The organism is Rhodococcus sp. IEGM 1318, from assembly GCF_033142465.1.
GTDB lineage: Bacteria > Actinomycetota > Actinomycetes > Mycobacteriales > Mycobacteriaceae > Rhodococcus_F > Rhodococcus_F qingshengii_B.
Genome location: NZ_JAWLSC010000009.1, coordinates 243353 through 301023 on the forward strand (window position 1 = coordinate 243353; position 57671 = coordinate 301023).

56 protein-coding genes and 1 riboswitch (1 of these 57 cut by a window edge) are annotated in these 57671 nt (G+C 63.1%); of the genes, 23 read left to right on the forward strand and 33 right to left on the reverse strand.

Features of this window, described 5'->3' with window-relative positions:
* Nucleotides 1-105 precede the first annotated feature (105 nt).
* On the forward strand, nt 106-282 hold the full coding sequence (locus R4P65_RS21585; protein WP_317828040.1) for a hypothetical protein: 177 nt from the start codon (nt 106-108) through the stop codon (nt 280-282).
* A 10-nt stretch (nt 283-292) separates the two neighbouring features.
* Here the strand turns inward: R4P65_RS21585 and R4P65_RS21590 are convergent, their stop codons facing one another.
* Both R4P65_RS21590 and R4P65_RS21595 read right to left on the reverse strand, forming a co-directional pair.
* Nucleotides 293-1123 (reverse strand): hypothetical protein, encoded by an 831-nt coding sequence (locus R4P65_RS21590; protein WP_317828041.1) that lies wholly within the window; start codon nt 1121-1123, stop codon nt 293-295.
* A 65-nt stretch (nt 1124-1188) separates the two neighbouring features.
* Nucleotides 1189-2163, reverse strand: coding sequence for a helix-turn-helix transcriptional regulator (locus R4P65_RS21595; RefSeq protein ID WP_317828042.1), 975 nt, complete (start codon nt 2161-2163; stop codon nt 1189-1191).
* A 134-nt stretch (nt 2164-2297) separates the two neighbouring features.
* Between R4P65_RS21595 and R4P65_RS21600 the strand changes: the two genes are divergently transcribed.
* On the forward strand, nt 2298-2693 hold the full coding sequence (locus R4P65_RS21600; RefSeq protein ID WP_317828089.1) for a RidA family protein: 396 nt from the start codon (nt 2298-2300) through the stop codon (nt 2691-2693).
* 51 nt (nt 2694-2744) lie between these two features.
* Here the strand turns inward: R4P65_RS21600 and lnt are convergent, their stop codons facing one another.
* Genes lnt through R4P65_RS21615 form a run of 3 tightly spaced genes read right to left on the reverse strand, consistent with a single transcriptional unit; the run spans nt 2745 to nt 6558 of the window.
* The gene (gene lnt, locus R4P65_RS21605) at nt 2745-4313 is read right to left on the reverse strand and encodes an apolipoprotein N-acyltransferase (RefSeq protein ID WP_317828090.1); all 1569 of its coding nucleotides are present in this window, start codon (nt 4311-4313) and stop codon (nt 2745-2747) included.
* Between the two features lie 37 nt (nt 4314-4350).
* Nucleotides 4351-5985: an amidohydrolase gene (locus tag R4P65_RS21610; protein ID WP_317828043.1), complete on the reverse strand. Its 1635-nt coding sequence runs from the start codon at nt 5983-5985 to the stop codon at nt 4351-4353.
* A 12-nt stretch (nt 5986-5997) separates the two neighbouring features.
* Nucleotides 5998-6558, reverse strand: a complete 561-nt coding sequence (locus tag R4P65_RS21615; RefSeq protein WP_317828044.1) for an FxsA family protein — start codon at nt 6556-6558, stop codon at nt 5998-6000.
* 249 nt (nt 6559-6807) lie between these two features.
* Here R4P65_RS21615 and R4P65_RS21620 point away from each other — a divergent pair, with 249 nt between their 5' ends.
* Nucleotides 6808-7467: a hypothetical protein gene (locus tag R4P65_RS21620; RefSeq protein ID WP_317828045.1), complete on the forward strand. Its 660-nt coding sequence runs from the start codon at nt 6808-6810 to the stop codon at nt 7465-7467.
* A 62-nt stretch (nt 7468-7529) separates the two neighbouring features.
* Here the strand turns inward: R4P65_RS21620 and R4P65_RS21625 are convergent, their stop codons facing one another.
* Nucleotides 7530-8189 (reverse strand): response regulator transcription factor, encoded by a 660-nt coding sequence (locus R4P65_RS21625; protein ID WP_317828046.1) that lies wholly within the window; start codon nt 8187-8189, stop codon nt 7530-7532.
* A gap of 57 nt (nt 8190-8246) precedes the next feature.
* Nucleotides 8247-9410: a sensor histidine kinase gene (locus R4P65_RS21630; protein WP_317828047.1), complete on the reverse strand. Its 1164-nt coding sequence runs from the start codon at nt 9408-9410 to the stop codon at nt 8247-8249.
* A gap of 38 nt (nt 9411-9448) precedes the next feature.
* Here R4P65_RS21630 and R4P65_RS21635 point away from each other — a divergent pair, with 38 nt between their 5' ends.
* Genes R4P65_RS21635 through R4P65_RS21650 form a run of 4 tightly spaced genes read left to right on the forward strand, consistent with a single transcriptional unit; the run spans nt 9449 to nt 14030 of the window.
* Nucleotides 9449-10216 (forward strand): TSUP family transporter, encoded by a 768-nt coding sequence (locus R4P65_RS21635; RefSeq protein WP_030536361.1) that lies wholly within the window; start codon nt 9449-9451, stop codon nt 10214-10216.
* Nucleotides 10217-10246: 30 nt separating this feature from the next.
* Nucleotides 10247-11767: a TldD/PmbA family protein gene (locus R4P65_RS21640; protein ID WP_317828048.1), complete on the forward strand. Its 1521-nt coding sequence runs from the start codon at nt 10247-10249 to the stop codon at nt 11765-11767.
* A complete protein-coding gene (locus R4P65_RS21645; RefSeq protein WP_317828049.1) occupies nt 11764-13125 on the forward strand; it encodes a metallopeptidase TldD-related protein in 1362 nt (453 codons plus the stop codon). The genes R4P65_RS21640 and R4P65_RS21645 overlap by 4 nt, the downstream gene beginning before the upstream one ends.
* Nucleotides 13125-14030: an epimerase gene (locus R4P65_RS21650; RefSeq protein ID WP_317828050.1), complete on the forward strand. Its 906-nt coding sequence runs from the start codon at nt 13125-13127 to the stop codon at nt 14028-14030. Before R4P65_RS21645 ends, R4P65_RS21650 begins: the two co-directional genes overlap by 1 nt.
* 7 nt (nt 14031-14037) lie before the next feature.
* Here R4P65_RS21650 and R4P65_RS21655 read toward each other — a convergent pair whose 3' ends face one another.
* Nucleotides 14038-14418 carry a PPOX class F420-dependent oxidoreductase gene (locus tag R4P65_RS21655; RefSeq protein WP_317828051.1) on the reverse strand — a complete coding sequence of 127 codons (381 nt, stop codon included), beginning with the start codon at nt 14416-14418 and terminating at the stop codon, nt 14038-14040.
* A gap of 239 nt (nt 14419-14657) precedes the next feature.
* Between R4P65_RS21655 and R4P65_RS21660 the strand changes: the two genes are divergently transcribed.
* Entirely contained in the window at nt 14658-16292 is a 1635-nt protein-coding gene (locus tag R4P65_RS21660; RefSeq protein ID WP_317828052.1) for a GMC oxidoreductase, read from the forward strand.
* A 33-nt stretch (nt 16293-16325) separates the two neighbouring features.
* Here the strand turns inward: R4P65_RS21660 and cobN are convergent, their stop codons facing one another.
* Nucleotides 16326-19946 (reverse strand): cobaltochelatase subunit CobN, encoded by a 3621-nt coding sequence (cobN, locus tag R4P65_RS21665; protein ID WP_317828053.1) that lies wholly within the window; start codon nt 19944-19946, stop codon nt 16326-16328.
* Nucleotides 19947-20009: 63 nt separating this feature from the next.
* A riboswitch (cobalamin riboswitch) is annotated at nt 20010-20095 on the reverse strand.
* 74 nt (nt 20096-20169) lie between these two features.
* Here cobN and cobG point away from each other — a divergent pair.
* The 8 genes from cobG to R4P65_RS21705 all read left to right on the forward strand — a co-directional run bounded on the left by cobG (nt 20170) and on the right by R4P65_RS21705 (nt 27329).
* Nucleotides 20170-21312 carry a precorrin-3B synthase gene (gene cobG / locus R4P65_RS21670; protein WP_317828054.1) on the forward strand — a complete coding sequence of 381 codons (1143 nt, stop codon included), beginning with the start codon at nt 20170-20172 and terminating at the stop codon, nt 21310-21312.
* Between the two features lie 19 nt (nt 21313-21331).
* Nucleotides 21332-21958 carry a precorrin-8X methylmutase gene (locus R4P65_RS21675; protein WP_007729839.1) on the forward strand — a complete coding sequence of 209 codons (627 nt, stop codon included), beginning with the start codon at nt 21332-21334 and terminating at the stop codon, nt 21956-21958.
* Nucleotides 21955-23442, forward strand: coding sequence for a precorrin-3B C(17)-methyltransferase (gene cobJ / locus R4P65_RS21680; protein ID WP_317828055.1), 1488 nt, complete (start codon nt 21955-21957; stop codon nt 23440-23442). Before R4P65_RS21675 ends, cobJ begins: the two co-directional genes overlap by 4 nt.
* A gap of 26 nt (nt 23443-23468) precedes the next feature.
* Nucleotides 23469-23828, forward strand: coding sequence for an HNH endonuclease (locus tag R4P65_RS21685; protein WP_230815647.1), 360 nt, complete (start codon nt 23469-23471; stop codon nt 23826-23828).
* Entirely contained in the window at nt 23825-24229 is a 405-nt protein-coding gene (locus tag R4P65_RS21690) for a hypothetical protein (protein WP_317828056.1), read from the forward strand. Before R4P65_RS21685 ends, R4P65_RS21690 begins: the two co-directional genes overlap by 4 nt.
* A complete protein-coding gene (locus tag R4P65_RS21695; RefSeq protein WP_317828057.1) occupies nt 24226-24465 on the forward strand; it encodes a PLDc N-terminal domain-containing protein in 240 nt (79 codons plus the stop codon). The genes R4P65_RS21690 and R4P65_RS21695 overlap by 4 nt, the downstream gene beginning before the upstream one ends.
* Before the next feature lie 77 nt (nt 24466-24542).
* On the forward strand, nt 24543-25121 hold the full coding sequence (locus tag R4P65_RS21700) for a dihydrofolate reductase family protein (RefSeq protein WP_317828058.1): 579 nt from the start codon (nt 24543-24545) through the stop codon (nt 25119-25121).
* Nucleotides 25122-26606: 1485 nt separating this feature from the next.
* A complete protein-coding gene (locus R4P65_RS21705; protein WP_317828059.1) occupies nt 26607-27329 on the forward strand; it encodes a hypothetical protein in 723 nt (240 codons plus the stop codon).
* A 420-nt stretch (nt 27330-27749) separates the two neighbouring features.
* Here R4P65_RS21705 and R4P65_RS21710 read toward each other — a convergent pair whose 3' ends face one another.
* Entirely contained in the window at nt 27750-28532 is a 783-nt protein-coding gene (locus tag R4P65_RS21710; RefSeq protein WP_317828060.1) for an alpha/beta hydrolase, read from the reverse strand.
* A 274-nt stretch (nt 28533-28806) separates the two neighbouring features.
* On the opposite strand from R4P65_RS21710, the gene ccsB reads away from it, so the two are divergent.
* Nucleotides 28807-29766 carry a c-type cytochrome biogenesis protein CcsB gene (gene ccsB / locus R4P65_RS21715; RefSeq protein WP_317828061.1) on the forward strand — a complete coding sequence of 320 codons (960 nt, stop codon included), beginning with the start codon at nt 28807-28809 and terminating at the stop codon, nt 29764-29766.
* Between the two features lie 13 nt (nt 29767-29779).
* Here the strand turns inward: ccsB and R4P65_RS21720 are convergent, their stop codons facing one another.
* From R4P65_RS21720 to R4P65_RS21755, 8 genes are all read right to left on the reverse strand, one after another.
* A complete protein-coding gene (locus R4P65_RS21720) occupies nt 29780-30295 on the reverse strand; it encodes a DUF1990 domain-containing protein (RefSeq protein ID WP_317828091.1) in 516 nt (171 codons plus the stop codon).
* The gene (locus tag R4P65_RS21725; RefSeq protein ID WP_317828062.1) at nt 30295-30654 is read right to left on the reverse strand and encodes a VOC family protein; all 360 of its coding nucleotides are present in this window, start codon (nt 30652-30654) and stop codon (nt 30295-30297) included. Before R4P65_RS21725 ends, R4P65_RS21720 begins: the two co-directional genes overlap by 1 nt.
* A 10-nt stretch (nt 30655-30664) precedes the next feature.
* Nucleotides 30665-31306, reverse strand: coding sequence for a ScbR family autoregulator-binding transcription factor (locus R4P65_RS21730; RefSeq protein WP_019748499.1), 642 nt, complete (start codon nt 31304-31306; stop codon nt 30665-30667).
* Between the two features lie 159 nt (nt 31307-31465).
* Complete coding sequence (locus tag R4P65_RS21735; protein WP_317828063.1) at nt 31466-32365, reverse strand: HAMP domain-containing protein; 900 nt, start codon at nt 32363-32365, stop codon at nt 31466-31468.
* A gap of 166 nt (nt 32366-32531) precedes the next feature.
* Nucleotides 32532-33305, reverse strand: coding sequence for a cobalt-precorrin-6A reductase (locus R4P65_RS21740; protein WP_317828092.1), 774 nt, complete (start codon nt 33303-33305; stop codon nt 32532-32534).
* Nucleotides 33302-34051, reverse strand: a complete 750-nt coding sequence (cobM, locus tag R4P65_RS21745) for a precorrin-4 C(11)-methyltransferase (RefSeq protein ID WP_230815656.1) — start codon at nt 34049-34051, stop codon at nt 33302-33304. The genes R4P65_RS21740 and cobM overlap by 4 nt, the downstream gene beginning before the upstream one ends.
* Complete coding sequence (gene cbiE / locus R4P65_RS21750; protein WP_317828064.1) at nt 34048-35331, reverse strand: precorrin-6y C5,15-methyltransferase (decarboxylating) subunit CbiE; 1284 nt, start codon at nt 35329-35331, stop codon at nt 34048-34050. Before cbiE ends, cobM begins: the two co-directional genes overlap by 4 nt.
* Nucleotides 35328-36089, reverse strand: a complete 762-nt coding sequence (locus R4P65_RS21755) for an SDR family NAD(P)-dependent oxidoreductase (protein WP_317828065.1) — start codon at nt 36087-36089, stop codon at nt 35328-35330. Before R4P65_RS21755 ends, cbiE begins: the two co-directional genes overlap by 4 nt.
* A gap of 30 nt (nt 36090-36119) precedes the next feature.
* On the opposite strand from R4P65_RS21755, the gene R4P65_RS21760 reads away from it, so the two are divergent.
* Nucleotides 36120-36545 (forward strand): PPOX class F420-dependent oxidoreductase, encoded by a 426-nt coding sequence (locus R4P65_RS21760; protein WP_030536346.1) that lies wholly within the window; start codon nt 36120-36122, stop codon nt 36543-36545.
* On the opposite strand, the gene R4P65_RS21765 is transcribed toward R4P65_RS21760, so the two are convergent.
* Nucleotides 36546-37682: a Xaa-Pro peptidase family protein gene (locus tag R4P65_RS21765; protein WP_317828066.1), complete on the reverse strand. Its 1137-nt coding sequence runs from the start codon at nt 37680-37682 to the stop codon at nt 36546-36548.
* A gap of 37 nt (nt 37683-37719) precedes the next feature.
* Between R4P65_RS21765 and R4P65_RS21770 the strand changes: the two genes are divergently transcribed.
* Nucleotides 37720-38685, forward strand: a complete 966-nt coding sequence (locus tag R4P65_RS21770; RefSeq protein WP_317828067.1) for a 5'-3' exonuclease — start codon at nt 37720-37722, stop codon at nt 38683-38685.
* 4 nt (nt 38686-38689) lie between these two features.
* On the opposite strand, the gene R4P65_RS21775 is transcribed toward R4P65_RS21770, so the two are convergent.
* From R4P65_RS21775 to pafA, 7 genes are all read right to left on the reverse strand, one after another.
* Entirely contained in the window at nt 38690-39517 is an 828-nt protein-coding gene (locus tag R4P65_RS21775) for a DUF4333 domain-containing protein (protein ID WP_317828068.1), read from the reverse strand.
* Nucleotides 39518-39569: 52 nt separating this feature from the next.
* On the reverse strand, nt 39570-42281 hold the full coding sequence (locus R4P65_RS21780) for an RNA helicase (protein WP_317828069.1): 2712 nt from the start codon (nt 42279-42281) through the stop codon (nt 39570-39572).
* Between the two features lie 48 nt (nt 42282-42329).
* Nucleotides 42330-43358, reverse strand: a complete 1029-nt coding sequence (tatC, locus tag R4P65_RS21785) for a twin-arginine translocase subunit TatC (protein WP_317828070.1) — start codon at nt 43356-43358, stop codon at nt 42330-42332.
* Nucleotides 43359-43431: 73 nt separating this feature from the next.
* Nucleotides 43432-43707, reverse strand: a complete 276-nt coding sequence (gene tatA / locus R4P65_RS21790; protein ID WP_003944836.1) for a Sec-independent protein translocase subunit TatA — start codon at nt 43705-43707, stop codon at nt 43432-43434.
* A 134-nt stretch (nt 43708-43841) separates the two neighbouring features.
* The gene (locus R4P65_RS21795) at nt 43842-44819 is read right to left on the reverse strand and encodes a helix-turn-helix transcriptional regulator (RefSeq protein WP_230815665.1); all 978 of its coding nucleotides are present in this window, start codon (nt 44817-44819) and stop codon (nt 43842-43844) included.
* Entirely contained in the window at nt 44819-45829 is a 1011-nt protein-coding gene (locus tag R4P65_RS21800; RefSeq protein WP_317828071.1) for a YafY family protein, read from the reverse strand. The genes R4P65_RS21795 and R4P65_RS21800 overlap by 1 nt, the downstream gene beginning before the upstream one ends.
* 110 nt (nt 45830-45939) lie before the next feature.
* Nucleotides 45940-47298 carry a Pup--protein ligase gene (gene pafA, locus R4P65_RS21805; RefSeq protein WP_230815667.1) on the reverse strand — a complete coding sequence of 453 codons (1359 nt, stop codon included), beginning with the start codon at nt 47296-47298 and terminating at the stop codon, nt 45940-45942.
* A gap of 144 nt (nt 47299-47442) precedes the next feature.
* Between pafA and R4P65_RS21810 the strand changes: the two genes are divergently transcribed.
* Complete coding sequence (locus R4P65_RS21810) at nt 47443-48861, forward strand: phosphatase PAP2 family protein (RefSeq protein ID WP_317828093.1); 1419 nt, start codon at nt 47443-47445, stop codon at nt 48859-48861.
* 38 nt (nt 48862-48899) lie between these two features.
* On the opposite strand, the gene prcA is transcribed toward R4P65_RS21810, so the two are convergent.
* The 4 genes from prcA to dop form a co-directional block, all read right to left on the reverse strand.
* Complete coding sequence (prcA, locus tag R4P65_RS21815) at nt 48900-49667, reverse strand: proteasome subunit alpha (RefSeq protein ID WP_230815668.1); 768 nt, start codon at nt 49665-49667, stop codon at nt 48900-48902.
* Nucleotides 49664-50542, reverse strand: a complete 879-nt coding sequence (gene prcB / locus R4P65_RS21820; protein WP_230815669.1) for a proteasome subunit beta — start codon at nt 50540-50542, stop codon at nt 49664-49666. Before prcB ends, prcA begins: the two co-directional genes overlap by 4 nt.
* A complete protein-coding gene (locus R4P65_RS21825; protein ID WP_003944925.1) occupies nt 50539-50733 on the reverse strand; it encodes a ubiquitin-like protein Pup in 195 nt (64 codons plus the stop codon). The genes prcB and R4P65_RS21825 overlap by 4 nt, the downstream gene beginning before the upstream one ends.
* A gap of 148 nt (nt 50734-50881) precedes the next feature.
* On the reverse strand, nt 50882-52381 hold the full coding sequence (gene dop, locus R4P65_RS21830) for a depupylase/deamidase Dop (RefSeq protein WP_019748516.1): 1500 nt from the start codon (nt 52379-52381) through the stop codon (nt 50882-50884).
* A 58-nt stretch (nt 52382-52439) separates the two neighbouring features.
* On the opposite strand from dop, the gene R4P65_RS21835 reads away from it, so the two are divergent.
* Nucleotides 52440-52997 (forward strand): NUDIX hydrolase, encoded by a 558-nt coding sequence (locus R4P65_RS21835; protein ID WP_317828072.1) that lies wholly within the window; start codon nt 52440-52442, stop codon nt 52995-52997.
* A gap of 35 nt (nt 52998-53032) precedes the next feature.
* Here the strand turns inward: R4P65_RS21835 and R4P65_RS21840 are convergent, their stop codons facing one another.
* Together R4P65_RS21840 and arc are read right to left on the reverse strand one after the other, a co-directional pair.
* Complete coding sequence (locus R4P65_RS21840; RefSeq protein WP_317828073.1) at nt 53033-53710, reverse strand: TIGR00266 family protein; 678 nt, start codon at nt 53708-53710, stop codon at nt 53033-53035.
* 120 nt (nt 53711-53830) lie between these two features.
* Nucleotides 53831-55606 (reverse strand): proteasome ATPase, encoded by a 1776-nt coding sequence (arc, locus tag R4P65_RS21845; protein ID WP_003944870.1) that lies wholly within the window; start codon nt 55604-55606, stop codon nt 53831-53833.
* A 195-nt stretch (nt 55607-55801) separates the two neighbouring features.
* Here arc and R4P65_RS21850 point away from each other — a divergent pair, with 195 nt between their 5' ends.
* Nucleotides 55802-56326, forward strand: a complete 525-nt coding sequence (locus R4P65_RS21850; RefSeq protein WP_317828074.1) for a hypothetical protein — start codon at nt 55802-55804, stop codon at nt 56324-56326.
* Between the two features lie 85 nt (nt 56327-56411).
* On the opposite strand, the gene R4P65_RS21855 is transcribed toward R4P65_RS21850, so the two are convergent.
* Nucleotides 56412-57335 carry a tRNA (adenine-N1)-methyltransferase gene (locus R4P65_RS21855; RefSeq protein ID WP_411742574.1) on the reverse strand — a complete coding sequence of 308 codons (924 nt, stop codon included), beginning with the start codon at nt 57333-57335 and terminating at the stop codon, nt 56412-56414.
* A 138-nt stretch (nt 57336-57473) separates the two neighbouring features.
* Between R4P65_RS21855 and R4P65_RS21860 the strand changes: the two genes are divergently transcribed.
* A protein-coding gene (locus R4P65_RS21860) for a RecB family exonuclease (protein WP_411742571.1) crosses the window boundary here: on the forward strand, nt 57474-57671 show its 5' end (the start). It continues 693 nt past the right edge of the window; the window shows 198 of its 891 coding nt (coding positions 1-198); the start codon lies at nt 57474-57476; its stop codon lies off the right edge, out of view.

Below are 57671 nucleotides of genomic sequence, written 5' to 3' on the forward strand. Positions count from 1 at the left end.
GGAGGCGGTCACACGGTCGGCTGGGTTGAGCAGCATCGTAGGGGCGATCTGTCGGCGGTACTGTCCGCCTTCAGAGTGCCCTCCGACCCTCGGGATCCCTCGTGCATGACAGACCAGCCTGTTCCGCCAACCGTGTGGCTTGCGGACGACCGGGGGTACGGTATGCGGCCGCTCGTTCCCCAGGGCACATGCGGCCAGTACAAGTGGGATGCGATCGAGGCGGTCAACACTGTGCCGGTCACCGAAACAATCGTGCACCAGGTTCCCGTCGTCGCGCGATGACTGCGACCTTCTAGTCGACCGTGAATCTTCGCATCGCCAGATATCCGAAAACGCCGACCAGGATCAACGTGATGCCTGCAGTCACGGAAACGGAGTCGGTCACCAGCCCGGCGATTCCGGTCACGGCTGTGAACACCGGCAGAAAATCTAAGAGCCTGAAAATCGGCTGCGGGGGTTCGGTGTCGAGGCCCTGCGCCTGAGCGGCCTTGTTCGGCGCGTACTCGGGGTACCACTCGGTGAACGAGATCGCGAAGAAGGTTCCGAGCAACTGCAGAATCCATCCCGTCCAGAAGTTGTCACTGTCGTGCAGTCGTGCATCTCCGAACAAGCCCACCGCAGCCGACCAGGTGAAGGCGAGCGCCCATACTGCCGTGATGACGTAGTTGATGCGCAGAAACAACGGCGTCGTCCAATACTCTTCGGGCGTCGACTCTTTCGCGTACTGCAAAGTGAAAGGATTGCGGAGCAGAATCGACCCGAAGGCGAAGACCACCAGTGCGATGTTGGTCAGTTCGCCTCCCCAGAGTTCGAACCACCGAATCGTGTTCGCCGACGCGAGGAGCCCGATGGCCGCCAGAACGCCGAAGAACGCGACGTCGAAGACCTCCAACAGCTTCACGGTGCCACCGCGCCGGTGACTGGCCGCCAAAATCAGCAGTGACAACCCCAGCGCGGCAGCTGCGGATTCCTCGAACCTTCCCGGCCCGGAGAGCAAAGACAGCAGAATCCACGGCGACAGGCCCGCGAGCGGTGATTGCAGAACCGCATCGACCACGCTCGTTTTACGAACTGCATTCTGTCGCTCGGTCTTCTGTGGCTGGGTCTTCTCGGGCTCGGTCAAGGAACGCCGCCTTTGCGCTGGAACGGGTGGCACAGCGAGTACCCGCGAAGACGGCCCCCGAAGCGTCAGGACGAGTCGCGGTAGCTTTCCGCCACTGCGGCGGCACGGCTCAACAGGGCAATCCGCAGCGACTGCGGGGTCAACGCCTCCGCATCGACGCCAAGCTGCCACAACGCCCATTCGGCATGTCGCGAATCTTGGAAGGTAACCTCCATCCGCAGCCATCCGTCGTCTCCGACACTTTCGGCATGCACGCCCAGCGCCGTCTCTACCAATTCCTCCCTGCGTGCCGGATCCAGCCGCAGCCGCACGGCGACCTGGTCTCCGCCCGCCCGAAAGCGCGTACTGCGTTCCTGCCAGATCTGTTCGAGATCGACACTGGCCGGCCGCTCAGCGAGTTCGGCGAGTTCCTCTGCGGCCAGAATCCGAGACAACCGATAAGTCCGGTCAGCGCCCGAGGTCACGGTCAACAGGTAGCCTTTGCCGCGCACCGTGACCAGGCCGACCGGATCCACCGTGCGCCACTTCGGCGCCCGGTTCACCGCCGCGTAGTGGATCCGCAGCTTGTGCCCGGCAAGTACCGCACGCCGGACCTCGATCAAGATCGCGTCGGGCACTTCCTCGGTGGCCGACCGCCGTGAGAGCAGATCCTTCTCGGGGTCGATCAGAAACCGCTGGGCTGCAATGTCCGCGACAACTCGATTGCTTTCGGGTAGCGCGTCGACGACCTTGCGCATGGCTGAGGCAAGCTCCGAGCCGAGTCCGAAAACCTGCTCGCCACGCGCCGATCCCGCGGTCAGCAGTGCGAGTGCCTCGTCGTGGTTGAGTCCGGTCAGTTCGGTTCGGAAACCGGGCAGCAGCTCGAAACCTCCGTTTCGACCGCGTTCGGCGTAGACCGGCACCCCGGCTGCAGACAATGCCTCGATATCGCGCAACACGGTACGTGTGGAAACCTCCAACTCACGTGCCAGTGCGTCCGCGGACTGACGGCCCCGTTGGCGCAGTATCAGCACGAGCGAGACCAACCGATCAGCACGCATTCCGAAAATCTACCGAAATACATGACAGAGGGTGTCGTGATTTATTGACAGGCTTCTTCCACGACGGTGGAGATGGCGGCTGTCAAGCCCCCGACCATACGTTTTTCGGACAATCGAATGGAGTCGACGTGGCAATGGAACGAACGGCAGTCAACCCGGTGACGTGGTCGGCGGAAATGGGATTCAACCAAGGTGAAATCGTCTCCGGGCAGACTCGGACCCTGTTCATCTCGGGCCAGACGTCGATGAGCGAAGACGGTCGACCTCGGAATGAAGGCGACATGGCAGCGCAAGTGGCGCTCAGCCTCGACAACATGGAGGCAGTGCTCGCCGAGGCCGGTATGAGTCTGGCAAACCTGGTCCGTCTCAACGTCTACACCACAGATGTGGACGCGTTGTTCACGCACTACGGCATGTTGGCCTCACGGCTTGCCGCAGCCGGGGTCGCACCAACCACGACGATGCTCGGCGTGGTTCGGCTGGCAATCCCGGGTCAAATGGTCGAACTCGAGGGGACTGCCGTCGCATGATGCGGCCCTCCCTATTTGCCTTCCCTATTGGTGGGGAGTGATTCCCGAGGCTCAGGTTGCTGCCGTCTTTTCGGCAGGTAACTCGGCCTTGTCTCGGCGCCTGGCGATCACCGCCATGGCAATCGCTCCGACAGCGATGATGCTGAGCACGATTTCCGGCGCCGGGCCCACTCGGGTGGCGAAGGTGGTGCTGGTCGAGAGCGGCACCTTCGCCACCAGGGCGGCAGGCACGAACAGTTCGGTCTGCGAGGTCACCGCGCCGTCGGGACCGATGATCGCGCTGACACCACTGGTCGCAGCAACGACCACCGCGCGGCCGTGCTCGACTGCACGCACACGAGACATTGCCAGCTGTTGATACGTCATCTCGGTGTCCCCGAAGGTGGCGTTGTTGGTCGGTACCGCCAGCAGTTGCGCACCGTTGCGCACCGATTCCTGGAACGCTCGGTCGAACGCCACCTCGTAGCAGGTCGCGACGCCGATCGGCACACCCGCTGCGTGGACAACACCGTTGCCCTCGCCGGGTACGAAATTACCCGCGCGATCGGCGTAGGAGGAGAAGTTCCGGAAGAAGCCTCGGTAGGGCAGGTATTCGCCGAACGGCTGGATGATCTTTTTGTCGTGCTGTTCCTGAGGCCCATTGGCGCCGTCCCACACGATCACTGAATTGGTGGTCGTACGATCGGCATTCACGAGTACGGTGCCGACCAGAATCGGCGCTCCGATCGCTTCGGAGGCTCTGGTGATGTCGGCGGCGGCATCGGCGTTTCGCAGGGGGTCGATGTCCGAGGCGTTCTCCGGCCAGATCACGACGTCAGGCTGATCGACGCGGCCCGCGTCCACCTCGGCGGCAAGTTTCACGGTTTCGCTCACATGATTGTCGAGGACCTGCTTGCGCTGCGAATTGAAGTCCAAGCCCAACCGCGGAACGCTTCCCTGAATCGCGGCGACGGTGATCGTTCGGTCGCCGGAATCCATGGTGGCCAGGAACGGCGACGCCACAAGGGCAATGATCACGGGAACGAGGGCGGCGGCAACGGCTCCGAAGAATCCTCGGTCCCATCGCTTGGCTGCGATAGCGACGGCGACTGCTGCCAAGCCGGTACCGGTCAGGGCCACCGCGAAGCTGAGCAGCGGCGCACCGCCGACACTCGCAAGAGGGAGGAGCCACCCTTCGGATTGACCGAATGCGAGCCTGCCCCAGGGAAATCCGCCGAAAGGAACGCTGGAACGAAGCCACTCGGTAAGCGTCCAGGTCGCGGCAATCCACAACGGTGCCCAAGGCAACCTCGCCACCAGGACCGCCAGCAACCCGAACAGTCCGATGAACAACGACTCCACCGCGGCCAACGCGATCCACGGGATCGCGCCGACGAACACACCGATCCACGGAAGCAACGGCACCAGGAATCCGAGACCGGCCAGGTACCCGTAACCGAAGCCGGCACGAAGACGCAGTCCGCCGCGACCGAAGTTCGTCAACACGCACGTCAGAAGAGCGATCCCGACTGGCGCCAGAAACCACAACGGACGAGGTGGGAACCCGGCGAAGATCAAGAATCCGCCTGCTGCTGCGTACAGCGAACGTAGCCACGCCGAACCGGTGAGCACAGCGCTCACGCGGGAGCGATCACTGCTGGGCGCCTCTGCGCCGGCCTCACTCACTCGACGAGCCGCGCTGATAGACGACGCGTCCGCGATGCACCGACTTGATGCAGACCGGAATCGGCGCATCTTCCGCCAGCCTGGGCAGAGCGGGTACTCGCGAGCGCGGATCCGTTGACCATCGCTGAACCGAATCGGCCGGTGCACTCACTTCGAGTTCGCCTGCCTCCCACAACACGTAGGAGGCCGGTGCACCCGGATTGAGCGTTCCCGCGGCGCCGTCCCGCACTCCGCCCGCGCGCCAGGCACCGCGTGTTGCGGCGGAGAAGGCCGCACGCGGCGAAATCCCACTTCCGTCGGTGCGGTGCTGAACAGCGGCGCGCAGCATCGCCCACGGCTCGATCGGGGTGACTGGCGCATCGGAACTGAATGCGAGTGAGACTCCCTTACCGGCTGCGGGTGCAAACGGGTTCAGCGCTGCCGCGCGGTCGAGGCCCAGACGTGTCGCGTACAGGCCGTCGGTACCGCCCCACAGTGCGTCGAACACCGGCTGGACACTCGCGATGACGCCCAAGGCGGCAAAGGTTTCCGCGTCGGCCATCGACATCATCTCCGCATGTTCGAGGCGGTGACCCAGTGCGGCGACCTTGGGGCCACCCAGTTCGTCGGCCACTCGCCGGAACGCGGCAGCTGCCGACGACACGGCGCCGTCACCGATGGCGTGGAATCCGGCCTGGACACCCGCGAGGGTGCAGGCCCGGATGTGTGCGGCGATCGCGTCGACGTCGAGGTAGGCATTTCCTGTCGAATCAGGTTGGTCTGCATAGGGTTCGAGTAACCAGGCGGTGTGTGAACCGAGAGAACCGTCGATGAAGAGATCCCCGCCGAGTCCGTGTGCACCGGTCTTGTCGAGGAGTGCGCGCGCGTCCTCTTCGCTGTCGACGCGTTCACCCCAGTAGCCCCGAACCTCCACGCCGTGATCGTGGGCCAGGAGTTCCTGAAAATCGGTCAATCCCGAGATGTCCGGTCCCCCGCACTCGTGCACTGCGACGATCCCGCGGGAGGCGCACAGATCGAGCGCCGCGGTACGAGCAGACGCGCGCTGAGATTCGGTCAGCAGGTTCCGAGCCGCATTGCGCGCCAGGTGGTGTGCGTCGAACGTCAACGGGCCCTCGGCTGAGTATCCAGCGGTGTCGGCGAGGCCGGAGATGCCGTCGCGCAATGCGCTCGAGCACGCGGCCGAGTGAACATCGATCCGCGAGAGGTATATCTTGCGGCCAGGTGCGGCCGCGTCGAGATCTGCGGTCGACGGCGGCGTCTGCTCGGCCCATTCGGTGTCGTCCCAACCGTGTCCCCAGATGACTGCGTCGGGATGGGCAGTTTCGGGGTTCGCGGTTGCGAATGTTCGTACTCGCGAGAGGCATTCGTCCAGAGAGTTCGCACCCACGAGATCGAGGCCGACGATATTGAGTCCCAGCGCGGTGATGTGGACGTGGGTGTCGACGAACCCTGGAGTGACAAACGCACCGCCCAGGTCTTCGATCTCAGCGGCGGGGTGCAACGCCCGTCCGGCGCGCTCGTCGCCCACCCACACGACGGTGCCGTCGGTGATGGCGATCGAGGTCGCGTCAGGTGCAAATGAACTGTAGATCCGGCCGTTGACCAGCAGACGAGTAGTCACGAGCACCCAGTCTGCCTGTTAGTACTGCGGCCCCCGCGAACGGGTGGGTGTATCCGTGTCCAGAATCTCACCCTCAAAGACAAGTTCCTTGCCGTTGCTTGCTACGTATTCGGTGGTTTCGGGTGTCTCGACGATGATCTCGCCGTCGATCACCTCGCCGTTTCCGCGCATCCGCGCCGCGTAGCCGACGGTTCCGGCAAAGGCGTCACCACCGGCAGCAAATGCTGCTGCGCGCTTGCCTGCCAGGAGGACTGCAAGCGGGCGCAGTGCCCAGCGGGTCGGCGGAATCAGAAGCAGCAGGCCCAGAACGGAAGTCACGAGCCCGGGTACGAACATCAATGCGGAGCCGGCCGCGACCAAGGCGCCGTCGGCGACCGCCAGCGACGGCGATCCCTCACCCCGCGTGGCCTTACGGAATCCGTCCATGACCCGTCGCCACTGCGAACGCATGAGGATCAATCCGACAAGCGATCCGGCGAGAAACAGCAGCACGGTCCAGGCGACACCGATGGCGTTGCCCACGATGACCAATGCGGCGATCTCGACGATCACGTAGAGGAGGAATACGGCGGCGATCATGACGTCCCCTTTCAGACGGTCTACCCGTTCAACGCTCGAGGGGCCGGTTTTTCTCCCGACAACGATGCAGACCTGCAAACAGACGGGTGCCGTGAGTCACATGGGGCCTCCGCGGGGCGCCGTCGACTTGCCTGGCGTTAACTAACGCTCCGCTAACGATTCTAAACCTCAAGTTGACGTTGAGACTCTGGACATGGTCAAGTCACTTCGGGCCGCATATTCCGGCCTCATGAAATGAAGGAGCCCGACATGAGCCGACTCCCCGGCAAGACATTCGCCCGACGCATCCCGGCCGCCCTCGCCGGCACCGCCGCCGTCGTGGCACTCACCGCCGGCAGCACGATGATGAGCGCCGGAACCGCCGCCGCAGAACCGGTTGCACCCGAAGTTATTGCTGCGCTGATCGCCCAGGCCGCAGCCATCTCCCCCGAAGCCTCTGCTGCTGTTCAGCAGCTGATCGGCACGGCAGGCGCCGACCAGATCACCGCAGCCCTCGATATCCCCGACATCGGCGTCACGAAGCCTCAGTCGTTCATGTACCCGGCACCGACGGTCGGGTGCGGCATCGCCGGCGAGCCTGTCACCGTCACGCTCAGCTCCGCGCAGGCCGGTCCGAACTTCCCCTTGCCGCCGTGGGTCGAGGCCGATCACCTTCGTTTCCAGGCAATCCCGGGTTACGTGGGCATTCCCAAGACCTCAGGGTTGAGTGTCGCCTGGATCAACGTCGGCACGTTCAAGGGCGGGATCGTCCCGTTGGACGAGAGGTTACCGGTACTCGATACGCCATTGCTCTCGAAGGTCGTCGACACCGGTGACGGCAAGGTATTTGCCGCACTGTTCGGCAATGTCGATTACGCGGACGGAAAGTCCTGCATCGTGCTCCCCACAGTGGGCGCCTTCGATGCCTGAGCAGAGCCAAGCGCTCGATCTCTGAGCAGTGCGAAGCGCTCGCGGCCTGACCGGCAGCTGGCCTACGCGCCCGGAGTCACCAGTCCGGTCTCGTAGGCCAGCACCACTGCCTGCACACGATCACGCAGGTCGAGTTTCGTGAGAATGCGTCCGACGTGCGACTTGATAGTCGATTCGGACAGGTACAGCTGCTGTGCGATCTCGATGTTCGACAGGCCAGTGGCCACGTGTCCGAGGACTTCGCGTTCGCGTTCGGTCAGGACGTCGAGAACAACCGGATCGCGTCGCGGCGCCGGACCGTCCACGATGAACCTCGACAGCAGACGACGTGTCACCTTCGGGGAAACAACCGCGTCACCGGCTGCCACGCTGCGGATGGCCGACACCAGATCCTCGGGCGGGGTGTCCTTGAGAAGAAATCCGCTCGCTCCGGCTCGCAAGGCGCCGAGCGCGTGTTCGTCCAGGTCGAACGTCGTCATCACCAGGACTCGAGACTCGATCCCGGAGGCAAGAATCTGCTCCGTGGCTTTCACTCCGTCGACAATCGGCATCCGCACGTCCATCAACACGACGTCAGGCTCCAGCGCCACCGCAGCTGCGACCGCCGCGGCTCCGTCGCCGGCCTCACCGATGACCGAGATGTCCTCATGTGCTTCGAGCACCATGTTCAGGCCCATCCGCATGAGTTCCTGATCGTCGACTAACAGCACGGTGATGGGCACCGCGTAAACCTATCGGGCCTGAGACGTCGGTGCCAACGCGATTGATCCCAGCCAGTATCAATCGTGGATCTCGAGTGGTAGTTCCGCGTACACACGCCAACTGCCGTCGGGGCGTCGGCCGGTCTCGAGTGTCCCGTGCAGTACCGCCACCCGCTCACGCATGCCGACCAGTCCGTTCCCCGAACCGTGAGAGAAGGTCGAACTCGACGTTCCGTTGTCGACCACCTCGAGCAGCACCGCGGTTTCGGTGCGGCGCACGGTGACTCGTGCCTTCGGATTTGCGCCGGCGTGCCGGAGGACATTGGTCAGGGACTCTTGGACGAGGCGATGAATGCCCAAGCTGACCGACGGACTGACGTCGTCGAGTTCACCGGTCAGCTCGAGGCGCACACCGAGTCCGGCTGCACGCATCATCTCGACGACCTTGGCAATACCGGCCGTTCCGTGTTGCGGCATCGCGTCGCTACTGACCTCGGTACGCAGAAGCGACACCGTCCGGCGAAGTTCGGCAAGGGCGTCGCGTCCCGTGCTGGAGATATTGCCCAGCGCTTTCTTGGCCAACGCCGGATTGGATTCGACCGCGTACGACGCTCCGTCCGCTTGGACGATCATCACACTGACCGCGTGTGCAACGACGTCGTGGAGTTCGCGGGCGATCCGCGTTCTTTCCGTGGCCACCGCATCCTCGGCGCGCCGATCCCGTTCGTATTCGGCCACTTCGAGTCTGGCTGCCACTTCCTCGTCGTATGCGCGCCGCGCGCTCAAGAACTCGGCGGTGATCCAGGCGAGCGCATAGAGCAGCGTCGCGATGATGATCGTGAGGATCACGTCTTCGCGGATCACGAGCAACGAGAGAGACATGTCCACGGCCAGGAAGCACGCAAAGATTGCCCCGGTGCGCCGATCGACGTAAGCAACGAGGGTGTAGAGCGAGACGCCGAGTGCCAGCAGTCCTGGATGTTCCGCAGCTGGGTCCCCCGTCGCCCACATCACCAGGGTCGCGAAATACGACATGGACAATATGGCCGCTGCGGAGGTGCGGGGAAATTTGCGACGCCACACGACCGGCAGACAGATCAGAAATCCGACGACGAGCTGAGGCCATCGTTCCTCGCGAGGTGAGCTCACGAACGTGACAACTTCGAGCGCGAAGAACACGAGCGCCAGAGCGCTGTCCGCGATCATCGGCTTTCCTCGCAGCCACAGGCTGAACCTCCGCATGTGCTCAAGAGTGTCACAGCTGTGAAAGAGTCACCGCCGTGGATATTGCTGATTGGGGACTGCTGATGACGGCAGCGACGGCGGCGGGTTGGGTGGACGCCGTCGTCGGCGGCGGCGGATTGATTCTGTTGCCCGCGCTCTTTCTGGTCGCCCCGCAATTGACCCCGCAGGCCGCACTGGCCACCAACAAATTGACGGCATTCACCGGGACGAGTGCTGCGGTGTACACGTTCTCCCGTCGAATCCCGATGGAGTGGCGGCAGATGGCGCCGGCAGCCGCGTTGGCTGCGGTGACGGCCGCGTGCGGGGCGGCGGCCGTTTCGCTGATCGACAAGAAGTACTTCATTCCGATCGTGATGGTCGTCCTCGTCGCCGTCGCCGTCTTCGTGACCATGCGTCCGACGCTGGGCACCACGATCGCGACTCATCGTCCGACGCAGCGCAAGACCGTCCTCGTCCTGCTGCTCTCCGCCGGACTCATCGGCCTCTACGACGGTCTGCTCGGACCCGGCACCGGCACCTTCCTCATCATCAGCTTCGCGACCTTCCTCGGAACCGAATTCGTTCGGAGCGCAGCGATGGCGAAGGTGATCAATCTCGGTTCCAATTTCGGCGCGCTCGCCTACTTCGCCGTCACCGGGCATGTCTGGTGGAGTTTGGGTTTGGCGATGGCAGTCTGCAACGTTCTCGGCGCGGTCATCGGTTCGCGGATGGCGCTGAGCAAGGGATCCGGGTTTGTGCGGATCACGCTGTTGGTTGTCGTGATCGCCATGGTGATTCGCCTCGGATGGCAGCAGTTCGGCTGAGATCGGCGGTCGTCGGCTAGCGTCGTGTGCGTGACCGTCACCCGAGATGTCGATGCAGATTTCCTCGCCCTCCCGCTGCGAGCTGTCGCTGATGCGGCGCTGTCGGCAGCGAGAACAGCCGGCGCCCAGCACGCCGATGTTCGTGTCCACCGCGTGCTCACACAGTCGATCCGCTTGCGCGACGGCGTAGTTCAGGCGGTGTCCGACGGAGACGAGATCGGGGTCGCCGTCCGCGTGATCGTCGACGGCACGTGGGGGTTCGCCTCGCACGCCGAGGTGTCCCCTGACGTCGCGGCTGCGTTGGCACGCCAAGCGGTCGAGGTCGCGAAGGCATTGCGCTCGCTCAATCGGGATCCGGTCACCCTCGCCGACGAGCCCGTCTACGCCGACGCGACGTGGGTGTCTCCGTACCTCGAGGATCCCTTCACGACACCGACGGCCGACAAGGTAGCCCTGCTGGTCGACTATTCCGGGCGGCTTCAAGCCGGTGACGGCGTGGATCACGTCACGGCGAGCGTCCTCCAGGTCAAAGAACAGACCTTCTACGCGGATCTGGCCGGTTCGTCGATCACCCAGCAACGGGTGCGTCTGCACCCCGAGTTCGAAGCGACAGCCGTCGACAAGTCGGCCGGCAGCTTCGAATCGATGCGTACCTTGGCTCCGCCGGTAGGGCGCGGATGGGAGTATCTCGGGGCGGAGAGCACGTGGAACTGGGGTGAGGAGCTCGCCCAGATACCGGAGTGGCTGGCCGAAAAGACGAAGGCACCGACCGTCGAAGCGGGTCCGACCGACCTCGTGATCGATCCGACCAATCTGTGGCTCACGATCCACGAATCCATCGGGCATGCCACCGAATACGACCGGGCAATCGGCTACGAAGCGGCCTACGCCGGTACGTCGTTCGCGACGCCGGACCAGCTGGGAACCCTGAAATACGGAACGCCACTCATGCACGTAACCGCCGATCGAAACGAAGAGCACGGCCTGGCCAGCGTCGGATTCGACGACGACGGAGTCGCCTCTCAACGGTGGGATCTGGTCGCCGACGGAACACTGGTCGGATATCAACTCGATCGAGTGTTCGCGCCGAGACTGGGACTGACGCGTTCCAACGGCTGCTCGTACGCAGACTCCGCACATCACGTTCCCATCCAGCGTATGGCCAACGTCTCGCTCTCCCCCGACCCTTCTACGGACACGTCGACCGAAGACCTGATCTCGCGAGTCGAGAACGGCATCTATGTCGTCGGTGACAAGTCCTGGTCGATCGACATGCAGCGCTACAACTTCCAGTTCACCGGTCAGCGGTTCTTCAAGATCCGTGACGGAAAGCTCGACGGTCAGGTGCGTGACGTGGCGTATCAGGCGACGACAACGGATTTCTGGGGCTCGATGGAAGCCGTCGGCGGAGAGTCGACCTGGCGGCTGCAAGGCGCATTCAACTGCGGCAAGGCGCAGCCCGGCCAGGTTGCGGCGGTCAGCCACGGCTGCCCGTCCGCTATGTTCCGCGGAGTCAACATCCTCAACACTCGTTCGGAGGCTCAGCAGTGATCGATCCGCAGCAAGTCGTCGAGCGTGCATTGGCTGCGAGGACGGTAGACGAATCGTTGGTGATCGTGACCGACGCGAGTGAGGCGTCGCTCCGGTGGGCCAACAATTCGATGACCACCAACGGAGTCTCACTGTCCCGGACGTGGACGGTGATTTCGATCGTGCGCGAAGGTGACATCGCGAAGGTGGGCACTGTCAGTTCCAGCAGCGTCGATCCGGAGCAGATTTCCGCGCTCGTGCAGGCAAGCGAAGAAGCTGCTCGCACAGCCACTCCCGCTGACGACGCATCCGACTTGATCACCCAATCCGCGGCCGAGACCGACTGGGACCTGCCGCCCGCCCTGACCGACATCGGTGTCTTCGCGCAGTTGGCTGCCGACCTGTCCACGGCCTTCGACGGCGGTGACCAGCTGTTCGGGTTCGCCCACCACCAGATGCACACCACCTGGCTCGGATCTTCGACGGGCGTGCGACGCAGAACGGCTCAAGCGACCGGCTCCGTGGAGATCAACGGTAAGCGCGGCGACGCGAGTGCCTGGGTCGGATCAGGGACCGTCGATTTCAGCGATATCTCGATACCGAACCTGTTGTCGCAATTGACCACTCGACTCGACTGGGCGGGCAATTCCGTCAGCCTGCCTGCCGGCCGCTACGAGACGATTCTTCCGCCGTCGGCTGTCGCGGACCTGATGATCTATCTGATGTGGACCATGGAGGGCCGCGGCGCCGAAGAGGGGCACACCGCACTTTCCTCCACCGGCGGCACGCGGATCGGTGAGAAACTGGGTTCCTTGCCACTCACGCTGACCTCCGACCCCGGCGCCGAGGGCTTGCAGTCCGCGCCGTTCGTGATCACGACGTCGTCGAGCGAATCCGTCTCACTGTTCGACAACGGCATGGAGATCGAACCCGTCGACTGGGTCCGAGACGGCGTCGTCAATGCGCTGGCATACCCGCGCCACGCTGCCCAAGAATTCGGTCGACCCGTCGCAGTTCCCGGCGACAATCTCATCCTGACCGGTGGTGACGACACCTCGATCGAGGACATGATCGCGGGTACCGAGAAGGGACTGCTGCTCACGACCCTCTGGTACATCCGCGAGGTGGATCCCGCGACTCTGCTACTGACCGGACTCACGCGAGACGGTGTGTATTTGATCGAGGACGGCAAGATCGTCGGCGCCGTCAACAACTTCCGTTTCAACGAGAGCCCCCTCGATCTCCTGCGGCGGGTCACCGAGGCGGGCCGCACCGAGATCACGCTCCCCCGCGAGTGGAAAGACTGGTTCACTCGAACGGCTATGCCGCCGATGCGGATTCCCGATTTCCACATGTCCTCGGTCAGTCAGGCACAGTGATGGCGAAGGTCGTGATCGCCGGTGGCACCGGCGCTCTCGGCCGCCGGATCAGCGACGATCTCGCCGACCGCGGGTATGACGTCGTGGTTCTGACTCGGTCACCGAAACCCGGCAGACACAGGCAGGTTGAGTGGGACGGCGTCACGGTAGGCGACTGGGCGGGAGAACTCGATGGCGCTGCGGTGATCAATCTGGCCGGCGAGTTGGTCGATCGCCGACCCACACCTGCAAACATCGCATTGCTCACCAGTTCCCGAGTCGATCCGACCCGCGCGCTGGTCGAAGCGTCGAAACTACTGGCGAGCCCTGTTCCGGTGTGGATCCAGGCGAGCACGCTCGCGATCTACGGCGATGCGGGTGAGACCCGATTGGACGAGGATTCTCCTCTCGCTGACGGGCCGCCTCAGATGACCGACGTCGCAAAGGACTGGAAGGCATCGGTCGAGGGCGCCAACACGTCACGAGTAGTGATCCTACGGACCAGCGTCGTCCTGGAAAAAGGCACGCCGGCACTCGAACGACTCCTGTTGCTCGTGCGTCTCGGGCTGGGTGGACGCGTTGCCTCGGGTAGTCAATGGACCAGTTGGATTCACATCGACGACTGGCTGTCGATCGTGCGGTGGGCCCTGGAACCCGATTCAGCTGCCTCAGGTGTGGTCATCGCGACGGCTCCGAATCCCGTCCGAAACTCAGAACTGATGGGCGGGCTGCGCAAGCACCTTCATCGCCCACCTGCGCCGCCGACGCCCGCGTTCATGGTCAGAATCGGCGCGTTCCTTCTGCGCAGCGACGCTGCCCTGGGCCTGACGGGTCGGCATGCCGTGTCGAAAGTGTTGGCGAACAACGGCTTCCCATTCACCTATCCGCGGTTCGATTCAGCGTTGGACGATCTACTCGGCAACTGATGCTCGGTCAGGCTGCAGTGATGGCAAGTCCGATCGTTCCGGTCTTGCCGCGGCGAAGGAGACTGCCTTTCATGGTGATCCAACCCAGGATTCCGTAGCGACGCGCGATCGCGTCGCGAGCATGATCGGTGCCCGGTCCGTCGAGGATCTCGGCGACGGCGGCAACCGGTTCACCCTTCGGATTTCCCCGAACGTCACACGCAGCGACGGTGACTGACGGGTTTCGCCTGATGCGCCTGACCTTGTAGGAGTCGGCGACGGTCCACATCAGCAGCGTGTCGCCGTCCAGCGCGGCCCAGAGCGGAGTCGCCACTGGCGTCCCGTCCTTGCGGAAGGTCGTGAGTAGGACGTACTTGGCCTCGGAGACGCGCTTGAAGTCGGGGTTCACACTTCGAGGATAGTTGCGGCTTCAGTCCGACGATAAGTGCGATATCTGGTGACTGTTCAGCAATCAATCTCCGAAAATGGCGAAATATCCCATATGCACAATCTTTTCGAACGGTGCGACACCTCACAGATCCAATGCGCATCAGGTTTGCGGGAAACAGTTATTCTTACGCAACTAACTGATTGACCCTGGAAGTGATCCGCTCCCGGGGCACGAACTGGTGGGAGTTGGATTCAGAAATGCAACGCAGGGATTTCTTGAGAACCGCAGGGATCGGAGCTGCCGTAGCGGCTGTTGCACCGCTTGCGTCGACGCCAACCGTTCACGCCGCACCTGCGCGCGAATTGCCCATGGGCAATTCGTACTACCGCCGCCTTGTTCCGGAGCTCTTCGTCCCGTCTCCGATTCCGGCGCAACATACGGAAGCCATAGTGATCGGTTCTGGATTCGGCGCCAGCGCAACCGCACTTCGACTGGCCCAAAGCGGTACTCAGGTCACGATCCTCGAACGAGGGCTCCGCTGGCCCCGCGATCCGCAACGAGAGATCCACACCTCGGACGCCCTCGCCGACGGGCGCGGACTGTTTCATCGCACGTCCTTCACCAACCTCACGGGATTTCCCGTCTTCTGCGACAACTTCCCAGGCGTTCTCGACGCCACGGACTACAAGAATATTTCGGTCTGGCGCGGAGCAGCCGTCGGTGGCGGTTCGATCATCTTCACCGGTGTGATGATCGCCCCGGAACGACGGTTCTTCGACGCCGTCTTCGGTAGCTCACTCAGCTTTGACGAGATGAATGCCACCTGGTACCCCAAAGTCCGCCAAATGCTGCGATTGAGCTCGATGCCCGAGGATATCTACCAGAGCCCGCAATTCGGACACTCCCGGCGTTGGGATCAGGATGCCCGCAAAGCTGGCTACAACCCGCAGCGCATAGACGGAATCTGGGACTGGGATGTCGTCCGCGCGGAACTCCGCGGCCAAAGTCGTGCATCGGCCACCGTCGGCGACAGCAACATGGGTAACTCCAACGGGGCGAAATTCGACCTCACCCTCAACTACATACCTGCGGCGGAGGCTACCGGCCGGGCCACGGTCTGCTACGGCCATCAGGTGCTGTCCATCGGACGAGAGACGAGCGGCCGTTACACGGTAGATGTCGAATCCACCGATCCGGCCGGAAAGGTCTTGGCCCGCAAAACCATTACTTGCGACAAACTCTTCCTCGGTGCCGGATCGATCGGCACAACCGAACTACTCGTCCGCGCCCAAGCCACCGGAACGCTTCCGAACCTCAATGAGCACATCGGCAAGGGCTGGGGAACCAACGGCGACGCCGCGATGGTGCGCTCGTTCGGATTCAGCGACGGCCTCGCTCAGGCATCACCATCGGCGTCGCGCATCGTCGACGAATCCGGGATGCCGCTGACGATGGAAAACTGGTACGTCCCCGGCTTGCCACTCAACATCGGCATGCTCGGAAGCCTGGGAATGACCCTCAATCCGCAGCGTGCGGACTTCAGCTACGACGAAGGCTCCAATCGCGTCACACTGAACTGGCCGAAGAACGGCAACGACACCACCGTCGAGGCACTGCGCGCGGTGCAGAACAAGATGGCGTTCGCCGGCACCGCACTGCCATCGGCGCTGCCGTTCGCGAAGGACGTCAACGCCTCGTTCACCGCGCATCCGCTCGGTGGTGCTGTGATGGGCAAGGCCACCGACGGCTACGGACGAGTCAAGGGGTACGACGGCCTGTACGTGATGGACGCCGCCATAATCCCCGGCAGTACCGGTACGGTCAACCCGGCGTTGACCATCACCGCGTTGGCTGAACGCAACATCGCAGAAATCATCAAGTCCGGGCGCTGACATCCGTCAGCGCCCGACCTCGAAACCGTTGGCTCACTCCCCCTCGAGTTCGCCTTCGGTTTCGAGGTACACCTGACGCAAGCCGTCGAGTGTCTTCTGCTCGGGGTGCTCCCACATGTTTCGCTCGGCGGCTTCGAGAAGTCGCTCGGCGATTCCGTGCAGGGCCCACGGATTGGATTGCGTCATGAACTTCTGGTTCTGCTCGTCCAGAACGTATGTCTCGGCGAGCTTCTCGTACATCCAGTCCGCGACGACGTTGGTGGTGGCGTCGTACCCGAAGAGGTAGTCGACCGTGGCCGCCATCTCGAATGCACCCTTGTACCCGTGACGGCGCATGGCGTCGAGCCAGCGGGGGTTGACCACGCGCGCCCGGAAGACACGTGCGGTCTCTTCCGAAAGTGTGCGTGTGCGAACCGATTCCGGCCGAGTGCTGTCACCGATGTACGCCTCGGGTGACTTCCCGGTCAGCGCGCGCACGGTGGCAACCATGCCGCCGTGGTACTGGAAGTAGTCGTCCGAATCGGCGATGTCGTGCTCACGCGTGTCGGTGTTCTTGGCCGCCACGTTGATTCGACGGTATGCGCTGCGCATGTCGTCGGCTGCCGGGATTCCGTCGAGCCCACGTCCGTACGCGAAGCCGCCCCAGTTGGTGTACACCTCGGCGAGGTCGTCGTCACCGCGCCAGGTCTTGGAGTCGATGAGTTGCAGCAGGCCGGCGCCGTAAGTTCCGGGCTTCGAACCGAAGATGCGGGTGGTCGCACGTCTGGCGTCGCCGTGCTCGGCGAGATCCGCCTGTGCGTGAGCGCGCACGTAGTTCTGCTCGTCCGTCTCGTCCAGCGCTGCCACCAATTGAACGGCGTCGTCGAGCAATGCGAGCACATGTGGGAACGCATCACGGAAGAATCCGGAGATGCGGACGGTGACGTCGATGCGCGGTCGGCCCAGTTCTTCGAGATCGATGACTTCGAGGTTGACGACGCGTCGGCTTGCTTCGTCCCAGACGGGGCGAACACCGAGGAGCGCAAACACTTCGGCGATGTCGTCGCCGGAGGTACGCATGGCTGCGGTTCCCCACACCGACAGACCCACCGAGCGCGGGTATTCGCCGTGATCTGCGAGATAGCGAGCGGCGAGCGACTCGGCCATCGCCTGACCGGTCTCCCACGCCAGACGCGACGGAACTGCCTTGGGGTCGACCGAGTAGAAGTTGCGACCGGTGGGAAGCACGTTGATCAGGCCGCGCAGCGGCGAGCCGCTCGGACCGGCCGCGATGAAACCGCCGTCAAGCGCATGCAGGACCTGCTTGATCTCGTTGTTCGTCTGTCGGAGGCGTGGAACCACTTCGGTGGCGGCGAACTGCAGGATCTTCACGACGGTCTCGTCGTCGCTGAGGTCTTCGGCGGCGGCGGGGTTCCAGTCGGCGTCGTACATGCCGCGAACCAGAGCGTGTGCCTTTTCCTCGATATCGTCGACACGGCTGCGGGACTCGTCGCCGTCTTCGCTGAGCCCGAGAGCCTCACGCAGACCGGGAACGCTCTGTTCGCCACCCCACATCTGACGGGCACGCAGCATGGCGAGGACCAGTTCGATTTCGGCGTCGCCCTCGGGAGCGCGGCCGAGAATGTGCAGACCATCGCGGATCTGGACGTCCTTGATCTCGCACAGCCAACCGTCGACGTGCAGGAGCATGTCGTCGAACACGTCTTCTTCGGGCCGCTCCGCGAGGCCGAGGTCGTGGTCCATCTTGGCAGCACGCATCAGCGTCCAGATCTGCTGGCGAATGGCCGGCAGCTTGGACGGGTCGAGTGCGGAGATGTTGGAGTGCTCGTCGAGCAGTTGCTCGAGACGGGAGATGTCGCCGTAGCTTTCGGCGCGGGCCATCGGTGGGATCAGGTGATCGACGAGCGTCGCGTGGGCACGACGCTTTGCCTGTGTTCCCTCACCCGGGTCGTTGACCAGGAACGGGTAGATCAGCGGCAGGTCGCCGAGCGCTGCGTCGGTGCCGCAGTTGCTGGACATGCCGAGTGTCTTGCCCGGCAACCATTCGAGGTTGCCGTGCTTGCCCAGGTGCACAACCGCGTCGGCGCCGAATCCACCAGCGTCAGGCGTCGCCGCGATCCAGCGGTAGGCCGCCAAGTAGTGATGGCTCGGCGGCAGATCCGGATCGTGGTAGATCGCGACGGGCTTTTCGCCGAATCCCCGGGGCGGCTGAACCATGAGCACGATGTTGTTGAAACGCAGTGCCGCGATGACGATTTCGCCGTCGGGATCCTGTGAGCGGTCGACGTACAGCTCGCCGGGCGCTGTGCCCCAATGCTCTTCGACACCGCTGCGCAGCTCTTCGGGCAACGTGGCAAACCATTCGCGGTACTTCGCTGCCGAGATTCGGATCGGATTTCCCTCGAGCTGCTCGGCAGTGAGCCAGTCGGGATCCTGTCCGCCGGCCGCGATCAGGGCATGGATCAGCGCGTCGCCGTCCTTCGCCGCCAGGCCGGGAACTGCGTCCGGACCGTCGACCGGACCGAGATCGTAACCGGCAGAACGCATTTCAGTGAGAAGGCCGATTGCGCTCGCCGGAGTATCGAGACCGACGGCGTTGCCGATGCGGGCGTGCTTGGTCGGGTACGCCGAGAGCATCAGAGCAACGCGACGCTCGGTGGTGGGAATGTGGCGCAGCTTGCCGTGACGGACCGCGATCCCGGCGACACGGGCAGCGCGCTCGACGTCGGGGACGTACGTGGACAGTCCGTCGGAGTCGATTTCCTTGAAGGAGAACGGGACGGTAATGATGCGGCCGTCGAATTCCGGCACCGCGACCTGGGTCGCAACGTCGAGAGGCGACAGTCCGTCGTCGTTCTCGTCCCAGGTGGCGCGGCTACTGGTCAGGCACAGGCCCTGCAGGATGGGGACGTCGAGCGCAGCGAGTGCGGCGACATCCCAGGCTTCGTCGTCGCCACCGGCGGACGCGGTCGCGGGCTTCGTGCCACCGGCAGCAAGAACTGTCACGACCATGGCGTCGGCGCGGCGGAGCGTGCTCAGAAGTTCGGCTTCTGCGGTTCGCAGAGATGCGCAGTAGATCGGCAGCGCGGTGCCACCGGCCTCGGCGACCGCGTCGCACAACGCCTGGATGTACCGGGTGTTTCCGGCCAAATGCTGGGCGCGGTAGTACAGAACTGCGATGACCGGACCGGTCGCCGAGTCGAGATCGGGCGCGAAATCAGCGATTCCCCAGGAAGGCAGGTGGGCCGGCGGTTCGAACCCGTGGCCGGTGAGCAGGACGGTGTCGGACAGGAAGTGGTGCAGCTGTGCCAGATTCTGTGCGCCACCCTCGGCCAGGTAGTTGTGCGCCTCGGCAGCGACACCGGCGGAAACCGTCGAGCACTCCATGAGGTCGGCATCCGGCGCGTGCTCGCCGCCGAGAACGACTACGGGGAGTCCGGAGGCGAGGACCATGTCCAGGCCGTCTTCCCAGCTGCGACGGCTGCCGAGGATACGAACGATCACGAGGTCGACGCCGTCGAGCAAGGGCGGCAAGTCCTCCGAGACCAGCAAGCGTGAGGGGTTGGCCCAGCGATAGGAGACGCCGTCGCCGGCTTCCTGGCTGGCGCGGGCGCTCAGCAGATCGGTGTCGGACGTGGAGAGCAGAAGAATCACGGGTGAAGCCTTCCTGGGGTTTCGCGCCCCGTGGCACAGATCTGTCATCGACGGCGGTTGAGGGTCTGACTCGTGTTTCCGAGCGGAAACACGTCCCGCTCGAGCAACACTCACAGTGGCGCGACCGCACCGGACTTTCACCGGTTTCCTCAACTGCCGTCACTGGTGGTGGTGATGCTACCGGTCCGCAGAAAGCACTCATGACAGGTCGTACCCTGGAGCCATGCCCACGGACCGTTCACAGCCAGACGCGTGCCCGGGTGCACTGCAAGTTCACCACGCCGCCGACGGCGCACTGGCACGCGTGCGCCTACCCGGCGGACTCCTCACCCCCACCCAGTTGCAGACGCTCGCAGACGCGGCGCGCGATCTGGGCAACGGGCAGATGGAACTCACCTCGAGGGGCAACGTACAACTGCGCTCGGTCTCGGACCCCGAAGCCTTCGCGGCGCGTATCGCTTCGGCCGGTCTGCTGCCGTCCGCGACGCACGAACGAGTGCGCAACATCCTCGCGTCCCCACTGTCCGGCCGTATCGGGGGCGTCGCCGACATTCGTGAACTGGTCCACCGTCTCGATTCGGCCATTCAGGCGGATCAGGCATTGGCCGATCTGCCGGGGCGAACCCTGTTCACCCTTGACGACGGGCGCGGAGACATCACCGGACTGCGGGGCGATTTCGGACTCCATGCGCACAGCGCTACCGAGCATTCCCTGGTGCTCGCCGGTCACCACACCACTCACCGCGTACATGCAGATGACGCCGTCGAATTGCTCCTCGAGGCGGCTCGATCATTCCTCGACGTTCGCGACAAGCACTGGCGCCTGGCCGAGGTTCCGGACGGAATCGAACGCACCCTCGAGCAGCTGGGTCTGAGCGCCGAGTCCACCGTTGCGGCGGACCTCACGCCGGATGCACGGCCCACTATCGGCTGGCTCGAGCAGCGCGACGGGACCGTAGCTCTGGGCGGCGGCCTGCGATTCGGGCTGCTCGACGCTCGGCTGGCCGAGTTCCTCGCCGCCGTCGACAAGCCCGTCGTCGTGACGCCCTGGCGATCGGTGCATATCTTCGACCTCGACGAATGGGCAGCCGAGCAGGTAGTCCGGGTGCTGGCACCCATGGGGTTGATCTTCGACGAGAACTCACCGTGGCTCGAGGTCACCGCCTGCACCGGAAGCCCGGGATGCGAGAAGTCGCTCGCCGATGTGCGCACTGACGCCATCACCGCGGTAGAGCAGGCAGAACTGCCCGTCGTCGGGCGCCAGCACTGGGCCGGGTGCGACCGCAGCTGCGGACGTCCCCGCGGGGACGTAGCGGATGTGATTGCGACGGGTGACGGTTACCGGGTGAATCCGGCCGATCGGTGATGCCTCTATCGTGTGGCACATGATCGAGTACATCCGTGACGGCGCGGAAATCTATCGCCAGTCCTTTGCCACCATTCGGGCCGAAGCCGACCTGAGCCGTTTCCCGGCGGATGTCTCGCAAGCTGTAGTGCGCATGATTCACGCAAGTGGCCAGGTCGATCTCGTCGACGACGTCGCCTTCACGCCTGGAGTCGTCTCGGCCGCGCGTGCCGCTCTGCGCGACGGCGCGCCGATCTTCTGCGACGCCCAGATGGTGGCGGCCGGCATCACGCGCAAGCGTCTGCCCGCCGGCAACGACGTCATCTGCACCCTCGGCGATCCTCGGGTCCCCGTGCTGGCGTCGACCATCGACAACACTCGCTCGGCCGCTGCACTCGAACTGTGGGGAGCCAAGCTCGAGGGCGCTGTTGTCGCGATCGGAAACGCACCCACCGCGCTGTTCCATCTCCTGAACCTCATCGAAGCCGGAGCACCCCGTCCCGCCGCCATCGTCGGAGGTCCGGTCGGCTTCATCGGCGCTGCCGAGTCGAAGGAAGCTCTCATCGAACACGCCAGCGGAATCGATCATCTCGTGCTCCGCGGCCGACGCGGCGGCAGCGCAATCACTGCGGCGGTCGTCAATGCGATTGCGAGCGAAGTCGAATGAGTGCAGGCAAGCTCTGGGGTGTCGGTATCGGCCCCGGCGATCCCGAATTGGTGACCGTCAAGGCCGCCCGCGTCATCGGCGAGGCAGACGTGGTCGCGTTCCACTCTGCGCGGCACGGCAAGAGCATCTCCCGCGCAGTTGCAGCGCCGTACATGCGCGAAGGGCAGATCGAAGAACACCTCGTCTACCCCGTCACCACCGAGACCGTTGACCATCCCGGCGGATATCAGGGCGCGATGGACGAGTTCTACGAAGCGGCTGCCGAGCGACTCGCAGTTCACCTCGAGGCCGGTCGAACCGTCGCGTTGCTCGCTGCCGGCGATCCGCTCTTCTACAGCTCCTACATGCACATGCACAAGCGGCTGGCCGATCGCTTCGACGCCGAGGTGATTCCCGGTGTCACCTCCGTCAGCGCGGCATCGGCTGCACTCGGAAAACCGCTGGTCGAGGGTGAAGAAATCCTCACGATCTTACCCGGAACATTGCCGCAGGCCGAGCTGACCAGGCGGCTCAAGGAAACCGACGCCGCAGCCATTCTCAAACTCGGACGCACGTTCCCACCGGTCCTGCAATCGCTCGAGGATTCAGGCCGCTTGGATGAAGCGCACTACGTCGAACGCGCGAGCACCACACGTCAACGCGTCGAATCCGCTGCCGAGGTCGACCCGGACGGAGTTCCGTACTTCTCGATCGCCATCGTTCCGAGCCCGTCGAACAACCCTCGACCTGCAACCGAATCCCGCGGCGAGGTGGTCGTGGTCGGACTCGGACCGGGCGACACCGCCTGGACCACACCCGAAGTGGCGTATGAGCTTTCGTTGGCAACCGACCTCGTCGGCTACGGCCCTTACGTCGATCGCGTGCCGACGCGTCCGGGCCAGCGTCGTCATTCCAGCGACAACCGCGTCGAAGCGGAACGCGCCGCAATGGCGTTGGACCTGGCGAAGAACGGCGCCCGTGTAGCTGTCGTCTCGTCGGGAGATCCCGGCGTATTCGCCATGGCTGCAGCAGTTCTCGAAGTTGCCGCCGAAGACCAGTGGCGCGGCGTCCCGGTCCGCATCCTTCCCGGTATGACGGCGGCAAACGCTGTTGCCAGTCGTGTCGGCGCTCCCCTCGGGCACGACTATGCGGTGCTCTCCCTCTCTGACCGCCTCAAGCCGTGGGATGTCGTCGCGCGACGTATCTCGGCAGTTGCAGCCGCGGACATGGCGTTTGCGGTCTACAACCCGGCGTCGAAGTCCCGGACGTGGCAGGTCCAAGCCATGAAGGACCTCGTGCTCGAGCACCGCTCCCACGAGACTCCCGTTGTCATCGGGCGCGATGTTGCCGGCACCGAGGAATCCGTTCGGGTCGTGACCCTCGGCGAGCTCGAGCCTTCCGAGATCGACATGCGGACGCTGCTGATCGTTGGCTCGTCGATGACAACCGTCGTCGAAACCGGTTCGGGCCGTCAGGTGTTCACCCCGCGGCGCTACCCGGAGTGACCACCACTCGGCGATAGCATGGCGTCATGCCCGTCAACCGGACCCGGAAAGCCAGATACGCACGCAAACGCAAACGCCGAATGGATCTGGTGGAGCACGACCTGTCCGTCGAGCAGTGGTCCGCGCTCAAAGCGGCCTGGGGTGGCTGCGCGTACTGCGGCGAGTTGGACGAGTCGCCGCAGCGTGACTGCGTGCTGGCGATCTCCCGCGGTGGGCGCTATACACTCGACAACATCGCACCGGCTTGCCGCTCGTGCAATGCAAGCAAATGCAACAGCGAGGTCACTCTCTGGTTGCGGCGCAAGGGGTATGACGAGAAGGCCTTCCTCCTGCGACACGCGGAGATAGGGATCGAGATGAGGGCGCAGTTCTCGGAGCAGTCGTGACGACCCCGCACGAGTTTCGCCCGATCCTCGACGAGTTGATGGAGTTCGAACCTCTGTTTCACCGAACTCGAGTAGCGATGTCACGAGACGAGTTCGATGCGGTCGTCGACCCGGAGTTCCGGGAGATCGGAGCCTCGGGTGCTCGATACACCCGCGACTACGTGCAGTCGGTAGTTGAGCGCCGACGCCTCCGCGGCGAGGTGAACGACGCCGCCGAACTCGGGTGGAGGGTTGACCGGCCAGCGCTGAGCCGGATCGCTCCGGACACATATCTGGTGACGTACCGGCTGGCGCAAGCGCATCGGGTTACCGAGCGATCATCCATCTGGCGGTTCACCGAGAATCGATGGAGCGTGCTCTTTCATCAAGGCACAGTCGTCGAAAGTGGTCTGGAAGCGTGAACGAATCGATCCACAACCCCACCATTCCGCTTTGGATGGACGTCACCTTCACCGCCTTCGTACTTGCATGGATCTTCATCACGGTTAGCGCGCTCGTGGCGATCGTGCGCACCGACTTCGACCGTTCGGGCGCCAAATTCTGGTGGTGCGCGCTGGTGATCGCGGTGCCTGTACTCGGTGCGCTCGTCTGGTTACTGTTCGGTCGACCCCCGCGTGACTCCAGGTCCCGAACCTGATCTACACCGACAGCCCGGCAGTAGTCTGAGTACGGTCCGGTGCTGTCACTCTGCGCGTATCAGGGGAGAACAACGAGATGCGACCACTTCGATACTCGATCAACGTCACTCTCGACGGCTGCTGCCATCACGAGGCGGGGCTCCCACCCGACGAGGAGTCGATGCGCTACTGGACCGCCCAGATGGAACGCGCCGATGCTTTGCTGTTCGGCCGGGTGACCTACGAGATGATGGAGTCGGCGTGGCGGCGGCCCGCAACGGGGGCGTGGCCTGACTGGATGGACGAGTGGGAGATCCCGTTCGCCGAGGCCATGGACCGGGCGAAGAAGTACGTCGTGTCGAACACGCTGAGCGGGGTCGATTGGAATGCCGAACTGGTGCCGGGCGACTTGGGGCCAGCAGTTCAGCGACTCAAGGAGCAGCCCGGCGAAGGTCTGTGGGTTGGCGGCGTAACACTCCCCCTGGCATTGGCAGACCTGGGACTGATCGACGAGTACGAGTTCGTTGTGCAACCGGTCCTCGCTGGACACGGACCGACGTTGCTCGCCGGTCTGCGCGAGCGCATCCAGCTCGCGCTCGTCGATCGCCACGAGTTCCGGTCGGGTGCAGTCGCCGTGCGATATCGGCCTGCGCGAGGATCGGCTAGACATGACTGACTAGTGCGAACATTCTGCTCCCACCACCGGAATCAAGTGGTGAGGCATCGCGGCGTCGACCTTGGTCGTGTTGGGAGGTTTGTGGTGGAGAAAGACCAACGCAGTCACCGCGACTGCGTTGGTGCAGGGTCCAGCATCGAACCGGTCCGCGCACCTGACTGCTCGACGAGCCAAGATCTAATCAGCAACATGAAATCCCGAACGCCTCCAGGACCCCGGAGGTCATGCCTCTTATGTGCCTCGGATCTGACGATTGCCGCATCGGAAGTGATTGAGCTCAACCGTCGAGATCGTTAACAGCGGGCGAGATCGGACCTAAAGGACAAAGCCTTCCAACACCACAAGGGAGTCCACTAAACTTCCCACCGAACTGGGGGACGATCACCCTCACCTGCATACATATTCCGGCAAGTGCTTGTTCATCGCAAAAACCCGATGTTGGTACTCTTGCCGCAACGGCGTCAGAACACGCTCAACCGAATCAACACTGGCAGGTGCGCTGAAAAAGGGGTCTGGTCAGTTCGGTACCAATGCGTAATCGACTGCAGGGCGTACGAGTTGCGCAAAAATCGATTCATGACCTCGGCGTCGCGGCGGCTCGCCCCCGTGCTTATGTCAGCGTGCCTTGAAAGTCCCGACCGCACGAAAGGACGACCGTCCCCGGCACTAGTTGTCCTGCGTCAATGAGGTTGTACGACACAGTCATCTGAGCTACCCCGTTTCACCCTGTGGCTCAAGAGGTTGCTGCGCGACTTCCCTATTTCATCCATGACCAAGGGGAAAATCGTAACTTGTGGGAAGTTGCTCGAACCATTGAAAACCCGCGGTGCCCTCGTGCGAGGAGTCCTTGTTCGCATTCACGTCTGACACGATGCCAACCGGAAACGAGTTTAAGTCGCACTTGGATCCGCACACCGATCAATCGGGCGCGCAATTTCCGTAACATACCCCCGAACTCGGTGCGATAACAGTATAAAGCTGCGTCTACAGCGGAGGATCCGATGACCGAACTAAGCTTTTGGTGCGTACCTGCATGGGCGCCACCAACCACCCATACAGTCGCCAATGGACTGGCCGCCGCCTACTGGTGGTTCAGCATAACCTAACCCGCACTTCACAGGGATCGTCGTGATCTGGCATTTTCAATAATCGGGCGGTGGCTGATGATGGTTTGCCGCTGTGAAAGGCGTTGTTCATCCCAGTGCCGTTTTCGTATTTCTCACTGCTATCTGCTTATATCTAGAAAGTACTTCGAACTTCCACCGCGAAGATGAGAGAGAAACAGGGCGGATACTCCGCGCACTGGAATTAGCAAGCAATAACGATCTGTACGCGGGAATTTCGCCATGTGACAGGCACACGACTCTGATGGAGGACGCAACGATGAACATGCCGCCACCCGGACCCCCTACGGGCCCTCCCCCTGCTTATGCCCCGTACCCGCCAATACCCCACAGGCCGGAGAAACAAAAGAACACCGTCGGCTTGATCGCCATCATCATCGCGGTGATTGGCTTCGTCTTCGCGTGCATTCCCGGCGCCCTCATCGTCGGGTGGATCCTGCTCCCGATCGGGTTCATTCTCGGCATCGTGGGAGTATGCCAATCCGGCAAGGTCAAAGGCACAAGCGTCGCTGCGATCATTGTCGCGATCGTTGGCACCCTTGTCGGATTCATCGTCTTCTTCGCGGTCGTCACAGATGCTGTCGACGAAGCGTTCAGCGGATCAGAACTATCGGCGGCCGACCCAAATTCCGCCGAAGGGTCCGTGGCAAGTGGCGATGGCAAAGGCACGCCTGGCAGCCGTGAGAACCCGCTTCCCATTGGCGCGTCGGTCGTCAATGACGAATGGGACATCGTGCTCGGCGCTCCACGCGAGGCAGGCAATGAGGTCAGCGCCGAAAACCAGTTCAACGATCTTCCGAAGCCGGGAATGGAATATTGGATCGTGCCGGTCACGGCGACCTATACCGGTGATGACACCGGGATCGCCTGGGTAGATCTAACTATCAAGTTCGTCGGCTCGGATAACAAGGCGTACAGCGACAGATGCGGCGTCATCCCCGGCGACCTTAGTGACGTGGACCAAGTTTATCCCGGCGGAATCGCGGAAGGAAACTCTTGCATTACTGTTCCGGCCGGAGCCGACGGGTTATGGTCGGTGTCTGCAGGTTTCACGGGTAAGCCGAGCTTCTTCACCACCAGCTGACCCTGCTTTCTCGATACCCACGTGTTCGGCCCGAAACCATTTCCGGATTCGGGCCGAACACACGCGGGATCGCTCTGCGAATCTAGCCCGGAAACTCCATGCGATCTCCAGCACACACTTCCCATCGAGCCTGAATACCCACGCACTGGAACGAACACCTGCGCCGACTCGACGGCTAACCGGGATTGCTGCAAATAACGGGTCACGTCTGCTGCCGCTCGACATGGTAGGCAAACCCGGAGAAGGATGCGTCGGCACTGCACTTCCAATGTACAACGTGGCCAGATATGAGTGTTTAGGGATTCGACTAAGTTTCTCAGCACTTCGATGCCCACGAGCCGCGCCGACTTAGAAGCGCTAGCCCTCTGCCACAGATCGTATCGGCGTCCGACACAGGCCGGACGCCAATACGTGTTCACGTCAGCTCACAGGAGCGCCACCGCTCCCGCCGAGGTGGCGGGCGAAGAACCAAGCCGAACTGTCGCGCTCGTAGGCGGGCACGGGATAGTGCCTGCCCGAGTATGCGTGCAGCGTCTTCTCCTTCGAGCCGAAGGCATCGAACAACGCGATCCCTGACGTGCGGTCGTAATCCTTGTCGTCCCAAGGGATCCGGTACTCGACCGGGACAGTGAGCCTTCGTGCAGCCTCGAGGAGGGAGCTGTCCACGAAAACTCCCCCGAAGCTCACGGCAGCGATCCTGGATTCGACCGGGGCCAACATGAGCCCGGTCACGACCCCTAACGACACGCCGCCGAAGCCGATCGGAGCATCGGCGTCGACCTCAGGCAGCGCTTGCAGGGCGTCGAGGGTCGCCTGCCATTCCGGCACTGCACGCTCCGCCAGCGACCGGTTGTACTCGACGACGATCGGGGCGATCGGCTCGCGGGCCGCCCGGGCCTGATGGATCGCCTCGACCCACTGTTCGTCCTGTGTGTTCCGCGGCCGGCCGCCATGTCCGGGCGCGTCGATCGCGGCGACTGTGAACCCGTGGGAGCTCACGCTGTGGAGCGCACTGGCAACCAGTCCTGGTGCCTTCTTATGCATGCCGCCGGAGTGCCCGGACAGCAGGAGGGGTGATTCGACAGATCCGGACGCGGGTGACCAGAGCACACCGGTGATGTCGTCCAGAATGAAATGGCGTTCGACGACACCGTTCAACGTCGTCTCGGAAGTGAATTCGATGGTCTGAGAATTGGATTGCATGGTGTTACCTTTCGGGATTGCCTACTCGAGGCGCTCCCGGCGACACCTACGTCAATCGCCGATCCGTGAACACGAGTGGGAGCACCCACATGGTTACAGCGTTCATGGGTCTCACCTCCTGGCGTGTTGTCACGGTCTCGCACAAGCTATCAACCCGAACCGAAGCTCGTCCAATCATTTTCCGGCCGACCGAACCGACAGACGACTCAACCACTTCTACGATCATCTGTAGTAGATTCCAAATGACAACCAACCGGTCGTTATGAGGAGCCTGATGTCGGTCGATCCAGTTCTCGCGCAGTACAGCGACTACGCCTTCGCGTCGTCTTTCGCGATTTACGTTCTCGCCCTGGTTCTTTCCGTCGTCGACTTCTCCAGCGCACCCCTCTCTGTCACAGTGCGACCGGCACTCGCACATGCCGGAAGTGCATCGAATCCGGCATTGCCCGGCCGGATCGCATTGCCGCCGAATCGAACCCGCGCCCATCGTGCGGGTCGCGCTGCCATGTCTCTCATCGTCGTCGCCCTGGTCCTCAACGTCACCGCGCTTGCACTTCGCGGCATCTCGACGCATCGATGGCCTCTCGGAAACCTCTACGAGTACGCGCTTTTCCTCAGCGCGGCATTGGTGGCATGCTGGCTGGTCATTCTGCGGCGGTACCCGATTCGATCGTTGACCATCTTCGTTCTGTCACCCACCGTGGTGCTTCTGTTCGTCGCCGCCGCAAGCATGTATGCCGAGGCAGCGCCGGTCGTACCCGCTCTTCGTTCGTACTGGATCGGCGTGCACGTCACGATCATCGTCGCCGCCTCCGGCATCCTTACCTTCGCAAGTGCGGTCAGCGCACTTTTCATGATTGCCGAGGTGGGTCCGCAGTCGAAGAAACGCGCGTTGCGTTGGATTGCGGCACGACTGCCGTCATCCGAATTGCTTGACCGCGTGGCCTACCGAACAACGGTCGTTGGGTTCCCATTGTTCAGCATCGGGGTGATCTGCGGGGCGATCTGGGCGGAAGCCGCGTGGGGACGTTTCTGGGGCTGGGACCCCAAGGAGACGGTCTCGTTCATCTCCTGGGTTCTCTATGCCGCGTACCTCCATGCGCGCGCTACCGCAGGATTGAAGAACATGCGTGCGGCATGGATCAATGTTGCTGCGCTCGCAACCATGCTTTTCAACATGTTTGCAATTAACTACGTCGTGTCGGCATTGCACTCGTACGCTGGATTGAATTGACGCCTACAACGGGTCAAACCCGCGATCGGTCGACGCTCGCGCGGACGGCACGGATGTAGCGGCGCGTCACAAACGCCTGAACTCGACGTCCGATCGGAGCGCCGAGACGCACCCACCACGTTCCAGGCTTGGAGAATGCGACGATCTCGATGCGAACCGCTTTGCTGTTCTCGTCGAACTGGATGACAAACAGCTCCTCCCCGCATTCGGGGTGGCCGGCGCGGGTTCCGTACGCGAAGCCCTTGCGATTGGGTTCGTCGACGACATAGACAATCCGAACTGGGATAGTCACCGGACCGAGTCCGAAAGTCGCATCCTGACCCGCCACCGCGGTCGGGGCTGCCGTACGGACGGTTAAACCGGCTCCGCGGTGCATTCCCCATTCCAGGACGGTACGGGCCGCGACCTCGAAATCTCCACGTCCGGATCCGACGGTCGCGCTCTCGTGAACGTGGTGATAGCCGGCCGGGAGAACGCCTGACGTTGCGCCCACCTCGAGGTACGTCAGCCCGCCCGGGCGGGACGCCATCATTGCTCGCGTCGGTGGCTGAGGATGTTGATCACGTGACCGTCGGGGTCGGCAGCGAAGAATCTGCGCACACCCCACGGCTCCACGGTGACGGGATAAACGATCGTGTCGCCGCGCTGCACCGCGGCCTCGTACGCTGCGTCGAGATCGTCCACCGCGACGGAGACGTCCGGCACGACGGGCGCATGCGCGTCGTGCGTCATGATGCTGATCTGCAGAGACGGATCCGTCGGCGAAGCCAACGTCACGATCCACCCGTGATCCATCACCACTTCGAGGCCCAGCACTTCGGTGTAGAAGCGCTGCGCGGCCTCGAGAGAACTACTCGACAGATCCGAAACAATCCGCGTAACGGTCATGTCCCGCAGGTTACGCCGCCGCCGGAGTCCACCGCGACTTGACGAGCCGCTCGATGTCGCCGGAAAGTTCGTCGCTAACGATTCCCGGAAGGAGGATCTGCCACATCTCGTCGACACGATCCGGAAGGTCCGAGCGTCGGGTGAGAACATTCGAAACCAGCTGTACCCCGGTGAATGCCGAGGGCATGAACCTGCCGAACGATTCTGCGCTGACCGATTTTCGGATTTCACCCTCCGCCTGAGCTCTGGCGGTGAGATCGGTGATTGCCGAGATCCATTCGGCGTACGGTTCCACCGGTCCCTCGTACGTGCTCAGTTCCAGCGTAAGACGAATGCCCGCGCGAACGATCGGCTCGTCGACAATCTGGCGTGCCATTTCGTGCGTGAGCATGATCATCTGTTCCAACGGGTCCTTGCCCGTCGCGGAAATCGCCTGCACCGATTCGATCGAGAGCCGATGCTGTTCGGCAATGATGAATTGCGCGAGCTCGTCCTTCGACGCGAAATGGAAGTACAACGCGCCCTTGGTAGTACCGGCCCCCGAGACTATGTCGGCCATGCTGGTGCTGCCGTAACCAGTCTTCTCGAACTGCGCGGCCGCGCCGGCAACGATTTGCTGCCGAGTCAGCTCGGCGCGTGCTTGCTTGACCACTGAATCCCTCTCGTCCTCCAAAGGCCCCCGCCCAGCAAACCCCATGGTTCGCGCCACACTCCAGCTATACCCAAAAACTTCACAATTGCCCCACATTACCAGCGCTCCTTCCATTGCTTCAATGACAAATGCAACAAAGGCGCTGGTCAGACGTCCGTTTTAGAGGGAATCTCCTCTCCCCAACGTGCTTTCGTCAACCCGCGCACGGTCCACCAACTCTCCGACGAGGAGCGTCAACTCCATCATCTGGTCGGTGATTTCTTCACGCAACTGCGTTGCATCCGTCTCGGAAATCGCGCCGGACTTGGTATCGAAAGACATCAACAATTCGATATTGGTGCGAAGTGCTGTCAAAGGAGCCAGAAGATCCTGGCCCGCTTCGGTGATCAGACTTCTCTGACGTGCCCGCGATTCCGACAACGTCCCGAGCATCCGATTGAAACTGACTGTCAACGAAGCCAACTCGTCGTCACCGGTCACCGGGATCGGCGCAAGATCATCCGTTTCGGCAACTCGCCGCGTCGCCGCAGTGAGCCGCGAAATCGGCCGTAATCCTGTGCGAGCCACTGCATCTCCGGCAGCGTATGCCAGCGCGATCCCAGCCGCACCCAGTGCCGCCAACACCACCGCAAGCCGCTTGAGGACCGAACGCGTCGGCCCCAAGGATTGGGCGACAACCAAAGTCTGCCCGGCAACCGAGGGCTCGACAAGAATTCGATACGCATCGACAGTTGCGATCGTCTGCGACGAATTGCCGTCTGCGATCGACCTGATGGCGTCCGCGCTGGTGCTGAACGGCGGCAGACCGGGAGTTGCCGTCACCAAGGCGCCGTCGGCAGTGAGAAGCCCCACTGCCTGGATGACCGCTGTATCCGCGCCGGCCGTCAATCCCAGAACCGGTGTGACACCGCCGAAATTGACGGTGTCGGTGATCGCATCACTCGTGCGCTCGAGTTGCCGGTCGACGTTGCCCTGCAAATACGCGTTGAACACGATGTACACCGCCGACGCCGACACGATCACCGCGATCGCCACCAGGCCTGCGGTCAACAATTTCACGCGAGCATGGAGTGTCCGCACGTGAATTCCCGATGGTTTTCGACGGCTCATTCCGGGAACCGACACTCTCATGCGCGGTCCCGCAGTGCGGCGTCGAAAGATCCCAACATCCCTCCAGTATGGGTACGGAACCTTAGACGAACCTGAAGCGAACGCAATGTCGGCCTCACGGCGCCGTTCCACTACCGAAAGCCCTGAGCCAGTCCACAGCCCCGGCTTCGGTGTCGAATGCCTCGACCGCCTCCGGGACCGGTGGTCGCTCGACGACGATCACCGGGATCGACAGTTGCCTGGCCGCCGCGATCTTTGCGTACGTCTGCCCGCCGCCGCTGTTCTTGGTGATCACGACGTCGATGCCGTGAGTTCTCATCAGGTCGACTTCCGCTTCGACGTCGAACGGACCACGTGCGAGCAGCAATTGCGAGTGAGGCGGCAATGGTCCCGATGGCGGATCGATCGAGCGCACGAGAAACGAGACGTTCTTCACGCGGTCGAACGCCGGAACTGCTTGCCTCCCGATCGTCAGAAAAGCGCGCGAGCCGACCGTCGGCACCAACTCTGCGGCGTGATCGAGATCGCGTACCGGAAGCCAGGTGTCACCGGGTTGCTTGCGCCATGGCGGGCGTCGGTACATGGCATACGGAACGGAAGTCGCGAGGCATGCTTCGGATGCATTTCTGGTGATGCGAGAGGCAAAGGGATGCGTGGCGTCGAGGACCGCGCGAATATCGTTGGCCGACAACCACTCCGAGAGTCCCTCCGCTCCCCCGAATCCGCCGATGCGCACTTCCCCCTCGGGCCATCGAGGATCACGTACCCGGCCGGCCAGTGAGGTGACAACTTCGAGGTCAGCTGAACCTGCCAACCGAGACGCGATCACTCGGCCTTCGCCCGTGCCGCCGAGTAGGAGTACGCGACGACGAACACCTGCCGAGGTCAGTGTGTGCTTCTCTCACGCACTGCCGAGTAGAGGTAGCTGTCCGGAAATCCTTCCGCAGTCAACACTCGGCCGACGATTACAACGGCGGTCTTCGTGATGCCGGCTGCATGGACAAGTTCGACGATCGTATTCAAAGTGCCTCGAACAACGATCTCCTCGGGCCGTGAGGCAAAGGCGACCACCGCCACGGGGCAGTCTTCGCCATAATTTTCGGCCAACTCGGATGCGATCTGTTCGATGCGATGAGCGCCGAGGTGAACCACCATCGTGGCGCCGCTGCGGCCCAGGGACAGCAGATCCTCACCCTCCGGCATTGCCGTCGACAAGGTGGAGACACGGGTGAGAACAATGGTCTGGGAGACGCCTGGAACGGTCAGCTCGCGCCCCAGCGCGGCTGCTGCCGCAGTAAATGCAGGAACACCGGGAACCATGTCGAAATCGACCCCCGCAGCGTCCAGACGACGGGCCTGTTCGGCCACAGCGCTGAAGATCGACGGATCACCGGAATGCAAGCGCGCGACGTCCAGCCCAGCGGAATCCGCTTCGACAAGAATCGCGGTGATCTCGTCCAGGCTCAGGCGAGCGGTATCCACGACCTGTGCGCCGACCGGGCACCACTCGAGCAACTCCGCTGGAACGAGGCTGCCTGCGTACAGGCACACGGGGCTCGCGGCGATGATGCGCTGCGCGCGGACAGTGATCAGATCGGCCGCACCGGGACCCGCACCGATGAAATGAACGGTCATTGTGAGGATTCCTCCGGCGTATCGGTGTCCGCGTCTGCAGACGGCTGACTTTTTGTGACGGACCATTGGACCACCGGAAGTTGCGGGCGCCAAACATTGAACGCGCCCAAAGGCTCGGCGCGCTGCACCTGAAAGCGTCGCAGCGTCCCACCATGGCGACTCATCCAGCCGAGCAGCAACGATTCGGACTCGGCGGTCACAGCGTTGACAACCAGACGCCCGCCCACGCTCAACTCCTCCCAGCACGCTTCGAGCATTCCCGGTTGCGTGACGCCGCCGCCGACGAACACCGCATCGGGACGCCGAACCTCGTCCGCAAACGCCTCGGGCGCGGTCCCTTTCACTGCCAACGCAGGCACACCGAGATTGAGTGCATTGGCACCGATCTGCGATACCCGGCTCGCCACCCTCTCGAATGCTGTTGCAGTGCAACGCGGGTGGGTTCTCATCCACTCGATGGCCACGGTTCCCGACCCGCCACCTACATCCCAGAGGTGCTCTCCCGGCGCCGGCGCGAGTGCGCACATCGTCAGCGCACGGATCTCCTGCTTGGTCATCTGACCATCGCCGACAAACGCTGCATCGGGTAGTCCCGGGATTCGAGTCAGCCGCAATGGATCATCGGCCGAGATGCACTCGAGGGCCAGAACGTTCAACGCGTCCACGTCCTGGTCCGCGTGATCCCACTCGTCTGCGACCGTGACGGTCCGCGATTCCTCGGCCCCGCCGAGCTGGGCCAGCACAGTCAGAGTCGATCGACCGTAGCCCGCTCCGGACAACAGACGAGCCACCTCACCCGGTGTCGAGCGCCCGTTGCTCAAAACCAGCAGGCGCGCACCGTCGGCCACTGCAGCCAAGACGGTCGCCGAGTCTCGGTTGACCAGGCTCACGACTTCGATGTCGGCCGACGCCCATCCCATTCGCGCGCTCGCCAACGCCACCGACGACGGGTGGGAGATCACTCGCACGTTGTCCACGCCGAGCAGCCGAACCAACGTGACGCCGAGGCCGTGGAACATCGGGTCACCGCTCGCGAGTACACACACACGCCGATCGGCGCTCTCGGCGAACATCGACGGCAACGCCGGGATCATCGGAGACGGCCACGCCAGCCGGGTGTGCGCTCGCCGCGCCCCGAGGTGTGTCGTCGGGACCAGTTCCAACTGGCGCGGCGACCCCATCAGGACCTCCGCACCCAGGATTGCACCCTTTGCGCTCTCGGACAGCCCTTCCCAGCCGTCGGCGCCGATGCCGACGATCACCACCGGGTGCGCGGTCATCGCGGCATCCGGCGCCAGATCGTCTGAGGCAGAAGCCGCATGACGAAGAACACCGGCTGCAAGATTCGCGGAACCCACACACGCGTCGCCCCGGAGTTCAGTCCCCGTACGACGGCGTCGGCGACCTGCGACGGAGTGCTCGACATCGGGGCGGGCGACATCCCTTCCGTCATGTTGCCGATGACGAATCCCGGCCGTACCAGCATCAATTGGACGCCCGAACCGTGCAGCGCGTCGCCCAGACCGCTGGCAAAACCCTCCAAGCCTGCCTTTGCACTCCCGTACACGTAGTTGGCGCGGCGAACCCGAACGCCGGCGACGGACGAGAACACCACGATCTTTCCGGTTCCCTGTCGGCGCATGATCTCCGCGAGGTGCGTGAGGATGCTGATCTGAGCCACGTAGTCGGTGTGTACCACCGCGACCGCATGCGCCGCGTCGGTTTCGGCACGCGCTTGGTCGCCGAGAATTCCGAAAGCCAGCACTGCAACCGAAATCCGGCCGTGCTCGGTGACTACGGCGTCCAGGAGGTCTCCGTGCGTGTCCACGGCGTCGGCGTCGAACTCGACGGTGGAGACGCCGACCGCTCCGGCGTTCCTGAGCATCTGCGCCTGCGCCGACAGTTCGCCGCTGCGTCTGGCAGCCAGAACAATGTTGCGGCCCGGCGCGAGCCTGACCGCGATCTCGAGGCCGATCTCACTTCGTCCGCCGAGGAGCAGTACCGTCTCGATGTCATTCACGTTCGCACCCGCAGTCACCGCTCCAGTGTCCTGGATTACCGTCGTGGCATGACGCTCACCCCCTCCACCACGCCATCGTCGCAGCAGACTCTCACCGAAGACGGACTGAAGTTCGTCGGTGAATACCACCTCGCGACACTCACGACGTTGCGTCCGAACGGCACCCCACACGTTGTGGCCGTCGGATTCACCTGGGACCAGGAAGCCGGAAAGGCACGCGTGATCACTAGCGGTGGCTCACAGAAGGCGATCAACGCAGCGCGCGGTGGATACGCCGCAGTCAGTTCGGTCGACGGCGGCCGCTGGCTCACGCTCGAGGGGCCGGCACGCGTGCTCACCGACGCGGACTCCGTGGCCGACGCCGTTCGGCGTTATGCCGAGCGGTACCGCCAGCCACGGGTCAACCCTGCGCGCGTGGTCATCGAAATCGACGTCACACGCATACTCGGGTCCGCGGCGTTCAAGGAAAGCTGATCAGCCGAGGACAGTCAGGCCGTGCGGACGGTTGTTGAACGACTCGCAACCGTCCGCAGTCACGACGACGATGTCCTCGATACGGGCGCCCCAATTGCCGCGGAAGTAGATTCCCGGTTCGATACTGAAGGCCATACCTTCGACGAGTTCGATGGTGTTGCCCTCGACGATGTACGGCTCCTCGTGCACGGACAGCCCGATACCGTGACCGGTGCGGTGAACGAACACCTCCGCAAGCCCCTGTGCGGCAAGAACTTCACGGGCGGCAATGTCCACGGATTCTGCGGATACACCTGGCCGCACCGAATCGACAGCAGCCTGTTGCGCCGCCTCGAGTACCGCGAACTGTGCTGCAACCTCCGCGGACGGCTGCCCCATGCTGTACGTACGGGTGGAGTCCGAGTTGTACCCGGGCTCGACCGGTCCGCCGATGTCGATCACCACGACATCGCCGCTCTCGATCACCCGGTCCGAGACCTCGTGGTGCGGGTCGGCACCGTGCGGGCCCGATCCGACGATCACAAACGCAGCCTCGGTGTGGCCCTCTTCGAGGATCGCCGCCGAAATCGCCTCGCCCACTTCGGCTTCCGTACGGCCGACGATCAAGAACTCGGCCATGCGGGCGTGAACCCGGTCGATCGCCGCACCGGCCCTTCGCAACGCCTCGATTTCGGCGTCGTCCTTGACCATCCGTAATTCGCGCAAGACGCCGGTGGCGAGGATCGGCAACGCGCCCAAGGTGTCTGCGAGCGGGATCAGATGCAGCGCGGGCATCGCGTCCGTCACCGCAACCTTGGCGCCGGCCGGGAGTTGAGCCGCCACAATCGCATACGGGTCGACACCGTCGACCCAGTCGAGGACGGTCAACCCGAGGTCGCCCACTGCCGATTCCTTCAGCGACGCCAACTCCAACCGAGGAAGTACGACGGACGCCTTCGCCGTGTCTGCGGCGATGACCAACGCGGTCAAGCGCTCGAACGAGTCAGCCCGAGAACCTGTCAGGTACCGCAGATCCGGACCGGGAGTCACCACCAGACCGTCGAGTCCTGCTGATCGAGCCAACTCCGCGGCGCGAGCGATACGTGCGCCGTACACGGCGCTGGAGAATCGGGAATCCTGTTCGGCTGGAGACGTCATGGCTTACAGGTTAGTGCCGACTGGCAGGATGGTGACCATGAGTGGGCCATTGCTTCTCCTCGACGGTGCCAGCCTGTGGTTTCGTGCGTTCTACGCGCTGCCCGAGTCATTCGTCGACCCCGACGGAAGACCAGTCAACGCGGTGCGCGGTTTCACCGACATGGTGGCGTCCCTGATCACCAAACACCAGCCGAGTCGTCTCGCCGTATGCCTGGACTTGGATTGGCGACCGCAGTTTCGCGTCGACGCCGTCCCGACGTACAAAGCGCATCGCGTCGAAGAAGGATCTGACGGTTCGTCCGAAGAAGTTCCGGACACGTTGACACCTCAGGTCGACATGATCATGGACGTACTCGCAGCAGCGGGTATCGCGACGGCGGGTGCTGTCGGACTCGAAGCCGACGACGTGCTGGGAACGCTTGCCGCCACCGAGCGCGAAGATCTCACCGTCGTCGTCAGTGGTGACCGCGATCTACTGCAGGTCGTCACCGACGAGTACGTGCCCGTTCGTGTCCTCTACGTGGGCCGCGGTTTGTCCAAGGCGGAACTGTTCGGACCGGTCGAGGTCGCCGAGAAGTATGGGGTACCCGGTGACCGTGCGGGCGAGGCATACGCCGAACTCGCGGTACTGCGCGGAGACGCCTCCGACGGTCTACCCGGCATCAAGGGTGTCGGCGAGAAGACTGCGTCGACGCTGATGCTCCGCTACGGCTCGCTGGCCGGACTTCGCGCGGCCGCGGCTGACCCCGAATCGGATATGGCCAAGGGAATTCGCGCAAAACTCACCTCACCAGAGGCAATGGCATACCTCGACGCTGCGTTGCCGGTGGTACGAGTCGTTCGCGACGCGGACGTTCAGTTCTCGAAGGACGACCGACTCCCGGCGACCCCCATCGATCCCGCACGCTTCGACGAAGTGGCCGCTTCGCTGAACATCGAACGCTCGGCCGGCCGGCTTGCCGCCGCGCTGAAGGCGGCGGCGGCAGGCCGTTCCGACCAGTAGTGCGTCAGCTCGGGCGGCTGACCTCGTACGTGCCGTTGTCGTCGACAAACGTCACTGTCACGTTCGACTTAACGCCCGCGATCGAGAGCGTGCAAGTGAACTTGTTGCCTGACTTGACTTCCTGGTCCGCGGGGCACTGAACATTGCTCACGTTCTTTGCCCCGTAGGACTCGGTGACGATTTTCTCGACGCCGGCCTGAGCCGCGCTCTGATCGAGTGTGTTCTTGCCGAATACACCGACCACCAGGGCAACCACGACAGCCGCCAGAACAACGAGAACGCCGATCGCACCGAAGATCAGGGGCTTCTTCGACTTACCTGCCTGGTTTCCGGGCGCACCGGGGCTCGGGAACGGCTGAGCCTGGTTCCACTGATTCTGTTGTCCCGGAGCTTGGCCGGGAGCCGCGGCGCCCCACGCCTGCTGGGGCGCGGCAGCAGGAGGCTGACCCCATGCCTGGGTTGCATCCGGTGCCTGCTGTTGCCCGGGCTGACCCCACGGCTGAGCGGGAGGCTGCTGCTGGGGTTGTCCCCACGGCTGCTGCTGCTGGCCGGGTTGTCCTTGTCCAGGCTGCTGCGGCTGACCGTATGCAGGCTGACCACCCGGCTGGCCGTAGGCAGGTTGGCCCCACGGCTGTTGCTGGCCGGGCTGCTGACCAGGCTGCTGTGTTTGACCAGGCTGACCCCACGGCTGTTGCTGGCCGGGCTGCTGACCAGGCTGCTGTTGACCACCCGGCTGCTGAGGATTCTGCCCCCACTGCTGCTCGTTCGGCTGCTGCTGATCACCAGGACCCCATTGCCGATTCGGATCGTTCGGTCCGTAAGGCCCGCTCATGTTCGCCTCCCACTCGAAATACCAGTCTGCGAATCAAACCACATAGTTGCGGTCATGCTGCGTCGACAGCAACTACCCCGCGACGAATCGCAGCTACCGCCCGCGCCGCGGTCTTCGCCACGTCGGCATCCGTCGATGTCAGTCGGACCTGATCGAGGAGATCGATCACCTGACGACACCACCGGACAAAATCACCCGCAGACAGCGCGCGGCCTTGCACTCCGGCTGCGATCAGAGCGTCGACCAGCGAATTTTCACTAGCCCAGTGGTAAACGGCAGTGACGAATCCCAGATCGGGTTCGCGCGTCGGCGGCAGCTTGTGGCGAATCTCGTCCGACCGCAATTCGCTCCACAGTCGTTGAGTGTCGTTGAGCGCGTGACGAAGTGCCGCTGTCGGCACCCGATCGACCGTGTCGCCGTCTCGACGTGATTCGTAGACCACCGAGGACACGACTGCCGCCAGTTCGGCCGGGCTGAGACCTGTCCACGCACCGGTCCGCAGGCACTCGGCGACCAGAAGGTCGCTTTCCGAATAGATGCGACTGAGTCGTCGTCCGGATTCGGTGACTTCGGGCGCTGCTTCGGCAGTCATGTACTCACGCTCTTTGAGTAGCGCGATGATTCGGTCGAACGTGCGCGCCAACGAGTTGGTGGTGGCCGCGGCCTTTTCCCTCATCGCCTGTGTTTCGCGGGCCAATCGGTTGTAGCGCTCACCGATCCGGCTCAGATGTTCGCGATCGGGCCAGCTGTGGCACGGATGCGAGCGAATAGCGCGTCGCAAAGTAGCGACCTCGGCGTCTTCGGACGCGCCCGCCTTGTGACGCTTCTTCCGCCGAGGGACGCTGATTCCGGTGCTACGCAACGCCGAGGCCAGATCGCGCCGAATCCGGGCGGTGTGGTGATCGACATGCTTGGGCAGGCGCATCTTTCCCAGAGCCTCGGCTGCTTCCGGAAAATCGCTCGAGGAGAGTCGGCCGGCCCACTGATCGGCAGTCAGAACCAGCGGACGGGGGTCTTTCGGATCGTTGTCCGGGACGAGGACCACTGCCACTCCGGAATGACGACCGATGGGAATCGCGATCACGTCGCCGCGGGCGAGTGCACGGAGAGACTCCACCGCATCTTCGCGGCGATCCTCGCGGCCCTTACGTTCGAGCGCCCGCTCGCGCGCACTGAGCCGCTCACGCAACGACGCGTATTCGAAGTACTCGCCGTCTGCACCACCGAGTTTCTCCTGCAAACCCTTCAGTGCTTCTTCGTTCCGCTCGATGCCACGCACCAGGCCGACCACTGAGCGGTCCGCTTGGAACTGTGCAAAGGAACGCTCGAGCAGCTTGCGTGAATCGGCCGCTCCCATGCGCTCGACGAGGTTGATCGACATGTTGTACGAGGGGCGGAACGAACTGCGGAGCGGGAACGTCCGCGTCGACGCCAAACCGGCGACATCCGTCGGCTCGACCCCGGGCTGCCACAGGACCACAGCGTGTCCTTCGACGTCGATACCGCGTCGGCCGGCTCGGCCGGTCAGCTGCGTGTACTCGCCCGGTGTCAGTTCGGCGTGTGACTCACCGTTGTACTTGACCAAGCGTTCGAGCACCACCGTGCGTGCCGGCATGTTGATACCGAGGGCCAACGTCTCGGTCGCGAAAACCGCTCGCACGAGACCCTTGACGAACAGTTCCTCGACTGTCTGCCGGAATGCCGGCAGCATGCCAGCGTGATGGGATGCCAGTCCGCGTCGCAGTGCCTTGCACCAGTCCCGATACCCGAGGACTTCGAGATCTTCCTCGGGTAGTTCCCCGGTGTGTTTCTCGATGATGGTGTCGATCTCGCGGACCTGCTCCGGCGAGGTGAGATCGAGTCTGGACCGCAGGCACTGCGCAAGAGCCGCATCACAACCGGCGCGGCTGAAGATGAAAGTGATCGCCGGGAGCAGTCCGGACTGATCGAGCTGAGCGATGACCTCAGGTCGCGGCAAGGGCCGGAAATCGTTGGAACTCTGGTAGCTGCCACGCCGTCCGCGGCCACGCGGCTGCCAGCTCTCGACGCGTTCGAGCGCCTGACGCTGCTTGACGTGGCGAACCAGATCCTGGTCCACGAGTACTGTCTTCGGCCCAGCCGAAGGATGACTTCGACTGTCGAAGAGATCGAAGATCCGTCGACCGACCATGATGTGCTGCCACAGCGGGATCGGCCGCGTCTCGTCCACGACCACGGTGGTATCGCCGCGGACGGTTTCCATCCAGGCGCCGAACTCTTCGGCGTTGCTCACGGTCGCCGACAAGCTCACCAGCCGAACATCCTCGGACAGGTGCAGGATCACTTCCTCCCACACCGCCCCGCGGAACCGGTCAGCCAGGTAATGCACTTCGTCCATGACGACGTGCGAAAGCCCACGCAGGGCCTCGGAGTTGGCGTAGAGCATGTTCCGCAGCACTTCGGTGGTCATGACGACCACCGGTGCGTCGGAGTTGATGCTCGAATCACCCGTCAGTAGGCCGACTTCGCTGGGGCCGTAGCGCTCGACGAGTTCGGCGTACTTCTGATTGCTCAACGCCTTGATCGGCGTCGTGTAGAAACACTTGCGGCCGGCCGCAAGAGCCAGGTGGACAGCGAACTCGCCGACCACGGTCTTGCCTGCGCCGGTTGGTGCGCAGACAAGGACACCGTGGCCCGCTTCGAGCGCAACGCATGCCTTCACCTGGAATGGATCGAGTTCGAACTTCAGGCTGGACGCAAATGTGCTCAGTTCGCTCTTGTTCATAACCACCTCGTCAGGGTTTCACACGCCGCCGACGTGGTGGCACGGCGCTCAGAGAGTGTCAGTGAAATCCTGGCCTGGTGCGTTGTCGCCGGCGGTGTCGGATTTCTTCGCGGCCGGAGCTTTGGGCTTGGACTTACGTCCGAACAATCCACTCGGTTCGGCCTTGGGTTTGGTCGGATTGTCGAAGGCCTCGTTCAGATCGGACGGAGCCGAGATGGAGGAAGCTTCCTCGTCGGAGATTGCGCCCCAGTCTTCACCGGATCGCTTGGCCTTACGTTTGTCGTTGAGGCGAGCGATCTGGACCGCGACCTCGAAGAGAAGCGTCAGTGCCAATGCGAGCGCCAGCATCGAGAACGGATCCGAACCCGGCGTAGCAACTGCGGCAAAAACGAACAGCCCGAAGATCAACCCTCGACGCCAGGCCTTCAAACGCTCGTACGTCAGAATGCCGGCAAAGTTCAGTACGACCACGAGCAACGGAATCTCGAAGCTGACACCGAAGATAAGCAGCAGATTGATGATGAAGCCGAAGTACTCCGAACCACTGAGCGCGGTGATCTGGACGTTGTCGCCGATGGTCAGGAGGAAGTGCAAAGCCTTTGCCACGACGAGGTACGCCAAGATCGCGCCGAGAATGAACAGGGCAGCACCGGCGGTGACGAATCCGACCGCGTATCGACGTTCCTTTGCATAGAGGCCCGGGGTGATGAATGCCCACAGTTGGTACAGCCACACCGGGCAGGCAAGGACGATACCGGCGGTGAGCGCCACTTTGAATCGCAACATGAACTGCTCGAACGGCCCGGTCGCCAGCAATCGGCACGCGTCGTCGGTGCTGAGGTTGGCGCGACTCTCGGACGGAAGCTCGCAATACGGTCCGCGAAGCAGATCGCCCAGGCTCTCGAGACCGAGTATCGAGTGTGAGTACCAGAAGAAGCCGAACGCCGTGGTGATGATCACACCGAGGAATGCGAACAACAAACGAGTCCGCAATTCGTACAGGTGGTCGACCAACGACATGGTGCCGTCTGGATTGACCTTCCGCTTGCGGTTACGCGGGTCTAACGGAATACGCACTGTGCATCCTGGTCTTGGTCAGCAGACAACCGGGGTGAACGGATATTTCACCCCGGCTAGAACGCAGTGTGTACTAGAGCGGCTTGACTTCGGTCGGCTGCGCAACAGGTGCTGCTGCACCGTTTGCGACCACCGCGGTGTTGGCCGTCGGCAACTGTGCCGGAGCAGGCTGTGCGACCGGCGCGCTTGCGGGCGCCGCATCGTCGTTCTGCATTTCCTTGACTTCGCTCTTGAAGATGCGGAGGGAACGACCCAAACCGCGTGCTGCATCGGGAAGCTTCTTCGACCCGAACAGAATTACGACGACAACAGCGACAATCAGCCAATGCATCGGCTGCATTGCACCCATAACGACCTCCCATGATCAGATTCCTCGATGCTACCGGACACAACCGGCGCCCGGAGGTGTCAAAGCACTTACTTCAGCTACCTTTTACCTGTTTGTTTCCTGCGAACTCACTGAGGGTGAAGTTTCCCGAAGTTTTACGAACCGATTACGTCGTACGCGTCGAGTGCCGCAACGGCCCGATCGTGTACTTCGGACACCAGTTCCGGCGGATGCAGGACCCGAACACCCTCACCGAACCCGAGGACCAGCCTTGCCATCCATTCGAGAGTTCCGAAACTCATCGTCGCCTCGACCGACCCGTCGTCGTTCACGTGCACGACATCCATCGGGTAGTAGTCGAGCATCCACACCCACTCTTTGGTGATGAACAACCGAGCTTCCGGAAGCGAACCGTCGCCGCTGAACAACTCGAGATTCGAATCCTCCTCGAGGGCTTGTGGCGGAGGATCGGCAGGTTCGTCGAGTTGGACGGCGGCGTCGATCCGATCGAATCTGAACAACCGCACGCCCTCGGCCTGGCGACACCAGGCCTGGAGGTAGCTGTAGTTGTCGACCAACACGATGCGAACGGGATCGACGATGCGCTCCGAGACCGCGTCTCGCGAGGCCGAGTAATACGTCAATCGAAGGGCGGTCTTGTCAGCGAGCGCGGCCCTGACCGTCGCGGCGATCGGGTCTTCGGCGATATCCGGAGCCGGCGAAGTACTGCGATCTTGGCCGACGGCTCGCGCCGCGGCCGAGCCTGCTGCGTCCTCGATCTTCGCGATAGCGCGCTGGGCCGAAGACGGATCGACCATCCCCGGCATTTCCACCAATGACCGAAGCGCGATCAGTAATGCAGTCGCTTCCGTGGAGGTGAGGCGCAACGGACGATCGATTCCGGCCGAGAACGTGACCTCGATGCTTTCCTCGGAGAAGGACAAGTCGATGAGATCGCCCGGACCGTACCCGGGCAGTCCACAGACCCACAGCTGATTGAGGTCGGTCATCAGTTGAGTGGTGCTGACACCGAGTTCCTCGGCAGCCTCGGCGGGACTGATGCCCGGATTCGCGATGAAGTACGGCACGAGGTTGAGCAGCCGCGCCAACCGAGATGACAGTCGATTGCTCATCAGTTCTCCCCCTGTCCGTCATTGCCGGCGATTGGGCTCGCCGCGGCGCGCAGCTTCGCGACGACCTCCGCACGCAAATCCGGTGGGTCCAACACCAGTGCATCCACCCCGTGTCCGGCGATCAACCGAGCGGTCCACTCCCAGGATCGGACGGGAATGGACAGCACGCTGCCGTCGCGATCGGTCAACCGCCGATCGGACGACGACGTCGCAAGCCGGCGAAGCTCGTGTGCGCGACCGTCTGCGACCCACACCGTAGCGGTCCCGGTCACCACGCCCGACCCGGTCACCCGGTCGACGACCTCGCGAAGATCGACACCCTCGGGCTTGTGGACCGATCCGGCGGGCCCGCACTCCCTGACGTCGTCACCGATCCGGGAGAGCCTGAAGGTTCTCACCGCATCACGGTCGACGTCGTGCCCAACCAGGTACCACTTGCCGTTGTGAGTGACGACGCCCCACGGTTCCACAGTGCGCTCGATGAACGGTTCGTTCAATGCGCCGCGGTGCTGAAAATGAACTGCTCGGCCGGCGTCGACTGCTGCAAGCAGCTTTCCGAGGGCGGGCTCCGAACCGCGGGTGCGCGCGGGAATCGCAGTAACCGGTGCGGCACTGACTTCTGCGTCGACCTGCACGCCGGCCGCTCGGAGTTTGAGTAGCGCGCTCTGGGCTGCCGAAATTAGTTCCGGAGATTCCCACAACTGCACTGCGACGGCGACGGCAGCAGATTCCTCGCTGGTGAGATCCACGTCCGGAAGCTCGTAGGCATTGCGATTGATCCGGTACCCCTCGACCGTCGAGAACCGTCCTGCCAGACCGGTTTCCAAAGGGACACCCAGGTCACGAAGTTCGTTCTTGTCGCGCTCGAACATGCGACTGAACGCCTCGTAGTTCGCGGAATCGTTGTACCCGGCCACACTGTCGCGGATTTTCTCCGCCGTGAGGAACTGTCTGGTGGACAGCAATGCGATCACCAGGTTCATCAACCGCTCGATTTTTGATGTCGCCACGCCGAAATCCTAGTGGCTATCCGATAACCGAACGCGCGCCGGACACTTTCGTGCCCGGCGCGTCGCCGCAAAACAGACCTGCCGTCTTGTACATCGTGAAAATGAGTGACCTACATCGAAGCGATCAAACGCTCGACACGCTCGTCGACAGAACGGAACGGATCCTTGCAGAGCACAGTCCTTTGCGCCTGATCGTTGAGCTTGAGGTGAACCCAGTCGACCGTGAAGTCCCGGCCGGCTGCCTGGGCTGCGGTGATGAAATCGCCACGCAACTTGGCGCGGGTGGTCTGCGGCGGATTCTCGACGGCCTCGTCGATCGTCTCGTCCTCGGTGACCCGCTTGACCAAGCCTTTGCGCTGCAGCACGTCGAAGACGCCGCGGCCACGTTTGATGTCGTGGTAGGCCAAGTCGAGCTGCGCGATCTTGGGATCGGACAGATCGAAGCCGTGACGGTCCTGGTAGCGCTGGAACAGCTTGCGCTTGATGACCCAATCGATCTCCGTGTCGACCTTCGCGAAATCCTGAGCCTCGACGGCGTCGAGGGTACGACCCCAGAGATCGACAACCTGCTCGACCTGCGGGTCCGGTTCGCGGTTACGCAGATGTTCGACTGCCTTGGAGTGGTACTCGCGCTGAATATCGAGAGCACTGGCCTGACGACCACCAGCGAGGCGGACAGGCTTCTTGCCGGTCACGTCGTGGCTGACCTCGCGGATCGCACGAATCGGGTTGTCCAAGGCGAAATCGCGGAACGAAACTCCGGCCTCGATCATTTCGAGCACGAGCGCTGCAGAACCGACCTTGAGCATCGTCGTAGTTTCGGCCATGTTCGAATCGCCGACGATCACGTGCAGACGGCGGTACTTCTCGGCGTCCGCATGCGGTTCGTCGCGGGTGTTGATGATCGGACGCGAACGAGTGGTCGCCGACGAGACACCTTCCCAGATGTGTTCCGCACGCTGTGAGAGGCAGAACGTCGCGGCCTTCGGCGTCTGCAGCACCTTGCCGGCGCCGCAGATCAACTGGCGCGTGACGAGGAACGGCAACAAGACATCCGAAATCCGGGAGAACTCACCGGCGCGCGCGACGAGAAAGTTCTCGTGGCATCCGTACGAGTTTCCGGCCGAGTCGGTGTTGTTCTTGAAGAGGTAGATGTCGCCACCGATCCCCTCCTCGGCAAGTCTCGCCTCGGCGTCGATCAGCAGTTCTTCGAGCACACGCTCACCAGCTCGGTCGTGATTGACCAACTGGATGAGGCTGTCGCACTCGGCCGTCGCGTACTCCGGGTGCGAACCCACATCCAGGTACAAGCGGGCTCCGTTGCGGAGGAAGACGTTGGAGCTGCGACCCCACGACACGACACGACGGAAGAGGTAACGAGCAACCTCGTCGGGGCTCAGTCGCCTGTGCCCGTGAAAGGTGCAGGTAACGCCGAATTCCGTCTCGATACCCATGATTCGTCTCTGCACACTTCGACAGTACAACCAGAATGCGAGGTTCACCCGTGTACTTCGATCGCGTCGTAAGTCACGACTCGACAACGTCGGGCGGCGGCATAGTGTGACGGTGTGAGCCCTATTCGCCGAAAAGTTGTCCGAAGCGACGTCAAAGTCATGGAAAGTACTGGAGCACTGCGCCCGTCCGTGCTCGATCCGACCATGCGGTTTCTCTCCAGAGCCGCCGATCACGGCGTTTTATGGATGGTTGTCGCCGCCTTGCTCGCGATGATCGGTGGCCGCCCCAGGAGGGCAGCGGCACGTGGGATGCTCGCACTTGCCGGTTCGAGCGCGCTGGCCAACGGCATACTCAAGCCCCTCTTCCCCCGGCGGCGCCCACCGGCACGCGTCTGGCTCAGCCCGAAGCGAGGCGTCGACATTCCGACCTCGTCCTCGTTCCCCTCCGGACATTCGTCATCAGCAGCGGCATTCACCGCGGCAGTGGCCATGGAATCCCCGGCGGCAGGCGCGGCCCTAGCACCACTGGCCGCAGCGGTCGCGTACTCACGCGTTCACAACGGAGTGCACTGGCCGTCCGATGTATTCGCCGGCCTCGCGGTTGGCGGCGCTATTGCTGCCGGCACACGACGTTGGTGGGCGGTGCGCGACGAAGAGCCCGCCCAACTCGGACCCGAGTGCGTAGTCCCCGCGCTCCCTCGAGGAGAAGGCTTGCTGGTCTTCACCAATCCGGGTTCAGGCTCCGAGGACGACGGGATCGTCGAATCGATTCGAGAATCACTACCGGCAGCGATCATCTACGAATTCGACGCCGACATCGACTTCGACATGCAGATCGACGCCAAGATCCCCGAACTCTCGCCGAAAGCGTTGGGAGTATGCGGGGGCGACGGAACAGTCGTCACGGTCGCGACCGCGGCAACAAAACACGAACTACCCCTTGCGGTTTTTCCCGGCGGAACCTTGAACCACTTCGCCCGCGACGTCGGGGCGGTGAACGTAGAGGAGACCGCACAGGCAGTCGAGTCAGGGCAGGCCGCATTTGTCGACCACGCGCTGGTGCGCACCGATTCCGGAGTGACTGCACGGTTTCTCAACACAGCCAGCCTCGGCGGATACCCGGACGCCGTGCGACTGCGGGAGAAGTGGGAACCGCGGTTCGGTAAGTGGCCGGCCGCGGGCGCCGCAATGATCCGGGTTCTCGCAGCGGCGGAGCCGATGACTGTCACAATCGACGGGAAGCGGAGCACCATCTGGATGCTGTTCGTCGGAAACGGGCGATACTCCCCCGCTGATCAGGTGCCGATGTCGCGTCCGGAGATGAACCGTGGACTACTCGACGTCCGCTACCTGCGCGCGGACAAGAAATTCTCGCGCTCACGCCTTCTGTTTGCGGCTGCCACAGGCACATTGGGCAGCTCGCGGGTCTACGTCCGCGAACTCGTCTCCTCGATGTCGGTTCGAGTGGCCGATTCACCGGTAGCCATCGCCACCGACGGTGAAGTGGTGGCAGACGCGCGCCGGTTCGATTTCGACACCGAACCGGGCACGGTGGCCGTCTACAGAATCACACAGTAACTCCCAGACCTGCAGTAACTCCCAGACCTACGCAGTAACTACGAGGGTGCGTCGCCGTTTGCCGGCGGCGCATCCTCAGCTGGTGCCGGAGCTGGAAGCATCTCTTCCAAAACCGTTCCAGCGATCCGTTTGAACGCGCGGCGTGGACGGTTGCTGTCGAGGACGGCAACCTCGAGCGCACTCACATCGAGTGTTCGCGGTTCCGCCTCAGTGGTTCCGGCCGGCGCCGGGCCACCCTTTTGAAGCGCCCCTACCGCGATCCGCACTGCGGATTCCAGGTCGAGGTCTCGCTGGTACGACTCACGCATCGCCGTCACGATCGGTTCGGTTGTACCGCCCATGACGACGAATTCCTGCTCGTCCGCGATGGAACCGTCGTACGTGATCCGGTAGAGCTGAGCCGGCGTACTGCTTCCGAAACGGCCGATCTCGGCAACGCAGATCTCGACCTCGTACGGCTTGGGTTGCTCGGTGAAGATCGTTCCCAAGGTCTGCGCGTACGCGTTGGCGAGGGAACGCCCCGTGACATCCCGACGGTCGTACGAGTACCCGCGCATGTCCGCGTGCACGATGCCCGCGCGGCGCAGATTCTCGAACTCGTTGTACTTGCCCACTGCAGCAAATCCGAGACGGTCGTACAGTTCGCTGACCTTGTGCAGCGCCCGCGACGGATTCTCAGCGACAAAGAGAACTCCGTCGCGGTAGGTGAGAACGACGACGCTGCGTCCGCGGGCAATTCCCTTGCGCGCCAATTCCGAACGATCGCGCATGATCTGTTCGGCTGATGCATAGTACGGCATCGTCATAGCGCAGACTCCCCTTCCGGACTCGCGGTCGCAGTGCGAGCCGCGACAATCTCCCTGGCGATCTCGGCAGCCCGCGTTGTCGACAACTCCACCGCGCCGGCGGAGGTGATGGTGACCGCTGTCGGATAGATCCCGCGTGTCAGATCGGGACCACCGGTAGCCGAATCGTCATCTGCTGCGTCGTACAGCGCTTCGACTGCAAACCGAAGCGCAGTGTCCTCGTCGATTCCCGGCGAATACAGTTTCTTGAGCGCCGATTTTGCGAACAGGGAACCCGACCCGACTGCGTGATATCCAGCGCGCTCCTCGTATCGCCCACCGACGACGTCGTAGGAGACGATCCGGCCGGCCGTTGACGGATCGACGGCGTCCAAGTCGTAACCCACCAGCAGCGGTACAACCGCCAATCCCTGCATCGCTGCTCCGAGATTCCCTCGAACCATCGACGAGAGTCGATTGGCCTTGCCGTCGAACGTGAGTGGGACGCCTTCGATCTTCTCGTAATGTTCGAGTTCGACTGCGAAGAGCCGGACCAGTTCGATTGCAATCCCGGCCGTACCAGCGATACCCGCAGCCGAGTAGTCGTCCGTGACGTACACCTTCTGCACGTCACGGCTGGCGATGAGATTGCCCATCGTCGCTCTACGATCACCCGCGAGCAGAACACCACCCGCATAGCTGATCGCGACGATGGTGGTGCCGTGCGGAGCTACGTCTCCCCCGCCCATGACAACACCTCCTGTGTCGGCGAAGCGGTTCTGCGGAAGATGCTCCGGTGCATGCACCCGAAGGTATTCCGAGAATGACGACAAATTCGAGCCGAAGCTCAACCGTGTGTCCCCGTCCGTGATCCGGGGCGCGCGATCCACCGTCACTGGCCGCCCTTCTGGACATAGGCACGGACGAAGTCCTCGGCGTTCTCTTCCAACACGTCGTCGATCTCGTCGAGCAGGTCGTCGGTTTCTGCAGCGAGCTTCTCGCGACGTTCCTGGCCGGCACTGCCGTCGCCACCAGTGGTTTCGTCGTCTTCGCCGCCACCGGCACGCTGCGTCTGTTCTTGAGCCATCGCCGTCGACCTCCTTGTGTGAAGGGAGCTCTCGCGAGCATCCTGTTCGGCCCAGCAGAGTCGGTAACTGATCCCGCTCGGACCTTCACCCTACCGAGCGGCACCGTCAGGTGTGGAGAGACGCGACGGCGAGCCGCATCGGCTGATTTCAGTGAGTGAGCTGATCAACCAATTCCGCGGCGCTGTCGACGGAGTCGAGCAACGCTCCGACGTGCGCTTTGGTACCTCGAAGCGGCTCGAGGGTGGGGATGCGGATCAACGACTCGCCGCCGAGATCGAAGATGACCGAATCCCAGCTCGCGGCGGCAATATCGGCACCGAATCGGCGTAAGCACTCGCCCCGGAAGTATGCGCGAGTGTCGGTGGGAGGGTTCGTGACCGCGTCGAGAACCTGCTGTTCAGTGACAAGCCGCTCCATGGAGCCGCGAGCAACCAGGCGGTTGTACAGCCCCTTGTCGAGCCGCACGTCGGAGTACTGCAGATCCACCAGATGCAACCGCGGCGCCGACCACGCGAGCCCCTCACGATTGCGGAAACCTTCGAGCAGACGAAGTTTGGCCGGCCAGTCGAGGATGTTCGCGCACTCCATGGGATCGCGCTCGAGGAGATCGAGAACCATCGCCCACTTGGCGACGATATCGTCCGCTCGCGGGTCACGATCGGCCTCGCGATCGAGGAACTTCGAGACACGTTCGAGGTAAATACGTTGCAGCGCAAGCCCTGTCAGTTCCCGACCGTCGGCCAGCGCTACGGTCTTGCGCAGAGTCGGGTCGTGGCTGATGTGGTGGACGGCGGTGACCGGACGTGCCAGTTGCAGATCGGTGAGGTCGACACCTGCCTCGATCAGGTCGAGTACCAGCGCCGTTGTTCCCACCTTGAGGTATGTCGACATCTCCGCGAGGTTCGCGTCGCCGATGATGACGTGCAGACGGCGGTACTTGTCCGCATCCGCGTGCGGTTCGTCGCGGGTGTTGATGATTCCGCGCTTGAGCGTGGTCTCGAGGCCGACTTCGACCTCGATGTAGTCGGATCGCTGCGAAAGCTGGAATCCGGCCTCGTCGCCGGACTGACCGAGACCCACACGACCGGAACCGCAGATCACCTGCCGGGACGCGAAGAACGGCGTCAAGCCGGTCACGATCGAGGCGAACGGGGTGTCGCGCGAGCACAGGTAATTCTCGTGCGTGCCGTACGAGGCACCTTTGCCGTCGACGTTGTTCTTGTACAGCTGTAGCCGTGGCGCACCCGGCACGCTGGATGCGTGCCGCGCAGCCGCTTCCATGACGCGTTCGCCGGCCTTGTCCCAGATCACGGCATCGAGCGGGTCGGCGACCTCGGGCGCCGAGTACTCCGGATGTGCATGGTCGACGTACAACCGAGCCCCGTTGGTGAGAATCATGTTCGCGGCGCCGATCTCGTCCGCGTCGATCACCGGTGCAGGACCGCTCATTCGCCCCAGATCGAAGCCTCGGGCATCTCGCAGCGGAGATTCGACCTCGTAATCCCAGCGTGTGCGCTTGGCCCGTGGCACGCCCGCTGCGGCGGCGTAGGCAAGCACCGCCTGGGTTGAAGTGAGAATCGGATTCGCCGACGGCTCACTGGGTGAAGATATTCCGTATTCGACCTCGACACCGATGATCCGCTGCATGACACAAGAGCCTATGTGATTGCGGCGCGGCGCCTACAGGCGTGGCACAGTTGGAGGAATGCACCAACCTCTCACCGCAGACCTGAATCCCGCGGACGAGGTAGTCGCCGTGTACGACCGGACGGGTAATCCGATCGGCCGAGCAACGCGTTCCGTCGTCTACTCGGGTGGGCTCTGGCACGCGAGCGCGGGCGTCCTGGTTCGCACCGGGGACGGCTCTCGCATCTACGTTCATCGGCGAACCGACACGAAAGCGGTGTTCGGGGGTTATCACGACTGTCTTGCCGGCGGTGTCGTGGATCCAGGTGAGACGCCGCAGGAAACTGCGATCCGTGAAGTCGGTGAAGAGCTCGGAATCTTCGGAACGACAGATCAGCCGCTCCAACTGACGGAGATCGCTCGAAAATCCTGGGACGGTGAGTGGGAGAACTCTCCGTTGCGCTGTCACCTGTTCGCGTTCGAACTCAGATACGACGGGCCGATGGCACATCAAACCAGCGAGATCGCCGAAGGTTGGTGGTGGACGCCGAAAGAACTCGGCGCCCACCTGCAGGATCCGTCGTGGCCGTTCGTTCCGGACTCACGCGCGCTGCTGGCCGACTATTGCTGGAGCTGAACACCACTGGAGTTTGAACACCACTGGGACTGTGATCAGCCCGGGGTGATCGCCGAGAGCCACGCCGCGAACGCACTGGGGTTGCGGGTCTGCGCGAGAACGCGTCCGGGGCCGGTGAAGTCGAAGACAAATCCTTCGCCGGACTTCATCGACTGAATGGTGCGTCCCTGAACGGCGCGCCGCATGTTGAAGTTCATCCCGAGGTCGTAGGCGACCACGTGACCGGTATCGATCGTAATTGTCTCGCCCGGCTGCAAGTCGATGACGTCGATCGCGCCGTAGACGGCCAGGACTACCTCACCGTCGCCACTTGCCCGCAGGCCGAATCCGCCCTCACCACCGAAGAGGTTGGACATGCCTCCCCATTTGGACTCGACCGTGACGCCGTAAGAGTTGGCCAACCATGTTCCACGGTTGAGGAAGAACGGGCGATCGGACGTGATGGTCAGTGGGATCAGATCGCCGGGAAGAACGCCCGTCACATCGACCCAACCACCTTGCGGCGGAGCAGTATACGTCGTGACGAAAAATGATTCTCCACTGAGCATCGACCGCTTGAGTCCCTGCAGGACGCCGCCCTGCGCCTTCGCTTCGAGAACTATGCCGGCGGAATGCGCGAGCATTGCCCCGCTCTCCACGCGCAGCGGTTCGCCGGGCGCGAGGTAGCAGCGAGCGACAGTGGACGACGGATTGTGTCGAAGATGTATCTGCACGGCGGGACTCTAAACCAGCGCGACCGACCGGTCCAATCGCAGCAAAGGGAACAGCAGCGACACACCGATCGGGCCGACGACTCTCGAGGAGTGGCCGGCCCGATCGGTGTTCGTTTTTCGCTACAGGTACTGGCCCGTGTTCGACTCCGTGTCGATCGCGCGGCTTGCACTGGCGTTCTTGCCCGTGACGAGAGTGCGGATGTAGACGATCCGCTCCCCCTTCTTGCCCGAAATACGTGCCCAGTCATCAGGATTGGTGGTGTTGGGCAGATCCTCGTTCTCGGCGAACTCGTCGACGATGGAATCGAAGAGGTGCTGCACACGCAGACCCGGAGCACCGGTGTCGAGTACCGACTTGATCGCGTACTTCTTGGCGCGGTCGACGATGTTCTGGATCATCGCACCCGAGTTGAAGTCCTTGAAGAACAGAACTTCCTTGTCACCGTTGGCGTACGTGACCTCGAGGAAACGATTCTCTTCGCTCTCCGCGTACATGCGATCGACGACGCGAACGATCATCGCCTTCAAGCATGCAGTGCGATCTCCACCGAACTCGGCTAGGTCGTCCGCATTGATCGGCAGACCGTCCACCAGGTACTTCGAGAAGATGTCCTGAGCAGATTCCGCGTCGGGACGCTCGATCTTGATCTTCACGTCCAGTCGGCCCGGACGCAGGATGGCCGGGTCGATCATGTCCTCACGGTTGGACGCACCGATGACGATGACGTTCTCGAGCCCTTCCACGCCGTCGATCTCGCTGAGCAACTGTGGAACGACCGTAGTCTCCACGTCGGAGGAGACTCCCGAACCACGAGTACGGAAGATCGAGTCCATCTCGTCGAAGAAGACGATCACCGGAGTGCCCTCGGACGCCTTCTCGCGAGCACGCTGGAAAATCATCCGAATGTGACGCTCGGTCTCGCCGACGAACTTGTTCAGCAGTTCCGGGCCTTTGATGTTCAGGAAGTAGGACTTGGCGTCCTTGCTGTCCTGACCGCGAGCTTCGGCGATCTTCTTGGCCAACGAGTTGGCGACTGCCTTGGCGATGAGCGTCTTACCGCAACCGGGCGGACCGTAGAGCAGTACACCCTTCGGCGGTCGCAGTGAGTACTCGTGGAACAGGTCCTTGTGCAGGAACGGAAGCTCGACGGCGTCACGGATCTGCTCGATCTGACGACCGAGACCACCGATGTCGTCGTAGTGAACATCCGGAACTTCCTCGAGAACCAGATCCTCGACCTCGGCCTTCGGGATGCGCTCGAAGGCGTATCCGGCCTTGGTGTCGACGAGCAACGAGTCACCGGGACGCAGTTTTCTGGTCGGAGAATCGGCGTCGTACGCGATGATGTCGGCTTCGGGATCGGCGAAGACGGCCGCCAACGGTGCTGCGAGCCAGACGATGCGCTCTTCGTCGGCATGCCCGACCACCAGCGCGCGCAGTCCGTCGTCGAGTACCTCACGGAGCGTGCTGATCTCGCCGACCTGCTCGTAGGTGCCCGCCTCGACGATGGTGAGTGCCTCGTTGAGGCGAACCGTCTGTCCGAGGGCAAGGGTGTCCGTGTCGATGTTCGGTGAGCACGTCAATCGCATCTTGCGACCGGACGTGAACACATCGACGGTCTTGTCCTCGTGTACCGAGAGAAGGACTCCGTAACCGCTCGGCGGCTGACCGAGTCTGTCGACTTCTTCACGAAGTGCGATGAGCTGCTGACGGGCCTCCTTGAGGGTGTCCATCAGCTTGCTGTTTCGGATGGACAGCGAGTCCACCTTCGACTCCAGCTCACGCACCTGCTCCGGCGATTGTGCGAGTTGTCGGCGCAGTACCTGTGCTTCCACTCGTAGCGCGTGGAGTTCTTCTGCTGCCGCAACCGAATCCGGGTTCTCTGTCGAGCTCATGTGCGTCTCCTCCCAGTGCGATCCATCAACGCTACCGGCATAAGGCCCCAACTGTCGCCAGACACGGTGCGCGAGTGCGAATTCACACCCGCACGGGGACCGCGCCGACTGGTCTCGAGCCAGATTTTGGTCATGTTAGCCTTGCCTACAAGATGGAGACAGCGCCTGTCTCTCTTTACAACGAAAGGTATCGCTGTGATCATCCGCAAGACTCTCATCAGCGCTTGTGCCGTCGCTGCCGTCCTGACCATGGGTGCATGCAGCTCGGACGACAACAAGGATTCGACGGCTGCCAGCTCGACCTCCGCCGCCGCCTCGAGCACCACGGCCAAGGCCTCGGCTTCCGCCACGACGTCAGCCGCGGCTGCCGCTGCAGCTCCGACAGCCGACGAACTCAACGCTTCGCTCGTCGCTCTGATCGATCCGGCCAAGCCGATCGAGGAGAAGACCACTCTGGTAGTCGACGGAACGAAGCGTCAGGCCAACATCGAGACGATGAGTGCTGCGCTGGGCGGTAACCCGGCCTACGCGATCACCTTCACCATGGACAACGTCAAGGTGGACGGTCAGACCGCAACCGCCGACGTCGCCGTCGTCAGCCCCCATGGCGCTGCTCCGGCACAGCCGTGGACCTGGGAGCTCGAAGACGGCTCCTGGAAGCTGTCCGACACCTCGGCTTGCGTTCTTCTGGAAATGGGCCGCGCTTCCTGCACCGCCTAATGTTCAGGCAACCGCATAAGTTTCAGGCAAGGCGAAGAGCGGCGATCCGGATACCGGATCGCCGCTCCTATTTGTTTGACTGTGATTACTTGGCTGCGGTATTCGAGCCCTTGCCCGCGCGCCGCTGGGGCTTAGGGGTGACAGTTCCTTCGGCCAGACGACGAGCGCTCACGAGGAACGCGGTGTGACCCTGCATCCGATGTTCGGGGCGCACTGCCAAACCTACGACGTGCCACCCGCGCACGATCGATTCCCACGACCGGGGCTCGGTCCAGCATTCCTGCTCGCGCATCGCCTCGACGACCTTCGAGAGCTGAGTAACGGTCGCGACGTAGACGATCAGAACGCCGCCAGGCACGAGCGCCTTCGAGACGGCGGGCAGGACGTCCCACGGAGCCAGCATGTCGAGTACGACGCGATCGACCTTGCCGCCGTGCGCTTCCGGATCGAACTCCGCGAGATCGGCGATGGTCAGTTCCCAGTTCGGGGGACGCTCCCCGAAGAAGGTCTCGACGTTGCGGACCGCGTGTTCGGCGTGATCGTCGCGGACCTCGTAGGAGATGACCTTGCCCTCGGGACCGACAGCGCGCAGCAGTGAACACGTCAGTGCACCGGAGCCGGCTCCTGCTTCGAGCACGCGCGCTCCGGGGAACACGTCGCCCTCGTGGACGATCTGAGCCGCGTCCTTCGGGTAAATGACCTGGGCACCGCGCGGCATGGAGAGCACGTAGTCGACCAATAGTGGGCGCAGTGCAAGATAGGGCGTGCCGTTGACCGACTTGACGACGCTGCCCTCGTCGGCACCGATCAGGTCGTTGTGAACGATTCCGCCCTTGTGGGTGTGGTACTCACGGTTCGCCTCGAGGACGATCGTGTAGTGGCGTCCCTTGCCGTCGGTCAGCTGGACTCGGTCGCCGACGCGGAAGGGCCCGGAAGGACGCTTTCCCGGCGCAGTGATGTCAACTTCTGGAAGCTCTTGTTCGGGAATCTCGGCGACAGCGGACTGCACAACCTCATCCACTTCGGTCGTGCCTTCTTCTGGTTGTAGCTCGTTCGCCATGCGCAGATGATCCCTGTTCGTTTGTTTCCGGTGTCCTCGCCACCGGCTCCGACGGAGTTGTCGGACCAACCGCATAGCCTGCCAGGTGTGAGCTCTGTCGAATTGCCAACCCCCACTCCAACGGGTGCAACATCACACGAGCGCCCGCGTAGTCGGCCGGCGCTCTCTCCGTCTCGGGCGGGTGACTACAAACAATGCCCCCTGCTCTATCGGTTTCGAGCAGTCGACAGAATTCCGGAAACACCAACCAGAGCCCAGGTCAGAGGCACCGTCGTACACGCGGCG

Bases quoted from the DNA above. Each gene is read 5' to 3' on its own strand.
- R4P65_RS21585 (WP_317828040.1), top strand. From the start codon at position 106: ATGACAGACCAGCCTGTTCCGCCAACCGTGTGGCTTGCGGACGACCGG.
- R4P65_RS21595 (WP_317828042.1), bottom strand. From the start codon at position 2,163: ATGCGTGCTGATCGGTTGGTCTCGCTCGTGCTGATACTGCGCCAACGG.
- R4P65_RS21600 (WP_317828089.1), top strand. From the start codon at position 2,298: ATGGAACGAACGGCAGTCAACCCGGTGACGTGGTCGGCGGAAATGGGA.
- R4P65_RS21615 (WP_317828044.1), bottom strand. From the start codon at position 6,558: ATGATCGCCGCCGTATTCCTCCTCTACGTGATCGTCGAGATCGCCGCA.
- R4P65_RS21620 (WP_317828045.1), top strand. From the start codon at position 6,808: ATGAGCCGACTCCCCGGCAAGACATTCGCCCGACGCATCCCGGCCGCC.
- R4P65_RS21630 (WP_317828047.1), bottom strand. From the start codon at position 9,410: ATGCGGAGGTTCAGCCTGTGGCTGCGAGGAAAGCCGATGATCGCGGAC.
- R4P65_RS21650 (WP_317828050.1), top strand. From the start codon at position 13,125: ATGGCGAAGGTCGTGATCGCCGGTGGCACCGGCGCTCTCGGCCGCCGG.
- R4P65_RS21660 (WP_317828052.1), top strand. From the start codon at position 14,658: ATGCAACGCAGGGATTTCTTGAGAACCGCAGGGATCGGAGCTGCCGTA.
- cobG (WP_317828054.1), top strand. From the start codon at position 20,170: ATGCCCACGGACCGTTCACAGCCAGACGCGTGCCCGGGTGCACTGCAA.
- R4P65_RS21675 (WP_007729839.1), top strand. From the start codon at position 21,332: ATGATCGAGTACATCCGTGACGGCGCGGAAATCTATCGCCAGTCCTTT.
- cobJ (WP_317828055.1), top strand. From the start codon at position 21,955: ATGAGTGCAGGCAAGCTCTGGGGTGTCGGTATCGGCCCCGGCGATCCC.
- R4P65_RS21685 (WP_230815647.1), top strand. From the start codon at position 23,469: ATGCCCGTCAACCGGACCCGGAAAGCCAGATACGCACGCAAACGCAAA.
- R4P65_RS21700 (WP_317828058.1), top strand. From the start codon at position 24,543: ATGCGACCACTTCGATACTCGATCAACGTCACTCTCGACGGCTGCTGC.
- R4P65_RS21710 (WP_317828060.1), bottom strand. From the start codon at position 28,532: ATGCAATCCAATTCTCAGACCATCGAATTCACTTCCGAGACGACGTTG.
- ccsB (WP_317828061.1), top strand. From the start codon at position 28,807: ATGTCGGTCGATCCAGTTCTCGCGCAGTACAGCGACTACGCCTTCGCG.
- R4P65_RS21720 (WP_317828091.1), bottom strand. From the start codon at position 30,295: ATGGCGTCCCGCCCGGGCGGGCTGACGTACCTCGAGGTGGGCGCAACG.
- R4P65_RS21725 (WP_317828062.1), bottom strand. From the start codon at position 30,654: ATGACCGTTACGCGGATTGTTTCGGATCTGTCGAGTAGTTCTCTCGAG.
- cobM (WP_230815656.1), bottom strand. From the start codon at position 34,051: ATGACCGTTCATTTCATCGGTGCGGGTCCCGGTGCGGCCGATCTGATC.
- cbiE (WP_317828064.1), bottom strand. From the start codon at position 35,331: ATGACCGCGCACCCGGTGGTGATCGTCGGCATCGGCGCCGACGGCTGG.
- R4P65_RS21760 (WP_030536346.1), top strand. From the start codon at position 36,120: ATGACGCTCACCCCCTCCACCACGCCATCGTCGCAGCAGACTCTCACC.
- R4P65_RS21765 (WP_317828066.1), bottom strand. From the start codon at position 37,682: ATGACGTCTCCAGCCGAACAGGATTCCCGATTCTCCAGCGCCGTGTAC.
- R4P65_RS21770 (WP_317828067.1), top strand. From the start codon at position 37,720: ATGAGTGGGCCATTGCTTCTCCTCGACGGTGCCAGCCTGTGGTTTCGT.
- R4P65_RS21775 (WP_317828068.1), bottom strand. From the start codon at position 39,517: ATGAGCGGGCCTTACGGACCGAACGATCCGAATCGGCAATGGGGTCCT.
- R4P65_RS21780 (WP_317828069.1), bottom strand. From the start codon at position 42,281: ATGAACAAGAGCGAACTGAGCACATTTGCGTCCAGCCTGAAGTTCGAA.
- tatA (WP_003944836.1), bottom strand. From the start codon at position 43,707: ATGGGTGCAATGCAGCCGATGCATTGGCTGATTGTCGCTGTTGTCGTC.
- R4P65_RS21795 (WP_230815665.1), bottom strand. From the start codon at position 44,819: ATGAGCAATCGACTGTCATCTCGGTTGGCGCGGCTGCTCAACCTCGTG.
- R4P65_RS21810 (WP_317828093.1), top strand. From the start codon at position 47,443: ATGGAAAGTACTGGAGCACTGCGCCCGTCCGTGCTCGATCCGACCATG.
- prcA (WP_230815668.1), bottom strand. From the start codon at position 49,667: ATGACGATGCCGTACTATGCATCAGCCGAACAGATCATGCGCGATCGT.
- R4P65_RS21825 (WP_003944925.1), bottom strand. From the start codon at position 50,733: ATGGCTCAAGAACAGACGCAGCGTGCCGGTGGCGGCGAAGACGACGAA.
- dop (WP_019748516.1), bottom strand. From the start codon at position 52,381: ATGCAGCGGATCATCGGTGTCGAGGTCGAATACGGAATATCTTCACCC.
- R4P65_RS21835 (WP_317828072.1), top strand. From the start codon at position 52,440: ATGCACCAACCTCTCACCGCAGACCTGAATCCCGCGGACGAGGTAGTC.
- arc (WP_003944870.1), bottom strand. From the start codon at position 55,606: ATGAGCTCGACAGAGAACCCGGATTCGGTTGCGGCAGCAGAAGAACTC.